Origin of the sequence: Mucilaginibacter sp. R-33 (assembly GCF_049949235.1) — a bacterium.
Lineage (GTDB): Bacteria > Bacteroidota > Bacteroidia > Sphingobacteriales > Sphingobacteriaceae > Mucilaginibacter.
In genome coordinates, this window is the sequence record NZ_CP188089.1 from 1,614,804 (window position 1) to 1,672,474 (window position 57,671).

Sequence of the window (57,671 nt, forward strand, 5' to 3'; positions counted from 1 at the left end):
CATTGATGATCTTTAGCTTGGCATCCGGGAACATGCGGGTAAAAATGTTGGCTTTCTTCACATTCTCCCTAAGTTCCTGTTCTGACAGTTGCATCAGCATGTCTCCGCTGATACATTGGTCTGCTCCACGGAAGTCAATTTGCTTCGCGATAGCGCCGGTAGTTTCTGCATTATCGCCTGTGATGATTTTAACCTTGATACCAGCTTTGTAAAAGCCCTGTAGTACAGTAGTGATGTTTTTCTTGGGCGGATCATAAAATGCAACCAGCCCTTTGAATACAAAATGAAACTCCTGCTGTGTAACAGGGAAATTACTTCCCACAAAATTTGCTTCCCCTACGGCCAATACCCGGTAACCTTCGATAGCCAAAGCCGCTATTGCAGCAGTCACATGTTCTTTCTGGGTTTGATTTAAGTTGCTGACGCCGATCAATGCTTCAGGTGCACCTTTGGCTGCGATAATGCGATTCCCTTTTCCATTTTCAAAAAGGTGGGTCATCATCGGCGGCTTGCCGCCCAGCGGATATTCGTGGACCATTTTATAATCCGGACGCTCATCTGCCAGATCGGTCTGAGTGTAAGCATTGTGCAGGGCAACTTCCATAGGATCAAAAGGGATCGGTTCGCTGGCCCACATGGCAAGCGCGATTAGCTCTGTTGCTGCGCTGGTCAATAGCTTTTCATTAAGATTATAAATGCAATCTTCCTTCAGGACATACGCTTTCGCCAGGCTCATCTTATTCTCGGTTAGTGTACCGGTTTTATCGGTGCATATCACCGACGCGCTGCCCAAAGTTTCCACTGTTTTCATTTGCTTAACAACGACCCCAATTTTCATAAGCCGCCAGGCGCCCAGCGCCATAAAAGTGGTAAATGCAACGGGGATTTCTTCGGGCAGAATACTCATGGCCAGTGTAAGCGCCTTAAGGAGACTGTCTAAGATATTTGCCGAATGAAAATAGTTTATTCCCCACACCGTCAGAAACACAATAACCCCCACGATCACCATTTTCTTTACAAAATTGCTGATCTGTATTTCCAGGGGTGTTTTTTCTTCCGCTATAGATTCCAGGCTCCCGCCAATTTTACCTAATCGTGTTTGATTACCTATTGCCGTTACGGTTGCAATGGCCAGTCCGCTTGCTACTGTTGTGCCACTGAAAATTAGATTGTCTGCAGAGGATTTGTCTTTAAAAACAGCCAGGGATTCGCCTGTAAGAATGCTTTCGTTGATTGAAAAATCATTGGAATGTTCAATAATACCATCAGCAGTAATAAAAGTGCCTTCCTCTACCATCAGGCTGTCGCCAATAACAAGCTCTTCTTTTTTTACCTCTAAAACTTCTCCGTGCCTGATCACTTTGCATTTGGGTTGCGAAAAATCCTTCAATTTTTCGAGTGCATTCCGGCTTCTGGAGTCCTGATACAAAGATATGCCTGATACGAGTACAATTGCTGAAGCTAAAAAAATACCGTCGCCGGCCTTTCCGCTGATAAAATAAATACATGAGGTAACTAACAATAAGATGACCATCGGTTCTTTTGTCAATCCTATCAACGCATTAACAAATCCGTTTTCTTTCTTAAACGAAAGGCTGTTCGCTCCGTATTTAGATCTCGCCGCAAGTACTTCCTGTTTGCTCAGGCCCTGTATATCGAAATTATTTATTGCCATTTATTTGATCAGCTAATAGTTAGTTACGAGTTGATCAGACCATTTCAGCCGGAATGACCATCAGAGGTAAATGCTGGTTGTCCAAAGCGGCCACCGTTGTAGACTTGTCAAACAGCCCCGACAAAAAAGAGTTTTGATGATGAACAAGTGCCAGTATATCCGATCCGTTATCTTTGCATAACCTATTTAATCGTTTAATCACGTCTTTTCCCCTTATTTCCTGAAAGGTTATATTATCCTGTTTGATTGCATCAATATGGTTAAGTAAAGCCTTTTCTTTTACAGGATCGTCTTCCTCTTCTATGGCGGATACATGGACAATTTCCAGTTGAAAGTGTAGCTGTTTTTGTAAGCCGGTTAAGTAATTGATTGCATTGATATCGGCCAGTTCGAAAGCCGTGGCTAACGTTACTTTTTTTAGCCGGGCTAAATCCGCTGTTGGCGGAATGATCAATACGGGGCATAACGAATGATCTATCACCTGCATCGTATCTCTGCCGAAGATCAAGTGGTCTAAAGAACTATCTGTACTACTGCCGATTACAACAAGGTCAACGTTATTCTCCTGAATAACCGCCGCTGTATTTCTGCCAAGTGAACCTTCACCAAATTGATAATCAATTTTAGGTTCAATGCCTTCTGTAGTTTGATCTGCAATAATATGCCTTAGTTGAATAGCCAATTGGCCCAGCCGTGCCGCGCTTTCATCTTTACGAAAAACGAATTCTTCTACCACCCAGGGGCCACCGGCATATGTAGGAAGTATAGGGTGGTCATAATAAGTGTTGTAAAGCAGTATATCTGCATTTAAATTCCTCAAAGCTTTTGCGGCGGTTTTTGCGGCGTGGTTTGCATTTATCGAAAAGTCAGTGAGCATTAGAATCATCTTCATGGCGTAATTCTTTAGATTGTAAAGCTATCCGTTCATTACCCGACAATAAATGATTAAGATCATTTATTAGCTTGATTACTGCTATTTAAACAGTGCTGTTAGTTGATCACCTTTGATAAAAAAGTCATGAACCAAACACACATCCACCTGCTGATCACCCATCTGCCTATCGTTGGTACGGCTTTGGGTGCATTTGTCCTGATCCATTGGCTATGGAAAAGGAACAAAGGTACACTGATCGCTGCTTATAATGTTTTGATCGTCTCAGCAATTGGGGCCGGTATAGCCTATGCAACCGGCGAGGGTGCCGAAGAAACCATTGAACATTTAAAAGGAATATCAAAACATCTCATTGAAGATCATGAGGAGTTCGCCCTGGTATCTTTGATCGCTTTAATACTTACAGGTGGGGTTTCGCTGATCGGGCTTTTTGCAACATTAAAAAATACATCACAGGTTAGACGTATGGCGTTAATAGTGCTCGCCGTATCCTTGATAAGCTTTGGACTGATTGCAAGGACTGGCTATTTAGGCGGACAAATCAGGCATTCGGAAATCAGAACTGATACGATATCTCCATTAAAACAGAGAAATGACAATGATTGAATAGCGTTATACTTGTTAACCTCACGCATAACGGAGTTATTATATAGTAAATGCCATTACCGTTTATAGGTTATCGACGGCTCCCTTACTTTTGACATTTATTATTGTCAGCTTAACCATCCTTGATTTGTTAGAGGAATCGCACGTACTTATTATTCCGAAATGGGAAACCGATATAAAAGGCTTATATTGGGTAATAAAAAAGCGCGCTCCTAATAGTGTAAAACTGCTCCCATGGTAAACAAAATGCCGGTAACCGTGAAACGGGCCATAGAACTAATTGGCCTGTTTGTTTTAGGAACCATCATCATAGCTGGAAATACGATCATTATGCCTTTGTTGATGGCGTTCTTCTTCAGCTTGGTACTTTTACCCGTCTTTCGTTTTTTCAGGAAGTTAAAAGTGCCGGAGGTTATTGCGGTTTTTTTGCCAATATTGTTATTAACGGTCATCGTGGCGCTGATCATCTGGCTGTTCTCCAGTCAGATAGGTGCTTTGGTAGATGATTTTCCGCAGATTCAACGTACCGTGGCCAAACACCTGGATGACCTAAGTATCTGGATTAGCAAGTCATTTGGATATTCCCCGGCAGAGCAAGTGAAATTCATTAATGTGCAAAGCAAAAAGTTATTCAGTTCTTTAGGCGGAGTTTTAAGCGGCGCGGCTGGATCTTTGTCTGGCATGGTTATATTTATTGGATTATTGCCGATCTATATCTACCTGATCATTCTATACAGAAACCTTTTTTTGAAATTTCTGCTGATGTGGTTTAAAAAAGAGGATTATCTGAATGTGGAGGAAGCTGTAAGGCAAACTGAAAAAATGGTTAAAAGCTATCTTGTAGGGCTGCTGATACAGATTACCTATATCATTATTCTTTTAGGTGGCCTATTATGGTTTTTCGATATTCAAAATGCACTGCTCATTGGTATTATCTTCGCTTTTCTGAACCTGATCCCGTACCTGGGCGCCCTGATCGGCAATATTCTGGGTGTGCTGTTAACGCTCGCTTCGTCAGATAGTATTGCAGATATGCTGATTGTATTGGGAGCTATTACAGTAGTACAATTTCTGGATAACAATATTTTAATGCCGCGTATCGTAGGGTCGCAGGTAAAAATTAATCCGCTTGTTTCCATCGTTGGTATTATTATTGGCGGAAGCATGGCGGGGCTTTCGGGCATGTTCCTGGCGATGCCGGTACTATCCATTTTAAAGATCGTGTTTGACCGCAGCGAAAATTATAGGCAATGGGGTGTATTATTGGGCGATGAGCGGCCTGTAAAGAGCCAGATGCACGTTTAACTCTCTCGGCTATATATTTTCTGGAAAGCCTTATAGCCCTGAAAAACAACTAATGGTAACGGGCTGGCTGTTGTAGCGGACAGCCACAACTTATAATAATACTAAACGCAGGCAGGGTATAGCAAAGATAATTAGCGTTAGTCTATTACAGGTCAAAATGGCAATCCATATCAGGGACAGGACTTTGGCAGAATTATTTGCCCTCCTTTTTTTTAAAGGTGAGTAAAGGAACCTTTCCATAAAAGGAATATTCTGTAGCATTAGAAGGGAAAAATAACTTTTCGAGCATAGACCTGGACTGGTGAGTGAATAAGACCAAAAGGGACGGTTTGCTGATCTGAACAGCGTGATCTATATCTTCCAGTAAATTATTGTTGACATCTCTTTGCAGGTTTAAAAGGCTAATTTTATAACTATTTTTTTTCTGTAAGGTGGCTTCAGCCAACTCTTTGTCAAAAGCAAATTCATTAGGATAGGAGATATGTACCATCTCGACACTGGCACCAATTGGCCTGGCAAAATCGACAACTTCTTTTAATTCGTTTTCATAATCGGTCATATCCGAAGCATACAGGATGTGTTTCAATTCTTTTAAATGGTATGCGCTTGGTATGCATATAATAGGCACAGTCGAACAGCTGATCAATTTTGCGGTATGCGTGCCGAATATTTTTGCGATAGTGCCCGCTCCACGGGTACTGATGCAGATATAGGAACAACTGTTCCTGCTGGCATAATCCGTGATGCCAGCAACTACATCGATATTGGATACTAAAACTAATTCGTAGTTAATTTCGCGTTCATCGATATCACGATAAATGCCTGCAATAAATGATGATAATTCGTCTGTCGTTTTTTTTCTAAATTCATTGGTATACGCCGCAAAAGCGTGGTCTGTCCATTTGAAGGGCTTTAAAAGATGGTATACATGAAGGATGATTAATTCCGCCTTACGCCGGCTGGCCAGTTTAATCGCAAAACGGATAGCTGCTTTGGAATTAGCGGATTGATCTGTTGTAACTAATATCTTTTCCATAATTATTCGAGGTTTAACGGTTGTGATGTTGTTTTATTCGGCACGTATATGCATCTTGTTTAAGAACTTAAAATAACTTTCAGCGCTTTCTCTTCGGCTGCATTGCCAAATGTATCGTATGCTTCTGCCACCTGATCTAATCTGAAACGATGTGTGATTAGTTTGGCGGGCGCTATTTTCTTTGATTGTATCGTTTTTAACAACATTGGTGAAGTCACTGTGTCCACGAGCCTGGTCGTGATAGTAATGTTTTTCGACCACAGGTCTTCCAGGTGTAAACGGACACTTTTTCCATGAACGCCAATGTTGGCGATACGGCCGTCAGGAGCGATAATCGCCTCACATAGCTCGAATGTCTCCGGAATGCCGACAGCTTCTATCGCCACATCAACACCGGTTTGGTTGGTGAGTTTCATTACCGCTTCAATTGTATTTTCATCGCGGCTATTAATAATCTGTGTTGCACCGAATTTTCTGGCCACATCGAGCCGGTTATCATCCTGATCGATCATGATAATTTCCGCAGGTGTATAAAATTGTGCGGTAAGTAAAGTGGCAATCCCGATCGGGCCAGCACCTATTATGGCTATAGTATCTCCAGGTTGTACCTTTCCGTTCAACACGCCGCATTCAAAGCCTGTAGGTAATATATCGCTTAACATCACCAATGCTTCTTCGTCAGAACCGCTGGGTACCAGAAAAAGGCTGTTATCGGCGTGGGGGATACGAACATATTCTGCCTGCGTGCCATCAATTAGGTGCCCTAATAGCCAACCGCCATCTGTACAGTGAGAATACATGCCCTTTTTACAGTAGGTGCATTTACCGCAAGATGTGATACAGGATATAATCACGTGGTCACCCGGCTTAAAATTACTAACAGTGGTCCCCACTTCTTCGATCACGCCCACGCCTTCGTGCCCTATGATCCTGCCATCGGCAACTTCAGGAACATCACCTTTCATAATGTGCAGATCTGTACCGCAAATCGTTGTTTTCAGGATTTTTACAATGGCATCGCTTGTTGATAGCAGTACCGGTTTGGGCTTTTCTTCCCAGGCTTTCTGACCTGGGCCGTGATAAACTAATGCTTTCATATCTTCTGCTTTAACTGCTTATGTTAAGCACAAAATTGCTGTTGTTTTGTTTTTTTATGATGCTGGCCGTCAGGTAAATAAATGATATATATCACTATTTGAAAATGACAGGTAATTGACTTGGCCTTTGTATATTAAACATGTGGGCGGTTTATCTGCAATGGTATTGCACTTGAAGGCCTTGAGACATGTCTGCAAAGGGCAAATCATTTTGAATGATGAGCGTCACCATTATAGTTGATCTTTATCCTGGCCAGGCTTAGGGCGGCGGATTAGCTTTGTATCAACCGATGGATGGAATTTATTCCTGTTTCGGTAAATGATCGCGGGCAGGGATTGAACCATTGTCCGACGTCGTTGCGGAACCGGAAAAACCGGTTCCGCTTTTTTGAATATTGCAGCTGACTTCATTATCAACCAAAGGGATTCTCTATCTTTCTCCCCCGGCGGTATTATTATACCATCTGTAAGTTGTTGGCTTATAGTTTATTGTTTGCTCTGTTTTTTCGTGAAATGTGATTCCGACAATCTGAATGGATATTGAATGGCGATCGTTTTATGTATATTAAATGGCAATAATTGTGTTTACAATAAGCCAACATAGTTTTGAAATATAGTTGACTTTAATTAACTCCAGTAGCAAATTTGATTTTTACCGTGATCTTCTGCATCACTTTTTTAGCGCCAGGTCTTTTTCTCTTTCTCGCCCCTTTTTTTGTTTTAAAATTCGCGATCTGTTAAAATCTGTTAAATACCCGTGATTTCATCTAAACTACAGAATGTAAAGATACTATTGCAATAATTAAATAAACGCACCTGAAGCTGAATTGCTTTACGCAGAGATTTACCTTCAGGAGGCTTGTTTAAGTTGGTTGAGATTTATTGATATACCCCGATCTTAAATTTATGGACAGAAAAGAATTTCTATCAATTGCCGGAATTACGGCAGCGTCATTCGCGCTGATTAACTGTATGGGCTGCAGTAAAAAATCCGACAGTGCGTCGGCAGGTATCACCGGGCCAACCGGCGTGGATTTTACACTTGATCTCAGCTTTTCGGCAAATTCGGCTTTACTCGTGAACGGTGGCTATCTTGCCTCAAAAGGTGTAATAGTGGCTAAAACAATAACCGGCAGCTATATTGCTGTTCAGCAATCCTGCACCCATGAAAGCTATCCTCTTATTTATCAGAGCAGCGAACGGCAGTTTTTTTGCAATAATCATGGTTCCGCTTTCTCCGAAGCCGGAGTTGTTAAAAATTCGCCTGCAAACCGCAACCTTACCGTATATCAAACAACTTTAACCGGCACCTCGTTGCGGATATTCTCTTAACCCGTTGATAAAATGAAATTACTGATCATCTCATTATTGTTGTTTACAGGCAAGCCGGTTACATGGCTTGGTGATTTTAAGAAAGCGCAGACGGAAGCGGCGGCGTCGCATAAGCTCATAGTAATAAATTTTTCCGGCTCTGATTGGTGTAGCCCTTGTATCCGGCTGCGGAAAGAGATTTTGGAATCCGAAAAATTTAATGATTTCGCTGCAGATAAACTTGTTTTGGTAAGGGCTGATTTTCCCCGCCAAAAGAAAAATCAACTAAGCAAAGAGCAGGTACAGTTAAATGAAGCGCTTGCAGATAAATACAATCCTGACGGTAAGTTCCCATTTACGCTGCTTGTTGACGAACATGGTAAGGTATTAAAAGAGTGGGACGGTTATCCAAATGAATCCGCTGAACAGTTTATTGACCAGATCAAAGCGTTTGTCCAATGACAGCCATTGACAGCGGGGCAACCGTACATCAACGTGTGCTGAAACTGATGGGTAACCGTTTTGAGATAAGCGTTGTAGGTAATGACGGGCAATGGGCCGCAAAGTGTATTGATTTGGCTGTAGCGGAGATAAGCCGCATAGAAAAATTACTAACTACGTTCAGTGACGATAGCCAAACCAACCAGATTAACGCCGCTGCCGGAATAAAGCCGGTAAAAACAGATCATGAGGTTTTTCAACTTATTCAGCGTTCGCTAAGAATATCCGAGCTTACGCAGGGAGCATTTGATATTACTTACGGATCAATTGATAAAAGCCTGTGGAATTTTGATGTAAATATGAAAAGTTTGCCTAATGCCGAAACCGCGCGAAATGCTGTACGACTGATCAATTATAAAAATGTGATCATGGATTCTGATCACATGACTGTTATGCTCAAAGAAAAAGGTATGCGTATAGGTTTTGGAGGAATAGGGAAGGGGTATGCAGCTGATCAGGCGAAAGCCATTTTACAGCAAAATGGAGTAAACAGCGGGATAGTAAATGCAGCCGGCGACCTGATTACCTGGGGAACACAACCTAATGGTAAGCCATGGACTATAGCAATAGCAGATCCGAATAAGCAGATGACGCCGTTTTCAACGCTCAATATAAGCAATATGGCTATTGCCACATCCGGTAACTATGAAAAGTACGCTGTGATAAATGGTAAAAAATATTCTCATACCATCGACCCTAAAACGGGTTTGCCGGTAAGCGGAATTAAAAGCGTAAGCATTATTTGTCCGAGCGCGGAGTTTGCCGACGCTATGGCCACACCCGTAACAGTAATGGGGATCAGCGTGGGGTTAGACCTGGTAAACCAACTACAGCAACTTGCCTGTGTGATCATCGACGACAATAACCGCCTTTATACCTCCAATAATATTAATATTAAAAATTAGTACATGAAAAAAATACCCCTGATTAAATTGATGCTGGTAAGTAGCTTACCGGCGCTCGGCCTTACATCTTGCATGTCGGTAAAAGCATATCAGAAAAATCGCCTTAATGATGCGGAGATGGAGCTATCAGCCCGTAAATCGCAAAAGTTTGAGCAAAGTTTCCAATTGTACCGTGAAGGTGGTTCAGGAGCAAATGGCGGAAAGAGCGGCGGTGGCTGCGGATGTAATTAAAACGGCGACCGGAAATGAGGAAAATATATTTATGCGTTGCCGCTTTGTATTTAGGAATAGTTGCTTCGCATGCGCAAACTAAGGCCTTGCCCGTTAAAGATAGCAGCGATTACCAGGCACGTAAGCTTAAAATTGATGAAATTAACATCATATCTGCCTATTACCACCAGGATGGTAACAACTCGGCAGTTACAGGTGGTATCGGCACAGAAAAACTAACTGATTTTGCTAATACCTTCGATCTGCAATTATCCAAATATGGAATAGGAGGAAATAAACACACTTTTACTTTTGAATTGGGTGTTGACCATTATACGTCCGCTTCTTCAGATAAGATCGATCCTTATAGTATTTCTTCCGCATCCAGGCAGGACACCCGTGTATACCCCTCGCTAAATTGGACAGTATCTAATGATAAAACGGGAAATGCATTTGGCTTAACCGGGTCTTATTCACATGAGTTTGATTACCAGTCTTTCGGTGGGGGTATCAACCTGACCCGGGTATCAAAAGACAAAAACACGCAGTTTGATTTTAAGGGACAGGTGTTTCTTGATACATGGAAGGTTATATTGCCGGTTGAATTAAGGCCACCAGGATATGGGTCAGGATCAGAGAGGGACGGGCGGGGTAACGTAGACCATAGCCCCCGCAATTCATTTAGTACCTCGTTTTCAATTTCGCAGGTGCTTACCACGCGTTTACAGGCTTTGTTCATTATCGAACCGTCCTATCAGCATGGGTTACTGGCAACAAAATATCAACGTGATTATTTTACCGATGGATCTGAAAGGGTTGAAAACCTGCCAGGTAGCCGTTATAAATTGCCAATTGCGGTAAGGTTCAATTATTTTCTGGATGATCATTTTGTGATCAGAACGTTTTACAGGTACTACATGGACAATTGGGGGATCCGGGCGCACACAGCCGAATTGGAGATACCCATAAAGCTTACCTCTTTTGTATCGGTAAGTCCATATTATCGGTATAATAATCAGAAGGGTACAAGGTACTTTGCACCTTATGGGCAACATGATCCAACCGCTGTGTACTATACCAGCGATTACGACCTGTCAACACTCCATAGTAGTTTTGTTGGTGCCAACATCAGGTTATCTCCGCCAACCGGCGTATTTGGATGGCAGCATTTCAATTCGCTGGAGATCAGGGCGGGACATTACATGCGCTCGACGGGTTTAAATTCAAATATTGTAACTTTAGCAATGAAGTTTAAATAAAGTCTTATGCATCGTGAACATCATGTAACAAGTTCAGAAACCATCAGGGATATCGTTATCGGCATGTCTGATGGTTTAACCGTGCCTTTTGCGCTTGCAGCAGGGCTAAGTGGAGCGGTAAGTTCGTCGACCCTGGTGGTTACTGCGGGTATCGCCGAAATAGTAGCCGGATCTATTGCCATGGGGCTGGGCGGATATCTTGCCGGTCGAACGGAAGTTGACCATTATCAATCTGAGTTGAAGCGGGAATATGATGAGGTTGAACGTGTACCTGAACAGGAGAAGGCAGAAGTAAAGAAGGTATTTGCAGATTTCGGACTTTCAAAGCATCTGCAGGACGAGATAGCAGATGAGCTGGCAAAAGACAAGACGCAGTGGGTTGAATTTATGATGCGTTATGAACTGGGCCTGGAGGAACCTAATGCAAACCGCGCTACCCAAAGTGCCATCACTATTGGCATTTCCTATATCGTGGGTGGCATCATCCCGCTTTCACCCTATATTATTATTCATGAGGCGCAAGAGGCACTTTATTACTCATGCGGAGTAACAATAATTTGCTTGTTCATTTTTGGCTATTTCAAAAGCAAAATGACCGGTCAGCCTGCGTTAAGCGGCGCGTTAAAAGTGGTAATTATTGGAGCTCTTGCTGCAGGGGCCGCGTTTATTATGGCAAAACTGATTACCGGAAAATGATATTTAGTTATTATTACCACCGTTTATCATGTCTGAGACAATGCCTTTGTCATCTTTCCGCTCAGCCCAAAATACGCCGGTCAAATGAACAAGTATAAACGCGATAATCAGATACATGCAAAATCCGTGAACTTCTTTAACACTATGCCTGATAGCTTTAAAAGGCGCTAACAGATCTTCAAATGCCAGAAATAAACCTGTTACTGCCATTATAATAAGTAAGATATAGAATGCTGCATAAACGGCTTTCACAATGAGCTCATGTTTGGCAAGTTCACGCTCTTTTCTTGTGGAATGAAACTGACGATAGAGGTCCTTTATCCGGCGGATGAATTTTTGATCGGTTACTTGAAAAAGTTCAAGGATGAGCCTGAACAGCAATAACCCCGCTAATACATAACCAAACCAGGTATGTATGCTCCAAACACTATCACCGAGCGCATGAGCAACGGAGCCCGATTGATCATCGGTTATGGTGGCGCCCTGGGTTTTCAGTTGCGTTTTAATTATGTTTGTTAAAGTTCTTCTGTCGGTAATAGTAGAATTGATCAAAACAGTAATTAATGAACCACTGATAACTATTGTGTTTGCCCAATGCCAAAAACGCAAGGGAGCTGAGTATACCCGGCGGGTAAGGGGCCGACGATCAGGTTGGATTATTGCCATAGTTGTTTTGTATCCTCATTTAAAATGTTTGTAAATTACCTGATGATTTTGAAGTAAGTCTGTAGTGTTGGTAATACTTCAGGTTCTCTTCAGTTTCAATTTTTAAATTTGATTAAAAAGCTTTGAAAATACTGGTAATAGAAGACGAGCAAGGTTTACGCGAAAACATCACGAGTTATTTGAATGTAGATGGTAACATTTGTGAAAGTTGTAATGCATTGACTCCCGCACTGCAAAAATTATCTGATTATGATTATGACTGTGTTTTGCTTGACATTGGCTTACCCGATGGCGAAGGGTTTGGTGTACTTGAATACTTAAGCACACAACAAAAAAGCGAAGCTGTTCTGATCATTTCTGCCCGCAACTCGCTCGATGATAAATTGAAGGGGCTCAACATAGGCGCAGACGATTACCTGACCAAGCCTTTCCATTTGGCCGAACTTAAAGCCAGGCTGATGGCTGTTTATCGCAGGAAAGCGCTAAATACCAGCAGCAAGTTGGTTTTTAATGAAATTTCAATTGATATACAGGGACGTAGTGTCGAGGTTAATAAAAATACGATAATACTGACCAGAAAAGAATATGAAATGTTACTGTACTTTATTGCCAATAAAGGTAAAGTAATTTCAAAAAATGCAATTGCAGAACATCTTTGGGGTGACGAGATGGACATGTATGATAGTTTCGATTTTATTTATACCCACATTAAAAACCTCCGGCGGAAAATTCTGGATGCGGGAGGAAGAGATTATTTGACATCTATATACGGACTCGGCTATAAATTCACTGATTGATGAGGCTGTCAGAGCATTATACCAGGACGAGTTTTTATATCACCCTGGCTGTGTTAGTGATAGGAGCAGTGATTTACTACTTCGCTATAAATTACATCGGCACACAGCAACTTGATCGGGCGCTTCAACAGCAGTTAACAGAGGCTGAAGAGTATATCAGGAGCAACAATGGCAATCCGCAGCAATATGACCTTGACCGCGATCACGCTGTATTTGTTAAAACTTACAGTCAACTGTTACAGAAGCGTTTTTTTGACACTATTTATTTAAAACCGAAAGAGCAGCGATGGGAAGCGGGTAGGGCCGTAGAAGACCTCGTAAAGTTAAAAAACAGTAACTACAAGGTTACAATTACTATTTCGAGGGTTGGGCAAAAAAATCTGATCGAACTCATTTCTATTATCACGCTTGCATTACTTGCCGGTTTATTGACGGTACTCTTTATAACCAATAAATATCTGCTAAATGGCCTTTGGAAACCTTTTCAACTCACCCTTAAAGAGATCAAACAGTTCAATATAGCCGACGTTGATCAGTTTAAAGGTAAACCGAGTAAGGTGGACGAGTTTACAGAACTTAATGAAGCCATACGGGAAATGTCTTTAAGGGTAACTCAGGATTATCTTAGCCTGAAACAATTTACAGAGAATGCATCACATGAAATGATGACACCCCTGGCTGTTGTAACCACCAAATTGGATACGCTAATACAGGACGAAACATTGAATGCAGCGCAATTGGCACAGATCGCAGATATTTACAGCTCAGTAAACAAGTCCAGTCGACTTAATCACTCGTTATTACTGCTGGCTAAACTGGAAAATAAGCTGATCATTGAAGAAGAGTCGATTGAACTCGATGTAATACTTGAAAGGAAAATGCTCCAATTTCAGGAACTTATGCAGAATAAGAACCTTACTATCCGGTATAAGTTGCACCCGAAGCAGATATCGGCCAGTAAATACTTGATAGATATTTTACTAAATAATTTGTTTGGTAATGCAATCCGCCATAATGTGCCGGGTGGTGAAATTTTTATTGGTCTTGACCCATACCAACTTTCGATAAAAAATACCGGTATTGCAAATGCGCTGAACGGGCAGCAAATTTTTGAACGTTTTTACAAAAGCAAAGATTCACAAGGTGCCGGACTGGGATTAACACTGGTTAAAAATATTTGCCAGCACTATGGGTATGGCATCCAATACCATTATGACGAGGGAAAGCATGCGTTTGTCATAACCTTTTAATTTCATAGCCTGTTTGTCACGTTTCTTATACATAAGCTTTAACTCCAATTTTACTTCAGATTGTCCCGATAGTTTTAACGCTATACTATTTGTATATAAGTTAAAACCGACTATTGATGAAATATTTATGTTTACTGATCTTAGTGTTTTACGCTCTGGAACTTAAAGCGCAAGATAATTATGAGATTCAGGTTTACGGTTCTGAAACCGTTGAAAAAGGTAAAACAATGTTTGAATTGCATAGCAATTATACTTTAAACGGCAGTAAAACTGTAACCAGCGGAGAACTTCCTACCAACCACGTTGTACATGAAACGATAGAGATCACCCATGGTTGGACGACCTGGTTTGAAACAGGTTTTTATATCTTTAACTCTATTGGAGATGCGGGTAGGACGGCTTACGTCGGCTCTCACATCAGGCCCAGGGTTGCCGCTCCTTCAAGCTGGAACTGGCCCGTGGGGGTAAGTATATCTACAGAGTTTGGCTTCCAGAAAAGTGCGTTCTCGGCGAATACCTCCACGCTGGAAATCAGGCCAATCGTAGATAAAAAATGGAACAAGTTATATATATCCTTAAATCCTACCCTCGAGAAGAGTTTCAAGGGGCCTGATCAAAACCGTGGATTTACCTTTTCACCAAATGTTAAGGGGAGTTACGATGTAACAAAAGTTGTTGCCCTTGGCCTCGAATATTATGGTAGTACCGGGCCATTTTTTCACTACGACCCAATTAAACAACAAGATCACCAGTTGTTTGTCGCCACCGACCTCAATGTAGACCCTAAATGGGAGTTTAACGGAGGAATTGGCTATGGATTTACATCGAATTCGGACCGTGCCATTGTTAAAATAATTATTGGCAGAAGATTTTAGGTTTATTAAAATGTTCTGATAATTAATAGTGACCTGAATCATTTTTCGGACTGATCAGAAGCATTCAGTTTTTAATTCGCAATAGCTCAATTTGTTTAGAATTTTCTAAACCTCTTTTAGCCCAAACTGATGGAAAGCAAAACTAATGATCAACTGAGTAATTTTTGGCAACTTTCTATTAATGATGCATTTAAACTCCTTGAAACTCAGGCAACAGGTATTGGCACTGCCGAAGCTATTAAAAGGCTTAAGCAATATGGTGCCAATACGTTAAAAAAAGCTAATAGATTTAATAACCTGATCATATTATTTTCTCAGTTTAAAAGCCCGGTAACATTGTTGCTTATAGCTGCTGCTTTGCTTTCCGCAGCCCTGGGAGATACCGCCGACACATTGATCATTATGATCATTGTCCTGATCAGCAGCCTTCTTGGTTTCTGGCAGGAAAAAGGTGCAGCAAATGCGGTAAGTGAACTGTTAAAGATGGTTCAGCTACACTGCACCGTGCTACGGGACAACAGGAAGACAGAGCTTGAGGTAACTGCTGTTGTACCCGGAGATGTGATTTGCCTTTCCGCGGGAGATATTATTCCTGCCGATGGCCTTGTTTTAGAATCTGAGGCTTTGTTTGTTGATGAAGCGGCATTTACCGGCGAATCTTACCCGGTAGAAAAAAATCCAGGAGTTGAAAGTGTTGACGCCCCCTTAGCCAGGCGCAACAATTGCCTTTTTATGGGTTCGAGCGTGGTAAGCGGTATTGGAAAGGCACTCATCGTGACAACAGGCCAGCAAACTGAATTTGGGAAAATATCAGATAAGCTGTCATTAAGAATTCCTGAAACTGATTTCGAAAAAGGGATAAGAAAATTTGGATATATGTTAATGGAGATCACGCTTTTGTTAGTGTTGGTGATCTTTGCCGTTAATGTGTTGCTGCATAAGCCGGCGCTGGATTCGTTTTTGTTTTCACTCGCGTTGGCCGTAGGGCTTACACCTCAATTGTTGCCCGCCATCATTAGCGTTAATCTTTCGGTTGGTGCCCGCAGGATGGCCAGTCAAAAGGTGATTGTAAAACGGCTGAGCGCTATTGAAAACTTTGGCAGCATGAATATCTTGTGTTCTGATAAGACAGGGACAATTACAGAAGGTAAAGTAACTTTAAAAGGGACACTTGATTTTAAAGGCGCACCCAGCGATAAAGTTTTTAAATATGCCTGGCTTAATGCCAGCGCCCAGCAAGGGTTTGTCAACCCGATCGATAAGGCCATCTGTTCTGTCCATTATGAGGGAAATGAGGCGAAGGATTTTTCGGCGATTACAGAGGTGCCGTATGATTTTATACGTAAACGGCTTACCGTCCAGGTGAAAATCAAGGCGGGTAACATAGCTATCACGAAAGGTGCTGTGCGTCAGGTCCTTGACGTTTGCAATCGGGTTGAGATATCGGCAGGTATTCTTGCGGATATAGGCGACCATAAAGAAGCGATTTTAGCTCAATATCAGCTTTTAAGTGATTCGGGATTGCGTACGCTTGGAGTGTCATATAAGGAAGTTGGTCCTGATCAAATTTTCACCAGGGAAAATGAGCATGATATGGTTTTCCTTGGGTTTATAACATTGTTTGACCCGCCGCGTGCCGGTATGTCTGAAACTATTCAAAAGCTGCAACATCTCGGTGTCAGACTTAAGATCATTACAGGTGATAACGCACCGGTAGCCAGAAACCTGGCTAAACAGCTTGGGCTTTCATCCGCACAGGTCCTTACCGGTCAGGAAATACGTAATATGAGTAGTGCAGCATTGCGTCATAAGGCGCCCCTTACCCATATTTTTGCGGAGGTTGAGCCCAGCCAGAAAGAACGTATCATAAGTGTTTTAAAAAAAGCAGGGAACGTTGTTGGTTTTATGGGAGATGGTATTAACGATGCGCCAGCGCTGCACACAGCCGATGTGGGTATATCAGTAAATTCGGCGGTTGACGTTGCAAAAGAGGCAGCTGATATCGTTTTATTGGATCAGGACCTAAATGTATTATGTGACGGGATTATAGAAGGCCGTAAAACATTTACAAATACCATGAAGTATATTTTTATGGCTACCAGCGCAAACTTTGGTAATATGTTTAGTATGGCCGGTGCATCGTTATTTTTGCCCTTTTTGCCTTTGTTGCCAAAGCAGATATTGCTTACCAACGTGCTGACCGATTTTCCTGAAATGACCATATCTTCAGACAGGGTTGATGACATTAATCTTAAAACGCCGCAACGGTGGAACCTCAGTTTTATTAAACGATTTATGATCGTTTTCGGTTTATTGAGTTCTGTTTTTGATTATTTGACATTTGCCGTGCTAATTTTTATTTTGCATGCAAATCAAAGAGTTTTTCAAACAGGGTGGTTCACCGAATCGGTGGTTTCTGCAGTTTTAATTGTTTTAGTAGTACGTACCCGACTGTCATTTTTTAAAAGCCTTCCCGGCAGATATCTATCGATAACTACCATTGCAATATTGCTATTGGTGTTAATGATTCCATATTCGCCATTGGCGTCAATATTTGGTTTCGTACCACTGTCCTGGAAATACTATATGTTGATGCTTGCAACTGTTACTGCATATATTCTATCGGCTGAACTTGCCAAGAGATGGTTTTATAAAAAAATTAAATAACCTCTTTGTCCGTTGTACATAGTAACAGCTGTCTGCAAATCGCTATCATAGCTTAAGATGATATTGTACCCTTGTACGGTAATGTGCATGTTAAATTCTATTTCGCGTTTAATATCAGCAACGGAATATTAATGTTTTTAGCCATTTCAAGGGTATGGCTGCCATGAAAAAGTCGTTTTATAAAGTTAAAATGGTGATGTACCATTGCCAGTATATCTATACGTTCGTTTGCGCAAAGTATTGAAAGCCCAGTCTCGATTTTGTCGGCTCTTATAATTCTTTTACTCAAGAAAGAGCATTTTTCCTGATTGGCAATAGCATCAAGTATTTGCTCTATAAATTGTTCGTTTAAGCCAGTATGGTCCGGGTGGTTGTTTACTGATGTTAGGATTAGTTCTGCATCAAGTGGTTCTATCAATTTGTTTAAAGATTCAAGAGCAATTACATCATCCTTTGTACAAGTTAGATCGGTGGCAAACGCGATCCGTTTTATGTCATTAAACTCTGCAGTCTGTGGAACAAGCAATAAAGGGAAATCAAAGCTGTTCATCATGTTTTTTACCATGTTCCCTTGTAAAAGCGTATTTAAGCTGTCTTTGTCATGAGTACCGGCAACGACCATGGCAATATCATTTGTGGAAGATAGGGCCTCTATCATGTTACCTAAATCTCCAAATGAACTCCTAATGGATATGCGTGGAGTGAATCCATTATCGACGTTCAAAGTTTCTGACCAGGTTGCAAGCTGGCTTTTTAGCAATTCCAGCATATTGGTACTTTCCTTGCTTAGCATGTCGTATTCTTCAATCGGCCATGTGATGGTATAAGGGCTCGGTATATCAATTGGCAACAGGCAAGCATTACATAATACCAAATCAGCTTTTAAACCGAGTGACAGTTTTAAGGCATAATGCGCTGCATGTGTTGCGTTGGGAGAGAAATCAGTAAGGGAAATTATTGTTTTCATAGCCATTTTTGATATAAATGTGGAGGATAAAGCCTGCAAAATATATGAGGAAAATCATGTAAATCGCTGATTTACATCAAGTGGATAAAATGTGCCTATGCCTAATTTTGCTATTGTACTTCAATTATTAACCTGAAAACACAGCCTATGAAAACGATCCTGGTAATTGACGATGGTTCTGCGTCCGCTACAAATGCCACGCATCTTGCCTTCAACATAGCAAAGCACATTGGAGCTAATTTAGTTTTGGCCCGGATATATGCGGTAAAACAACCATCGTTTTCTAAAGCATTGCAATTGGCGGGGCACGTTGCCGCTGATGGTTACATACCCGGTCCGTTACGGGGCCAACCGGCCAATTTGTCCTTAAAAGAAGGTGAACATATGCCGCTAATTGAAGAACTTGAAGTGTCAAGTGATACGGAAGCGCAATTGATTGCTTACATCAATAAAAATTGCGTTTGGATGGTTATAAAAGGGTTGCCGGAATCGGCACCATTTAATCGGGACGTTAAGGTGCAGGCGGTTTTAAACCGGATATCTTGCCCGGTGATGCTTGTTCCCCTGAAGTTTGATGGTGGTTTTGAGCGCTTGGTTTACACCGCTGATTTACGATATTGCCGGTTAAATGTTTTGAAACATCTTGCTTCTTTGGCCCAGGCCTTCCAGGCAGATCTGTTACTCGCTCATATTTCGGCAAAGGGTTTGCCCCATATAGAACAAAATTATGCGCTAACACTCTTTAGCGACGAGATAAGTAAAAAAATTGGTTATGAGAGGCTGTTTTTTAGTAATACAAAAGAACGTGATATGTCACGGGCTGTTGATGTTATGATACATAATATGCATGCCGATCTGCTGGCGGTTGTACATCACCGATTTCATTGTGAGCAGTTGAGAACCGAGGGGAGTGATACTTCTGTTCCTGTACAAGTAGGCATCCCGGTGCTTGTCTTTCCATATTGATTTTACAAAGCTGAAACTGTTTTGAGTGTTCAGGATCAATTGGATAAATGACCGTCGTCACTAATTTAACCTGCCAGGCATTGCAATTTTACATCATAAAAACGATATTATGAAAACGGTTGAAATAAGCTTTGCCGCAAGTAAACAAACTCTTATTTGGCTGTTTGTTTTGTGCATTTTTTTTATGCCGGTAGGAGCCATGTCAAAAAGCTATGCACCAGGAAAAACCATTATTTGCAATACAACTGATACTTCGATCACAGCACAGATCGCCGGGCAATTAAATGATAAGGCATTGAATAATGGTTTGTATTTTCCTGTTTCAGCCAAGCGGTTTTACGAAAAACGGGCTTTTGCTCCGGTATGGACAGTGGAACAAAAAGATCAAAATAAAACATGGGCTGCCATGCTCCTGATTGATTGTGTGTTGCAATTTGGTTTAAGGCACGAAGATTATCATCCTAAAGAGTTGCAGTATACCACGTTGCACACCATCCTCGAACAACCCGGTAAAGTAAGCAACAAGCAAAAGGCCCGGTTTGAGATATTCCTCACCGACGCTATGCTCGCTTTTATGAATAACCTGCATTTCGGCAAACTGAACCCATATTATCCGCCAGCAAAAATTGATAAGGCAACCATTAATGGCTTTAAGAGCGAAGAAATATTAACTAATGCGCTCAAATTACCTGCCTTTATGGACGCAGTAGTAAAAGTGCAACCTTTAAACAGAGAGTACGCAATATTTCAACATCAGTTACATTTGATTAAAGGGCTATATGAGGGAGACTGCTATGAAACGCCGGAAGCCGATGTGAGAAAAATTGCTGTGAATATGGAGCGGCTACGGTGGGCCGAAATAAACGATAGTACTTATATCCAGATTAATATCCCAACTTATACATTAAAATTAGTCCTGCCGGATACAACGTTTAATTTCAAAATAGTGGTAGGGTCTCCTGCTACACCAACACCCTTAATGGTAAGTACGCTTACAGATTTTGCTACCGGAACAGGCGCTGTAAATCCCAAAACTAATCAGAGAGACAAAATGATTCCTTATAATCTGTTTTTTAAACAAAAAACAGGCAATCAAAAAAATGGTACTTACATCTATTTCATGCCCGGCAATAAGGCAGGTATAGAGTTGTTGGGTTTATCTGACAAGAATTTATTCAAGAAGCAAAAAAGAGCGACGAGTAACGGGGCAATAAGAATTGAGCGGGGAGAAGAACTTGCTAAATTGTTATTAACTACAGCCGGAAATAAAACAGACATAAAATCCATGCACCGAGCCCTGATGGATCGGGAAATTAAAGTTTTTCAACTTAAAAAGCCTGTCCCAATCAGGATCACTTATATCACTACTGCTATTGTGGATGGCCAGATTGTAAAATATGAAGATGTATATAACCTTGACAGTAAGGTTGAAAATCAGCTTTATGGCCTTAAACCCGTCAATAAAACAAAGTGAGCGGTTTTAATTATGATTTTGAAAAATTATGAAAACGATTTTAGTTCCAACAGATTTTTCGGCGCAGGCAAAAAATGCGGCAAGTTATGCGGTAAATATTGCGCAAATTATCAGAGCAGGCGTAATATTATGCCATGCTATAAAAGTACCTGACGAATCACCGATGGCAAATCAGGTGGCCTGGCCGCTCGAAGATTATAATTCCCTCAAAGAAGAGACAACGCAGGAACTGCAAAGCTTGTCGGCTGCATTATTGCATGACATCCACTTAGGTGAAGCGGTCGGCAATCGGGAGTTTATAAACACACGTAGTGCTACAGGTGATGTGGTGGATGTAATCAGAAACGTGGTAGAAGAGCAAAAATGCGTTATGGTGGTTATGGGCATGTCGGGAGCCGGGGCCATAAGCAGGTTTTTCTTGGGTAGCAATACACAGGACGTGATCAATAGAGCTTCCTTCCCGGTTTTGCTGATCCCGGCAAATGCTCATTTTCATCCCATATTTAAAATCGCTTTCGCTACAGATCTGAACGATAACGACATTGAGCTAATTCATTCGGTAGCAAGCCTGGCCTATTATTTTAATGCCGAATTATTAATAGCACATATTACCGATGATAAAATTGAAGAGGGAGATGATAAGCGTAAAGTAGACGATTTTTTGAAGGAGGTGACCTGCAAAGCCAATTACGCTAAAGTTTATTACAGACATATAAAAAGTGTAGATGTAATGCATGGCCTCGACTGGCTAAGCGAACATGGCACAGCTGATATGCTTGTTATGGTGCACCGTAAAGTAAATTCGCTTGAAAAGCTTTTTGGCATCAGTTATACCCAAAAACTTTCACATCATATAGAGATTCCGTTGCTGGTTCTGCCTGAGGGATTATCTGCCGTACATTTTTAGTGTTTTTTAGACCGTGAATTAGGATCGAAAACTTTTACTCAGCAGGGATATATTATAAAATCTCACGCACATCTTAACAGGCGCTTTGCAGCCTCAAAAAAGCAACATGAAGTCATATTAATAATGGCCGGTAATATATGGTAAGCCCACTGTTTGTTCTGTCAATTTGTAAGCCTACCGAGACGTATGGAATCGTTAATAAACCTGATGACCTGATTAATTTAACATGTAACGTCACTAATGGTGAAATTGAAGAGTTTAATGCCAATTGCTATCAAAGAGAGGGCGTTGGCATGTATTCAATGTTGCGGCAGGTTAAATGGAATAAAGATAAAGCTTTGTTTTAATTATAATTAGTGATGTCTAAAGAGAGCAATAAATCTGAGATCGCATTCCTGGAGGGTCCCCATTCGCGATTTGAAGAGCTTCGTTTTACGGTCGAAACAATGTGGGAATTTATAAAAGGATTCCGTGCATTACATTTTATTGGCCCCTGCATTACGGTATTTGGTTCGGCCAGATTTAAGGATGACCATCCTTATTATGAACTGACCCGGAAAGCTGCTGCCGAATTTGCGAAACTCGGTTTTACAATTATGACAGGGGGAGGGCCTGGACTAATGGAAGCGGCTAATAGGGGAGCTAAGGACGTTGGTGGCCGGTCTGTTGCCTGTAATATCCAGCTTCCTGTAGAGCAGAAGCCTAACCAATACCTCGACAAATGGGTTTACATGAAACATTTTTTTGTAAGGAAGGTGTTATTGGTCAAATACTCTTTTGCCTTTGTTGTTATGCCTGGGGGATACGGTACAATGGACGAATATTTTGAAGCGCTTACCCTGATCCAAACACACAAGATAAAGGACTTCCCGGTGATTATTTTCGGTAAAGAATACTATTGCAAACTTGTTGAACATATCGATCTCATGAAGGCTAATGGAACAATAGGGCCTGGTGATATGAAGTTGTATTTGATAACTGATAACATAGAAGAAGCCGTTAGTTTAATTTCCGAAAAGTGCATCAAAACGTTTGGGCTAAAGCCGGCAAAGCCAATCACCCCTATAAAGTGGCTTTTGGAACACATTTAATAGTTTTATTATCAATATCGCTATCAATATGAATGATCTGAATTTCTTAAAAGCCGTTATACAGCATGTGATAGATGGTATTATTATAATTGATAAAACCGGACAGATCATTTATGCCAATCCAGCTGCTGACGAATTGTTTGGATATCAGTCGGGTGAACTGTGCAGTTTGAATGTTGACTATTTAATGCCCGTACAGGCACGCATATCACACAACCGCAGTATAGATGTTTATAAAGAAACAGGTTATGCGAAGATAATTAACAAAGGCCGGGAGATTGTAGCATTACGAAAAGACGGAAGTTCCTTCCCTGCAAGACTTTCAGTAAGTGAGGTTTTATTTAAGCAGCAAGCGGTTTACGCAGGTGTAATTCATGACCTTAGCCTCGAAAAAGAAATTGAAGAACAGCAAAGGCAATATACTTCAGAGCTCGAGACAATTGTAGAAAAGCGTACAACCTTCCTGAAGAATATCGTCCAGACGCTTGAACAGGCAAAAGAAGAAGTAAACGCCTCTTTGAATAAAGAGAAAGAGGTTAATAAAATGAAAACCCGTTTTGTATCGATAGCTTCACATGAATTCAGGACCCCTCTTAGCCGCATTCAGTTATCTGCATCGCTGATAGAAAGGTATTTTGAAAGGCTGGACAAGGGCAAAATATTCGAGCATCTTGCTAAAATTAAAGGAGCTGTGACAGATCTTACCGGTATCCTGAATGATTTTTTGTCAATCGAACGCATCGAGTCCGGCAGTGTAAATATCCATCGTGTAATCTTTAACCTGGGAGCTCTGATAAAAGAAATAGCTGCGGAGATGTCATTGCTGAAGAAGGCCAATCAGCAAATTATTGTTAATGACGATATCGACACTATCGATGTAATGCTTGATAATCAATTGATCAGGCATTGTCTTATTAATCTCATTTCTAATGCTATTAAATATTCCGGGGAAGACGGTATAATCAATATAAATGCCCAGCTTGTAAAAGGCACCTGCACCATTAGTATACGGGACAATGGTATGGGAATTCCAACCGAAGATTGTGATAGTATATTTCAGCCATTTTTCAGGGCCGGTAATACAACTGACATAGAAGGGACCGGCCTGGGGCTTAACATTGTGAAGCGATATGTTGAGCTGATGAACGGAAGAATAGACTTTAATACAAGTCTGAGAAAAGGCACCGTGTTCGAAATGAAATTTCCGGTTCAATAAGCCGCTTCATGTAACTGATACCAATGGTCCATTCAAAGTATGGGTTGAACCCATTTTTGAATGGACCGCTTTTAATAAACTGAACCGGGTTTAAATAATAGTCGGGAAAATGAACAGCGGCAATTTTAGGTCGCTAAGAGCTTCTTTGGTAGTGCTATGTTCAAAATAGCGCCTGAAAAAAGAATGCTGGTGATGAACTACCGCGAGAATATCAGGGTTTTCTTCAGCGCAATAACGGTGTAGCCGGTCCGCAACTTCACGGCCTCCGAGGTCCTTGAACGAAATATTGTCATACCCGAATTTGGCGATATGTTTTTGGAATGCTCCTTCTTTTTCAATTTGCTGTTTCTTATCTTTTACCGGCTGGTTTACATGTACTACTTCAATACTGAAATTGAAGATCTTTCCCAGGCCAATTAGGAAATGGAGTGGCGCTATATCCGCTTCATCGAAGGTCGTCGCGAACACTACCTTTTTAATATTGTTAACACTGGTATTGGCTGGTACAACCAATACCGGGCGTTGTGTGTGTTGAATTATTTTATTGGTTTCGCTACCGAAAAACAAGTGTTCGATAGAGGTACCTGACGGGGCCCCCATCGTTATAAACATAATTTGGTTTTCATCAATTATTTGTTTGAGATTATCTTTCAGGTTACCGTCACCGCTTAAGCCTTTAAGCGTTGGCTTTCGTTCGGTTTTATCAATCCCATCTGCAATGTATTGTAGTGTATTTAATTGATGATCAAGTTTTTTCTTTGTTTCGGTAGTGGCTAAAAAAAACTCTTCTTCTACGTAGGGCCCTCCTGAGAAAGTGGATGCTACCGCTATGGTTTCATAGTTATGATACAAAAGTACGTTGGCATGCAGTTTACCTGCCAGTAGTACAGCCGAATTTGCAGCGTTTGATGAATTATCGGAAAAATCGGTGAGTGCGAGGATAGTTTTCATGATAATGAATTGAGTTTTTAAGTAACTGATTTGATTACACAAATATTCACATCTCACTCCTCATTATAAATGACCGTGATCATGACTGAGCTTGACTTTAAACATGAATAGTTAAATGCAGCTTGCATTTAATGCTCACAATCATAGCTCTTTGTGAGCACGGTCATGTGCGGTTGAATAATCCATTCCGAATTTTGATCCATAAACTTAAATATACAACGCTATGTCAACATTAGTAAAATCAAACAACATTCCCTCATTGCGTTCAATGATGGAGGATTTCTGGAACAACGACAATTTTTTCAATCATCCTTTCTTCAATCGGGAGTTATTGCCGGCGGTAAACATCCGTGATAAGAAAGAGAATTATGAACTTGAAGTTGCCGCCCCGGGTTTCAAGAAAGATGATTTCAATATCGGAATTGAAAATGGTTTGCTGACTATCAGCGCCGAAACCAGCGAGGAACATAATGAGGAAAAAGAGAATTACACCCGCAAAGAATTTTCAAGCAGTTCCTTTACCCGAAGTTTCAACTTACCCGAAGATGTGGATGACGACCACATTAAAGCAAATTACAAGAACGGGTTGCTGACTATTGATATTCGTAAAACAACCCCAGCTGTTGCAGAGAAAAAGAAAATTAACATTGACTGATCAACCACGTTGCGCCTGTACTTTGATTGTGCAGGTGCAACTTTTTCTTTGATCAAACGCCGCAAAAAAAAAATCAAACTATGGAAGCTGTAGTTTATAACAGGGTAATTGTCCCGTCCAGGTATTGGATATTGATGCTGCTATCCGGTATCTTGCTTGGTGTTCTTGGGCTTTGGGTGATTTTATCGCCGCTGCAGTCGTATCTTTCACTTAGTATTACGTTTGCTGTAGGAATGATGATGACCGGCCTTTTTGAAACTGTTTTTGCAATGATAAGTGTCCGGCATATTGAGCGCTGGGGGTGGCTGCTGGCAAGCGGGTTGATTGATTTAGCTATAGGTAGTTATTTGTTTACCTACCCAACAATAACCATGATGTTGCTTCCGATTATTGTTGGATTTTGGTTGCTTGTAAGAGGCATAATGGGGATAGGAAGCGCGCTTGATATGCGTGCTTACGGTATCGGGAGTTGGGGCTGGATCATGTTTAATAGCTTGGTTATCATTTTCTTTTCAGTTGGCATTCTTGCTTATCCTGCTTTTGGTATCGCTAACCTGATCGTATGGACAGGAATGGCGTTTTTGGGAGCAGGTATTTTCAGAGTGGTTATTTCTTTTAAGGTTAGGCATATCATCAGTCTTTCTTCGGGTAAATCCAAAAGTTAACTAAATGCTGTTACTCATCAGAATTAGTGATGGCGGTCATGTTTTGAGGATCCCAGTCATTCGATATTTGTTGATAATGTTAAATCCCTGAATAATGAATCTTAACCAAAATAAGAATATATCTGTAAATTATTCAGGGGTAAACATCTATATTATACCAACTGATGAGGAACTGATGATGGCGCGGATTGTGAATGAAATAAACCGCATTTTAAATTATTTAAAGCAATTAAAATGACAATGATAACTGATATCACATCAATCGATAACGCGCCGTTAACCGGTGAATGTTTGGAAAAATTAGATGCTTATTGGCGCGCAGCTAATTATTTGTCTGTCGGCCAGCTTTATCTCTGTGATAATCCGCTTTTGGAAGAGCCTTTAAAAATAGAACACGTCAAGAAAATGCAATTAGGCCACTGGGGTACCACCCCCGGGCAGAATTTTATTTATACGCACCTTAACCGGATCATTAACAGATATGATTTAAATATGCTTTATATTTCAGGACCCGGGCACGGCGGGCCTGCCGTAGCAGCAGGTACATACCTGGAAGGAACCTACAGCGAAGTTTATCCGGAAGTTAGCCAGGACCGTGCGGGGATGAAAAATTTGTTTAAACGGTTTTCATTTCCAGGTGGTGTATCCAGTCATGCCTCACCCCAAACGCCGGGATCAATGCATGAAGGAGGCGAACTTGGATATTCGTTAAGCCATGCATTTGGCGCTGTGCTGGATAATCCGGACCTCATTGCTGCTTGTGTTGTGGGCGATGGAGAAGCCGAAACCGGTCCGCTGGCAACTGCCTGGCATTCTAATAAGTTCCTGAACCCGATTACCGATGGCGCTGTATTACCAATTTTGCATTTGAACGGCTATAAGATTTCAAATCCTACGGTTTTAGCCCGCATTCCCCACATCGAGCTCGAACAATTATTTCATGGTTATGGGTACTTTCCTTTATTTGTCGAAGGTTCGGACCCCGAAATTATGCACCAGGCTATGGCCGCGGCCTTAGAACAAGCGGTACATTTTCTAAAGCAAATAAAATACAATGCCATAGAGCATCCAGGGCAGGAGCGACCAAAATGGCCGATGATCATATTAAATTCACCAAAAGGATGGACCGGCCCAAAGGTTGTTGATGGAAAGCAGATAGAGGGCACATTTCGCTCTCATCAAATACCGCTTACCGTTTCCGGGTCAAGCCCGGAGAGTCATTTGCAAATGCTCGAAATCTGGATGAAGAGTTACCGGCCCGAAGAATTATTTGATGCTAACGGCAGTTTAAAAAAAGAAATTGCAGAAATAGCGCCGAAAGGTAACCGAAGGATGGGAGCAAATGCGCACACAAATGGGGGGCTTTTGCTTAGAGAGTTGGTGCTTCCTGATTTTCAGAAATATGCAGTTAATGTTGACCATCCGGGTATCACAGGCGAAGGTGATGTGCATGTCACCGGTCGTTTCTTACGGGATATAATATCTCTTAATCCTCAAAATTTCAGAGTTTTCGGTCCCGATGAGACTGTCTCAAACAAGTTAGAGGCAATTTTTGAAACTACCAGCCGTCAGTGGAACACTAACATTAAAGTGAACGATGAATACCTTGCCCCAGAGGGGAGGGTAATGGAGATGCTCAGCGAGCATCAGTGCGAAGGTTGGCTCGAAGGGTATTTGCTAACCGGCAGGCACGGGCTATTCAATTGTTATGAGGCATTTATACATATCGTCGATTCGATGTTTAACCAGCACGCCAAATGGTTGAAAATGACGCGGGAGATACCATGGCGGAGAAAGATAGCATCCCTGAATATTCTGCTTACTTCAACCGTTTGGCGCCAGGACCATAATGGTTTTACCCATCAGGATCCGGGATTCATTGATCACGTCATTAATAAGAAATCAGAAATTGTGAGGGTTTATTTGCCGCCGGATTCTAACTGCCTTTTGTCGGTTATGGCTCATTGCCTGGGTAGCAAACATTATGTAAATGTTATGGTAGCAGGGAAGCATCCTTCTCCTCAATGGTTAAGTATGGATGAGGCTGTGGTTCATTGTTCAAGAGGCATTGGGGTATGGGACTGGGCAAGTAATGATCAGGACTGTGAGCCGGATATTGTGATGGCCTGTAGTGGCGATGTGCCTACATTAGAAACGCTGGCTGCTGTATCCATATTGCGTGAACATTTTCCTGATTTAAAGATAAGGGTTGTAAACGTTGTCGACTTGCTAAAGCTGGAAAGGCAATCCAGCCATCCACATGGCTTGAACGACCATGATTTTGATGCGCTTTTTACTATCAATAAACCCGTGATCTTCGCTTTTCATGGATACCCATGGCTTATTCACAGGCTTACTTATAATCGGACCAACAATAACAATATTCATGTAAGAGGTTACAAAGAAGAAGGCACAATAACGACATCCTTTGACATGACCGTGCTTAACGAAATGGATAGGTTTCATCTCGTCATGGACGTAATCGATCGATTGCCGCATTTGGGCAGTAAAGGTTTATATCTTAAACAAAACCTAATGGACAAATTGGTTGAGCACAAACAATACATCAATGTTAATGGTGAGGATATGCCCGAAATCAGAAATTGGCGGTGGAAAGCTTGAAAGGTGAAATTTTCGAAGGCCAGAAGTTGTACGTATGCTTAATCTAATCACTATGATAACCAGGTAATTATTGCGGATCCTGATTCAAATAAATATGCAGATCGGGACATAATGTAATTCCCTGTACCCCAAAAGCCACACTGCAAAAACCGACCTGCAGTACTTAGCAATTTATCCTATTACGACAACGGGGCCGGGTGAAACAGAAAATGCCAAGAGGCATTTTCTGTTTCCGGACTTAATTTAACGAAGGGGGAGTAGTATCTGATAATTACTTTCGTCCCGGTAACGCTTTCTCACTGTGACATCAGTGTCTGCTGCTACCGTTTTATGGGCGGGCTTCAAAAAAACAGATGCAGTAAAGTGATATTGCCCGGGGGGTAATTGCCTAAAAGTTGCACTTCCATCAATAGCGGAAAGCTGCATTCCTTGATATCTAATGTTACCTGAGTTGTCTTTTTCAGGTATCCCGGCATAGTAATAAACAGGAATATCTGGCACGGGTTGTTGATTGTATTGTACCATAATATTAACATTTCCATTATATACAATAGCTTTTTCGCATGATGATAATATAGTGATGGCAACTACTAAAATGACTAATTTCATCATGATATTAGTTTTCATATTTGACAGGCCTTAGTTTAAACGCTATTTAATTTTATTCCGCCTTATTCTTCATCATCATTAATAATGAATACACACCTTTGGTCACAAAAACAGTGTTCGCGGTCATCGCTTTTGTGGGCAACAGTATTTCTGTAAAGCCGTTTTCACTTTCGCCTGTATTAACCTCGGTCATCTCAAACTGTCGGTTCCCGATAACTTTATAGATATACTGTTTACCTTCAAACTGAACAATGGCTTCGTTAGCTATGGCATATGCCTTAGTATTTTTTACTTGTACTTCTGCATTCATATAAGTACCCGGAACCAGTGTTTTATCGTAGGTTTCAAAATGGCAATGCACGTCTGCGTTCCTGTCGGCAGAAAGATCACGGCCAATCAGTAATATCTCGGCTTCGTGTTTTTTTGCCGGTTGGTTGTTGGTATAAGCCACCAGTTTTTGACCGATATATAATTTATCCAGATCTTTCTCATATACTTTCAGCGCCAGGTGTATATCTGTTGGGTTGACCAACTCGAACAGCACCTCCGTCGGGGACACATATTTGCCGATATTGACATTTACTTTAGATACAAAGCCGGTTATAGGAGAATATATATTTACGCTCCTTGATATTTTTGAAGCGCTGATAGTTCGTACGTTGATACCAATAAGTTGTAATTTCTCAGCTAATGAGCTAATTAACACTTGCTGGCTGCGGTATTCGGCCTCGGCCTGCTGAAAAACCTTGTCACTGCTCGCTTTGCTCTGGTTAAGGTCTTTTTGGCGGTTATATTCATTTTCCAGGTACCCTATCCGCGCCTTCGCTGTAAGATAATCCTGTTGTAACTGGATATATTGCTGGTCCTCTATCATCGCTATGGCTTCACCTTTATTTACATGCATGCCCGGCAATAGCTTGGTTGATTTTAAATACCCACCGAGAGGGACACTAATGGAAACCATATTTTGCGGCGGAACATCGATTTTTCCATTGAGTTTTAATACAGATGATATTTCCCTTTGCTCAATCTTGCCTGTAAGTATCGATGCATTTTTTAGCTGCGCATCCGTCAGGGTTACAATGTTAGTATTCTCTGCTTTATCTGTATTATCTGTTGCCGGTTTTTTTTCGCCGCAGGCAGATAGCAGAATAATGATGACTAATAAATATATAATGGATTTCATGATCATATTTTTAGTTGTTTGAAAAATAGTTGAGTTGAATGATGGCCTCGTTAAGGTTGCGAACAGCATCCAGGTAATCATTTTTAATGGCAGTGGCTTGGTTAATCAGTTGTATCCATTCCAGGTAGTTGATGTTTCCGGCGGCAATTTGCTGATTGGCGGTAACGGTTATTAAAGCGGCGTTTTTTAACGACTTACTTTCAAAATACTGAACCGTTTGCAGGTACTTGTTGTATTGAAAAATGGCAGATTGATAAGCTGTTGTCATGCTTTGAAGTTCCATAGCATAACTACTTTCGGCTATCTGTTTGTTTACTCTCGCGCTGTTGATCCGCGCCTTTTGCGCTCCGGCAAAAATAGGTATGCCGATACCCAATTGCACTGAATTAAACCGGTTTGAGCCATTGTAAAGCTTATTATCGGCACCAATACCCTTGATGCTGGTATTGTTATATCCTATGGCCAGATCAGGCAAAAGCTTGCTCTTTTCCATGCGGATAGCGGCGTCTGCAATTTGCTGCTGCTGAGCTATTAGTTTTATTACCGGGTGGTTTTTCAAGGTCAAGGTGTCTGAGGCCAATATAACGGCTAATTTATAGTCGGATTTATCTGGGGTTAAGGGCTCTGTAGAATTAAGTAACAACTGGAATTGCAGTTGTATGATGGCCACATCTTCTTTTAACTGGCTTAGCTGCATCTGCACCTGTCCCAATAATGTTTCAGCACTCGTTTTCTCCAGTATATTGGCTTCGCCTTTGGCCAGCCGCAACTCGGCTTTTTTATAAAAGCTCAAATACAGGCTATCGGCATGCTGTAATAACATTCGCTTGTTTTCCAGATATACCAGGGTGTTGAACACCTGGCTAACCTGCTTTTTTAACAGCACCTCATTTACCGCGACATTAAGTATACTGTTTTTCCAGTCTTCTTGCAAAAGTTCTTTCTGCCTGCTATAGACAGTCGGAAAGTTAAAAGACTGGGAAATACCGAATTTGGTATCGCTGTAACTGCTGTTGATTTGTCCAACCTCCCCAAACAACGTAGCCTGCGAAATATTGGCTGATGTGCCGATCAGTACCTGCTGATACTTCGACTTTAACTGTTCATGTTTAACTTGTAAGTTGTTTTTTAAAGCAGTATCTATAGCGGCTTTAAGGGTGATGGGCGTTTGCGCCCTCGAGGGTTGGCTTAATACAGTCAGCAAAGCGATGGAAAGTACAGTGCCCGTTTTCTTCGATAGCACTGTTTTAAAGCCTTTTTCAAACATGATATATAAAACGGGCAATACAAACAAGGTGAGGAAAGTGGCGATCAGCAAGCCACCTATTACTACCGTAGCTAACGGCCTTTGTACTTCGGCACCGGCACCGTTACTGATAGCCATGGGAAAGAAACCCAGGGAAGCTACAAATGCTGTCATCAGTACCGGTCTTAGCCTTACCTTGGTGCCTGATAACACAATACGTTTCAAATTGGTCATACCTTCTTTTTTTAATCGGTTAAATTCCGATATCAATACAATACCGTTGAGCACGGCCACGCCAAACAGAGCGATAAAGCCAACACCTGCGCTGATGCTGAAAGGCATACCGCGCAAAGCAAGGAACAGGATGCCCCCGATAGCTGACAATGGAATTGCGGAGTAAATCAATAATCCGTGCTTAATGGAGTTGAAAGCAAAATAGAGTAGTAAGAAAATAAGCAGTAACGAAACCGGCACGGCTATCATCAGGCGCTGTTTGGCAGCATTCAGGTTTTCAAAGGCACCACCATAGGTTACATAATACCCCGCCGGGAATTTAAGTTGTTTATCTACCTTTGCCTGCAGCTCGTTTACGATTGTTTGTACATCCCGGCCGCGCACATTAAAGCCAACTACGATACGGCGTTTGGCATCCTCGCGCTGTATCTGGTTGGGGCCGTCCTTGATTTGTACATCGGCTAATTGATATAAAGGGATCTGTGTACCCCTCGGTGTCGGGATGAGCAAGTTTTGAATATCCTTCAAGTCTTTTTTTTGCTCGCTGCTTATCCTGACCACTACTTCAAAGCGTTTTTCACCTTCAAACAGGGTTCCGGTGCTTTGCCCGGCAAGTGCTGTGTTAACCACCTTGTTAATATCGGCGATATTGAGGTTGTATTGCGCTATGGCATTGCGGTTATAATTAATGATGATCTGCGGCATGCCGGCAACTGCTTCCACAAACAGGTTTTTAGCGCCGTCAACGGTATTGATGATCTTACCCAGTTTATTCGCATAAGCAGCGAGGGTATCCAGGTCTTCGCCGAATATTTTACAAACCACGTCCTGACGTGCACCGGTCATCAGTTCGTTAAAACGCATCTGAACCGGGTACTGAAAGCCTGCGGTAACACCCGGAACCGCTTGTAAGGCCTTACCCATTTTTTCAGACAATTCATTAAAGGTTTTAGCCGATGTCCACTCTTTCTTGGGTTTTAGGATCACCATCATATCGCTTGCATCCATCGGCATAGGATCGGTCGGAACTTCGCCGCTGCCTATTTTGGTCACCACCTTTTCAACTTCGGGGAATTGGCTTTTTAAGATGTGGGCGGCCTTTTGGGTATTGGTAATAGTAGTATTCAGGCTACTGCCGGTTAGCACCCGCGTATCAACCGCAAAATCACCTTCTTCCAGTGCAGGTATAAACTCACCGCCCAGTGTGGTTAAAATATAGGCTGAAAATATAAACAGACCCATAATAGTTAATAATGCAGCTTTGGGAAATGCAATTACCCTGCTTAATGTTTTTTGATATATTCTTTCAACCTTCGCCATTAACCTGTCCGAAAAATTGGGATTGTGCTTGATCTTCTTACTCAGGAAGACGGCGCTCATCATCGGGATGTAAGTGAGTGATAAAATAAAAGCGCCCAACAGCGCAAACGCCACGGTTTGCGCCATAGGCTTAAACATTTTACCCTCGATTCCCTGCAAAGTGAAGATCGGCAGGTATACTACTAATATAATGATCTGGCCAAAAACGGCGCTGTTCATCATTTTGCTGGCAGAGCTGTTCACTTCCTGATCCATTTCTTTCTGCCCAATCTTGTCAGTTAATGTAAAATGTTTGCTATGGCTAAGGGTATGCATTACGGCTTCTACAATAATTACGGCCCCGTCTACGATCAAACCGAAATCAAGCGCACCAAGGCTCATTAGGTTACCGCTTACACCAAAAAGGTTCATCATAATAATGGCAAACAGCATCGACAACGGGATCACAGAGGCAACGAGCAAACCTGCCCTAAAATTGCCAAGGAATAATACCAGTACAAATACCACAATGAGCGCCCCCTCCAGCAGATTGCGCTCCACAGTACCGATGGCGTTGTTCACCATTTTGGTACGGTCCAGGAAGGGTTCAATCTCCGCGCCTTCTGGCATAGTTTTCTGGATTTGTGCTATACGTTCCTTTACGTTTTTAATCACCTCGCTGCTGTTGGCTCCTTTCAGCATCATGACAACGGCTCCCGCAACTTCGCCTTCGTCGTTATAGCACATCGCACCATAACGGGTAGCATAGCCTATTTTAACGTCAGCCACGTCTTTAATAAAAAGCGGCGAGCCATCGGCAGTATTTTTAATTACCGTATTATTGATATCTTCCATATTGCCAATCAGTCCCTGGCTACGGATATACACCACCGTTGGGCCTTTTTCAATATAGGCGCCGCCGGTATTCTGGTTGTTACTTTCCAGGGCCTTAAAAACATCAGTTATGGTAATATTATGGGAAAGCAGTTTATTAGGATCAACTTCAATAGAATACTGTTTAAGCTTCCCGCCAAAGCTGCTCACTTCGGCTACGCCTTTGACACCGAGTAACTGGCGGCGAACTATCCAGTCCTGTATAGTACGGAGTTCGGTTTCGTTATACCTATCGGCATAACCCTTTTTAGGGCGCACTACGTATTGGTAAATTTCGCCCAGCCCGGTGCTTACCGGGCCAAGCTCGGGTGTGCCGATACCGGCAGGTATCTGGCTTTGCACTTTTTGCAAACGTTCGGCAACCTGCTGCCTCGCCCAGTAAACATCTGTAGCGTCGTCAAAAACAATGGTAACCAGCGACAGGCCAAACCTGGAAAAGCTTCGGATCTCTTTTAAGCCCGAAATATTGCTGTTCGCCTGCTCTATTGGATAGGTAACCAAACGTTCGATATCTGTAGCTCCGAATGATGGGGCGATGGTGATAACCTGTACCTGGTTGTTGGTAATATCGGGTACGGCATCAATGGGCAGCCTGGTAAACTGATAGCTGCCATAGCCAATAAGGGCGATAATAAAAAGCCCTATGATCAGCTTATTCCGCACGGAAAAAGCGATAATATGATTTAACATAAAATAAGATCTTGAAAATTAGCAATTCAAAAAGCAGCGCATAGCAGGAATAGCCAGGCTAAGCGCTGTAAACAACATAGAAATGACTGCTAATTAGGATTTTGGCGGCTGCCAGATGCTGGATAAATAAGTTGAGTGGTTAAACGACTGATCGAAGGCATGTAACTTCGTTTTCGTTGAGAATGCCAGGGGAGGGACGAGTGGCTGGAATAATTGAGGAACCAGCACGGGTGATATCGTTGCTGTGCAATTATCTGCTGTTTTGAAGGGCAGCTTCATATCCTCCCTGTAGTCTTTATCCCTCGGGCTGCCATGCATGTAATGCATGTCCAGAAATTGCAGGAATGAAATGCTGTTGTTTTCCTTCCGGTGTTCGGCAAAGTGTTCAAAAACCACAGGCAATTTCAGCAACTGGTGGAGTTCAGTTGTTGAGAACAGGAAGGTTGTTAAAAGCAATATGGCCGTGAACTTTTTCAAAACTATACAAAAGTAACAATTAATAAACAATCGTTTTTGACGCAGATCATATGATTATTAAGTTTTAATCATTTATTAATATGCGCGATCGGCTCAAAATGAGGTCCCGAAGGTCTTCGCAGCCGCATTTCGTCCTTTTTTCATATTCAGACTGGAAAACACGGGAATGACGAAAGTACTTACGTGGAAAGGGCATCATTGTGAAAGAATTGTTGTAAACTGAAATATTAAAAGCGGCTTTCAGTTTTAAAGGATGTAGGAGTGGGGTTACTTATTAAAGTCAATTGCGGGCCGGTTTCAAATTTGGCTCTTAATCCATCGTTTGAATTTTAGTGGCTTGTGCGTACTGTCATATAATATCCTGATCCGTGTCATTCCCGGTTAGCAGATAAACACCAACATTTGAAAAAATATTCATCACGACTTGTGAAAAACAGAAATTAAAATAGTCTATAATACTAATATACCCGTCAACCTTAAAATAGCTACGGATCTTTTTTTCAATCATATGAACTTCTCCTTTCAGCATCCTTACCCAATAAACCCGGAATACAAAATGCCGGTCGCTTATCTTTGCATGGAATATGCCGTCCATCAGCCCCTTAAAACCTACTCAGGTGGCCTCGGCTATCTTGCAGGCTCTTTTATGAGGAGCGCCTATGAACTCAGGCAGAACGTTATAGGTATCGGAATCTTGTGGAAATATGGGTATTATAACCAGGGAAGAAAGGGCGATGAAACCATGGAGGTACTCTTCCAGGAAAAAATATATCACTTCCTCATTGATACCGGCATTAAATTTACTATTAAGGTATCCGGCCATGATGTTTGGGTTACCGCATTTTACCTGAAGCCTGAAACTTTTAAAACGGCTCCTGTATTTTTCCTGACAACAGATCTGCCGGAGAATGACTATTTGGCTAAAACCATTTCACATAAGCTTTATGACAGTAATCCTGAAACGGGGACTGCTGCTGCGATATTGCTGGGCGAAGGCGGGGCACGCTTATTAGAAGCAATCAATTTCCAACCGGATATTTATCACCTGAACGAATCACATGCCCTGCCTATCGCATTTTATTTATATAAAAAATATCAATCCGTTGAGGAAGTAAAAAAAAGACTGGTTTTCACTAACCATACACCTGAACCTGGCGGCAACCAACGGTCCGATTTGTTTCTGCTTAATAAAATGGCGTTTTGGGGGGATATTCCAATAGATGAGATAAAGGAAATAGCGGGTTGTCAGGGTGACGTTATGGATCATACCTTAACTGCGTTTAGGTTCTCTGGCAAAGCCAATGCTGTGTCGAAAATGCATTTAAACACGCTACAAGGAATATGGAATGGAAATAATGGCATTTGTGAACTTACTTCTATAACCAATGCCCAGAGCTATTCTTATTGGGCAGACAAGGAAATGTATGCGGCATTGGAAACTAATCAGATGCAAAAGCTGGTGGAAAAGAAAAAGGCAGGTAAGCGTGCACTTTTTGACGAGGTAGCGGACCAATGCGGTGTTCTCCTCGATCCTGAAGTGCTCACCATTGTTTTTGCGAAAAGGTTCGCCGGGTACAAAAGGCCGGAATTGCTATTGCATGATATGGACTTTTTTCACCAACTTCTAACTAACAATAAAATGCCGATCCAAATGATATGGGCAGGAAAGCCTTATCCAATGGATTATGATGCGATAGCCAGTTTTAATAAGATCGTAAACTTATGTAAGGATTACCCAAACTGCGCGATTTTAGTCGGTTATGAATTGCGTTTATCACGATTACTTAAACAAGGGGCAGACGTCTGGCTCAACACGCCGCGACTCACCCACGAAGCTTCAGGTACGAGCGGGATGTCGGCTGCAATGAACGGATGTATTAATGTTTCGATTCCTGATGGCTGGTTTCCGGAATTTGTTGTGGATGGCGTGAACGGTTTTGTTATACCCAATACTGAAATTAGTGAACATAAATTTCAACAGGATGAAACCGATGCGCATAACTTGTATAATTTGCTGCAAAAAACAGTCATTCCCCTGTATTACGACCATCCGGATAAATGGATTGAAATAATTAGGCACAGTATGCAGGATATATTCCCTCGCTTTGACAGTAACCGGATGGCAAAAGAGTATTATAAACAGCTTTATACTAACGGTACTAATATTTGTTAATGTGGGCCCATTCGCTGCTTCCCACAACCTTTTGAGCAATAGGATCACAAGCCCTGGAGGGTGATGCCACGTTTGGTCGTAAGGTCGACACGTTGTTGGTATTTATCCAGGCAGCAATCGAAACCGTGAATTGTTTGTTGTAACCAGCTATAGCGAGACCAATCCCTTCATAGTTTTTCCATTGTGGCCCGGATAAAAGATTGCGTAAGGTTAATAAATGCGCTCACCTCATCATGATTAATACAATGACTAGTATTGCAGGTACGGCCTGTATATAGAAGATCTTTTTGGTTACTGTAAGTGCCCCGTAAATACCAGCTACGGCAACACAACTCAGGAAAAACAGGGCCACGTAGTTATGCCACTGTGCGTCGCTGATAAAGAATGTCCAGATCAGACCCGCTGCTAAAAATCCGTTGTATAAACCCTGGTTAGCCGCTAAAACTTTGCTGTTTTCCAGTTCCTGCAATGATTTGTTGAATGCCTTGGGGCCGCGGGTTGTCCAGGCAAACATTTCCAACCATAATATATAACAATGGATAAAGGCTACCAGGCCGATGAGTACTTTGATAATAAGATCCATAGATTTTGATGTCTTAAGTATAAATGTAGTAAATGTTATAGGATATATTGTACCGGGATTCTGTTACGCCATTAAGCCTTAAACCTTAAACTTATTCTGTAGGTGGCATTCAAGTACAAATGAATAACCGTGTAAATTACAATAATTAAGAAAGCGGCCATCAGATTAAGGCTAATCGGAGCATTCTTGCCATGCTAAGCTGATAATTCTCTGCCATCGGGGTTAAACCCGTTTATAAGATTTTATTTTGCCAGATAATTTCTATATTTGGATTTGACACATATACAATGAGCATTAAAACACCATGATGTTTGTGTAATTAACCTGATCAACATAGGAAATTAAAATAATGCATGGCCCCTCTTGACTTGTCAGACGACGATGCCAAACTTCTGAAACTTATTGGCGAAGGCAGCAAACCTGCCTTTGATGCATTATATACCAAATATTGGAAGCAGGTTTATAATGCAGCATACAAACGGGTTAACGATATAGAACGCGCTCAGGATATTGCTCAAGACGTATTTGTGCAGTTATGGGTGCGCACGTCAACGTCGCCGATTGAGAACCTGCCGGCTTATTTATTGGTTGCCGCTCGCAACGGCGTTTTTAAATATATGGAAAAGGAATCGCGCTATGCGGCCTTGCCTGATACAGTCCATGAAATTGAAAGCCATCTTGGTCGCGCCGATGCTAATGTGCTTCATGACGAATTTTTGAAAGCTTTCAATGAGCTTATAGATACTTTACCGCCCCAGCAGCGTATTATATTCAACTTGCGCTTTAATGAAGGCCTCTCAAGCCAGCAAATCGCCGATCAACTGGAAATCTCCCCCAAAACCGTTCGTAATCAAATGGGGAAGGCCCTTGCAATACTTCGCAAATCACTTTTCTTACTCCATGTATTGCTTTATTTTTATCAAAAAGGTTGATAAAACGTTTTTTCTTTAATGAAGATGCGCTATTTTTATCAATTATGATGATTGGTTGATAATATTTTATCATTTTGATTTTAAATGCGCATTATTTTTAAATAAAACATTAAAAATATTTTCAATTAACATGGGCTATTTTCATTTTGCCGACTCATGTATATATAAAGGATGTAAATGGACGAGGCGAACAAGCAATATTTTATACAAATACTAACAAAATACAAACGTGGCGAGGCTACCCAGGAAGAAATTAAATTCCTGGAATCGTACTATAACCTGTTTGATTTGAACGATGACCTCATTACTGATGAAAATGAGGCCGACTACCTGTATCTGAAAGATGCTATTAAAGCAAAGGTTGATGAGAGGATAGCGCAATACGAAAAAAAGCCGGTTACCATGCCTTTAAGATCGGGTTGGACCAGATATGCCGTGGCCGCCTCAATTCTGTTGTTTATTTCGGTTGGTGCTTACTTTTTTATTCGTAACCGGTATAAGGCCGATAATTTGGCCGCAAACTCTTACAAAGGCATAGTACCTGGTACCAACAAGGCTACGCTTACTTTGGCCAACGGCACAACCATATCGCTTGATGATGCTGCCAACGGACAAATAGCTAAACAAGCCGGGGTTAAAATTACCAAAACGGCCGATGGGCAGATCGTTTACCAGGCCGAGGCGACCGGGCAGAATCAAGCCGTTCAAAATATGGTTACCACCCCTAACGGCGGGCAGTACAAGGTCATCCTGCCCGACGGCACTAACGTGTGGCTTAACGCGGCATCGTCAATAACTTATCCAACCGTGTTTAAGGGAGCGGAACGTGAGGTAACGCTCAATGGCGAAGGCTACTTTGAAGTAACAAAAAATAAAGCAATGCCATTCAGGGTAAAATCGGCATTGCAAACTATTGAGGTGCTCGGCACGCATTTTAATATCAATACTTACGGCGATGAAGCTTTGGTTAAAACCACCCTGTTGGAGGGTTCGGTAAAGGTAACATCGGCAACAAACTCAATACTTATTGTTCCCGGTGAGCAGGCTGTAATAAGCCGTACTGGTAACGGTACGATAAGTAAACAACAAGTGAACCTTGACAAAGAAGTAGCCTGGAAAAACGGCATATTCTCATTTGCAGATGAGGATATCCGCGAGGTTATGCGCCAGGTAAGCCGCTGGTATGATATTGATGTGGTTTATGATGGCGATATGCCAACAGAGAAATTTTTCGGTGAAATTTCAAGGAGCAGCAACCTCGCCGATGTTTTCAGGATCCTGGAGCTTAATAACATGAAATTTGCGGTGGAGGGCAAAACAGTGAAGGTATCCTACAGTAAATGATATTTAACTTAAACTTTATACTTACAACTAAACAAACTAAATGCTAATCACTAAAACAAAACTTAATGGATAAACAACTACGATAAATCTCAGATCAATCCCATATCAACAGACCAAAAATTAACCGGAAGCCTCTCACCGCTTCCGGTTTAAAATAGGTCAGGCAGCACAAGATGTCGAAGCCCTGGGCTGCATTTTATTAACCCAATCTTATTCAAAAATATGAAATTAACTTTTCTTTACAACGCCGTATGCGCAATACGGGGGGTAAAGTGCAAATTCTTATTAGTATTGAAACTCACCACTATACTGTTGCTTGTTGGCGTGTTGCACTTATCCGCTGCAAGTTATTCTCAAACGGTAACCATATCCGGTAAAAACAGGAGTCTCGAATCGGTTTTTAAGGATATAAAACAACAAACAGGCTATTTGCTTTTTTACAGCGAAAAAGTAAATATAAAAGGCAAAACAGTGGATGCCAATTTTCATGACGCGCCGCTTGTTGATGTGCTTAACACGTGTCTTAAAGATTTTGATCTGAGTTTTACCATTGTTTCTAAAACCATCGTAATTCAAAATAAAATACCCGAACCCCGTCCGGCTCCGGCTGCGCCGATGAGCAAAATTTCGGTGAGTGGCCGTGTGTTGGATTCGGTAAGTAAAACCACCTTGCCAGGTGTAAATATTGCTGTTAAAGGAGGCAGAGGAGTAATAGGCCAAACCAACGACAAGGGGGAGTTTAATGTACAGACAGATGTAGGGCAAACATTAATATTCTCATTTATGGGCTACAAATCGGCGGAAGTTAAAGTGGTAGCTGGGCAATCGATTGTAGTGAGGCTTTTGCCTGATATTAATAACATTAAAGACATTGTGGTAACCGGTTACCAGGTTATTAAAAAAGATAATTATACCGGTAACGCCATCACGGTAAGCGGTGCAGATCTGAAGCGTAATAATCCGCAAAACGTGATCAAAAGTATAGCCTCGTTTGATCCGTCGTTTAAAGTACTTGATAATAACTTTATCGGTTCGGATCCAAACAAGCTGCCAAAGATAAACGTAAGGGGCGCCACGGCTATCCCTTCCATCAATGATAAAATACTTGACCGCAATAACCTTTCAAGCAATTATAACCTGCCGGCCTTTATCCTTGATGGCTTTGAAGTATCGCTTCAAAAAGTAGCTGACCTTGATATTAACCGTATCGAATCGGTAACCTTGTTGAAAGATGGTGCCGCTACCGCGGTTTATGGTTCAAGGGCCGCCAATGGTGTAATGGTTATTACTACCAAAGCCCCGGTTGCCGGAAAGTTGCAGTTATTATACAATTATGAGCTTACTTTTAATGGCCCGGATCTGTCAGATTATCATGTGCTTAACGCAAAACAAAAGGTAGCTTATGAACAATTGGTTGGTTTATATGATACCCAAACATCCACAAGTGGTGATACCCAACAAGATAAGCTTGACGCCCAGTTGTTCACGCGCCTGAAAAATGTTGCAAGTGGCGTTAATACTTATTGGCTGTCGCAACCTTTAAGAAATGCCTATCAGCAAAAACATTCGGTATACGCGCAGGGCGGCGATCAGTCGTTCCGGTATGGTATCGATCTGCGTTACCAGACACAGCCTGGTGTTATGAAAGGCTCGGACAATACGCGGTATAGCGGAGGTGTTAATTTCACCTATAACCCAAGCTCAAAACTTATCATCAGGAATGATTTGACCATTACGCAGGTTAACCAGGCTAATTCTCCTTATGGCGATTTTTCGACCTATGTAAATGCCAACCCATATTTCCCGATAAGGGACAGCACAGGCAGATTGGTGCAGGAACTTGCCAACTGGCGTGTAAATACTTTTCGTGAGGGAAAAGATCAATACATTACCGAAAACGTATTTAATCCCTTGTATGAAGCCAGCCTGAGCAGCTTTGATAAATTGGCATATACCGAGATCCTGGAGTCGTTTTCAGTCGATTATAAATTATCAAAAAGTTTGCGTTTAAGGGCATTAATGAGCGTAAATAAAACCAATACAACATCTGATAAATATGTATCACCGTTAAGCAGTGTTTTTTACAATTTTGCCGCCGATCAGGCGAATAACAAAGGAACCTACGATTATGGTACCAATGCTAGCCTTAACCTCGACGGTAACGTAACCATCGGCTATAACAAGCAACTGGGCGATCATTATTTCAACCTTGTGTTAGGTGCCAATATTTTAGCCTCAAAGGCTGATGTTAAATCATTTTCGGCCCAGGGTTTTTCAAACGATAGGTTCACCAATATAGGTTTTGCCCGCATTTATAAAGAAAACTCAGGCCCTTATGGCGATGTAACCAGGTCAAGAACGGCCGGCGCTTTCTTTTCGGGTAACTACGCGTTCCAAAACAAATATCTCTTAGATGCATCCGTAAGGGTTGATGGTTCATCGGCTTTTGGCGCCGACAGACGTTATGCTCCTTTCGGCTCGTTAGGGATTGGTTGGAACATTCATAAGGAAAGCTTCTTTCGGGGTTCAAATGTAATAAGCCAGTTGCGTCTTAAGGGAAGTATTGCTACCCTTGGTTCTATCAGCTTCCCGGCGTACCAATCACGTTCAATCTACCTGTATGATACACAACACTGGTATTCCACAGGTATTGGCGCTACTATATTAGGCTATGGTAACAGCAACCTGGAGTGGCAAAAAACCCGCACAACCGATGTAGGTATGGACATCGGTTTGTTTAAAGACAGGATCGTCATCTCGCCAAGATACTACTACAAACTTACCAAGGGATTGATCACCGATATTAACCTTGCGCCGTCAACCGGCTTCAATACCTATAAAGATAACCTTGGTGATATGTCAAACAAAGGTTATGAGCTCTACCTCGTAGCACAGGTTTTCCACACCTCCGACTGGAACATTAACCTGACCGGTAACCTTGCTCATAACGTTAACAAAATAGTGAGCATATCTGATGCACTTAAAGCCTTTAATAATAACATCGATAACTTCCAGACCAACAAGGACAACAACGCTTTTTCAACCCCGCTAACCCGGTATGTTGAAGGTAAATCATTGAACACCATTTACGCGGTTAAGTCATTGGGTATTGATCCTGAAAACGGCAAAGAGATCCTGGTAAAAAAAGATGGTACCCTAACCTATGTGTGGGATGTTAAGGATGTGCAGGAGGTAGGTAATACTACGCCAAAAGCCGAAGGATTTTTTGGCAGCACGGTATCATACAAAAGGTTTATGCTGAGTTTTAGCTTTCATTACCGTTTTGGTGGCCAGGCTTTTAACCAAACCCTTATTGACAGGGTTGAAAATGCCGACCCTCGCTTTAACGTTGATAGCCGCGTACTGGAGCAAAGGTGGAAACAGCCGGGCGACCACACGTTTTTCAAAAACATTACCGACCTCACCGATACCTATGTATCATCACGGTTTATACAAAAAGATAACCTGATTGAGCTGCAGTCACTTTACCTGTCATATGATTTTAAGCCAAATGCTATTCGCCGTTTGGGACTTCAAAATCTGAGGCTGGCAGCCACAGCAAACGATATTTTCAGGGCTTCAACTATTCAGGCAGAACGGGGTATCTATTATCCCTTCGCCCGCAGCTTAACATTTTCATTATTGGGTTCATTTTAACACATAACCATGAAAAGATATTTAATTTTTATAATCCCCTTGCTGATGTTTACATCATGTAAAAAGTTTTTGGATGTACAGCCGGAATCTGATGTAGATAAAGAGCAGTTGTTTAATACCGAAGATGGTTTTGAAGAGGCTTTAAATGGTGTTTATTCCAGGTGTACAAAGGCAGACCTGTATGCAGGAAACCTTACGTTCAGCAACCTGGATATCATGGCGCAGAACTATACGTTCTCCAATACCGATTTTCAGAAGATCGCTTCTTTTCAGTATAGCCAAAACATTTTAAAGGATAAAAATAGCCAGATCTGGTCGTCGGTGTACAATGCTATAGGTAACTGCAATGAGATACTGCAGGTAATAGATAAGCAAAAGGCCGTATTTTCGGGTAATAACTATGCCATCATTAAAGGCGAGGCACTTGCCCTGCGCGCGTACCTGCATTTTGATCTTTTACGCATGTTTGGGCCTTCATATAAATCTAACCCAAATGCTAAAGGCATACCTTATGTAACTACTGTAAGTATTAAAAGTACACCGTTTTCATCAGTAGGTGAGGTAATTAACAACGCTATAGTTGATCTGCGTAATGCACGTGCGCTGCTGAGTACTACTGATCCTATTCTTTCTCCGGGCTACATAGTTGGATATCCTAACAAAACCTACCCTGGTGGTTATACAGGGCGCAAACAAACAGAAACCACAAGTAATACCCTGTTTTTGCAAAACCGCAGGCACAGGATTAACTATTATGCCGTATGCGGTGAACTTGCAAGGGTTTACTTGTATAAAAATGACTACCAGAACGCACTCTCCAATGCCAATGATGTAATAACTGCTAATAAATTCCCCTGGACACAAAAAGATGACGCTTTTAACAATAACGTTGAGCAAAAAGACAGGGTATTTTACAACGAGTTGGTATTTGGCTGGTACGCTCCCCAGGCTAATGAAAACAATGCACTCGTTACCTTGTTCAGTGCGGCCAACGTTGCGCAGTATCAGCCAACCCCGCTGCAGTTAGATAACATCTATGAAAAAAGCACCGTTGGTGCAGAGGACTGGCGCTACAGGCAATGGTTTTTTACAGCTACAGATGTTACCCCAAACCGCAGTTACCTGGTAAAATATTTAGTTAACAGTTCGCCGCAGGTAAACCTGCATCCGCTAATGGCGCCGGCTTTCCGTTTAACGGAAGCATATTATATAGCCGCAGAGGCAAGTTATGATACCAATCCAACAAAAGCCATTGAGTACTTAAATACTGTTCGTACCCATAGAGGTATCATTGACTTGTTGCCGAATACTTTAGGCAGATCAGCCTTTATGAATGAGTTGGTTAAAGAAGCCCGTAAAGAGTTTTACGGCGAGAGCCAGATATTTTATATGTATAAGCGGCTGAACCTTGATATAGTGGCGGCCAGCGGCCAGATCTATCCGGCATCAAACAGTATTTACGTGTTCCCGGTTCCCGACGACGAAACAGCTTACAATAATTGATCCCATACCATTTATAACAATGAAAAGAAATATATTTTATGTTTTAGTGGTCATAGCGGCTCTTTTTAGCTGCAAAAAAGACCAATTACTTACGTATGGCTCCAGGGATAACATTTACCTGAATTACAAGGATAAAGATGGCAACCAGGATACTTCGATATTAACCTATTCCTTTGCCTATAATCCTACCCTGGCACAGGACACTATTTGGATACCGATAATCATTTCGGGGCAAAGGACAAAAAGTGAAAGGAAGTTTGTAATAACCGTAGTTGACACGGCTACCACCGCCAAAGCAGGATTGCACTATGAAGCGCTTAAGCCATCGTACACAATGCCTGCTGATTCGGGCACGGTAAAAATGCCCGTGATCATCAAGAACAGTGATCCGGAACTTGCAAATCAATCAGTAATGCTTACCATTCTTGTTTCGGGTGGGCAGGATTTTAACTCATCGCTCCCGGCGGCATTGCGGGAAAAGTCGATCCTTTACTCGTCGCGGCTGGAACAACCGGCCTGGTGGATTTACTGGATGGGTAATCTGGGTTCTTACAGCAGGATAAAACACCAATTGTTCCTGATCTCTTCGGGTACTACCGATTTGGTTGATATGTCAAAACCGAACGCTTATCTGCAGATTCCGCGCACACTGTATTATATAGATAACGTGAGGACCTTTATTAATGACCCTTTTGCCTGGGTAGCGCGATATCCCGAAAAAGGCTACATACTTACCAAAAGGGCCGATGGAAGCAACGATTATGATTTTTATAGTTCTTCTTCGCCCGGTAAGAAGTTTTACCTCAAGTATTATGCGCAGGCAGGCAAGTACTTTTTTGTTGATGAAAATGGTCAGCAGGTTATTATCAATTAAACACTTAGGTCATGAAATTTAAATCGATAGCTATATTGGCGCTCATAACGGTATTTTATACTTCATGTAAAAAAGACCTCGGCAATTATGTATACTCGCCACCTTCAGAGCCGGTAGTTACCGGCATTAATAACGCCACATTTGCAGCCCTGCTCGGCGATACGCTCACCATAAACCCCAAGGTTACTTTGGCCGGTGCGGATCCCTTAAAGGATCTTGATTTTGAATGGCACATCACCGTACAAGAAGAACTGCGGGAAGCAGTTTACAAAGGCTACCCTCTGAAAATGGTCTACAATTTAGGCCCCGGCGACCGCGCATGTAAACTCACCATTACCGACAAACGGAATGGATTATTTTATACGTTCCCTTTCAAAATTACAGGTACGACGCAGTTCTCGGCAGGTATTTTGGTGTTGAGTAACGATAATGGGGTTACCAAATTATCATTCGTAAAACCGGATAAAACAGTGTTGGGCGATATTTATAAATCACTTAATAAAGGCGATTTGCCTATCAATCCGGTTCAGTTGTACTATTCAAAACCACTGCCTTATCAACCCAATACCAAAGAGGAATATTGGGTGCTAAGCAACGATCCTAATAAAAGCGGAGTGGTGCTTGACGCCAGTACCTTATTAAAACGAACAGATTTTGCAGCGCAATTCTTCTCGCCGCCGGCTGTTATCAATACAGGTTACCTGGAGCCATTTTTAGGCCCTGTACAAATGGGGACAGTGCCAACGGGAGTTATCAATGCTAAGCTATATGTAGGTGTATCCTCAACAGCGCCATTTGCTGATGACTACGGCAAATTTGCCAACGAACAGGGCGGCGATTACACCATGTCTAAATATTTTACACATGGAAGCTCGTTTTTTATCGGTTACAATCTTAAAGGAAAAGCCTTTATTACCTTCGGGGCCGATGGTACTTACTCTGGCACCAATTACCAAATTGATACCGCAAGCACTGGCTTTGACCCTAAAAATGTAGGATACGATAATTTGTTGTTCATGAAACCTACAGAAGGTGGCCCTTCCTATGCTTTCTTTAAAACAGCGACAGGTACAATAACCGAACTAAGTTTTAGCTACCCTATGGGGGATGACCGGACATTTAAAGGGCTGGGCAAACGCACATTCAAAGGCAGCGCCTTAATTGATGATAATACCAAATGGGTGGTGAATAGCTTAAATGTGTTTTATTTTTCATCAAAAGGGAAAATTTACCGCTATAACCCAATTAATGAAGATATAAGACAGCTCGACGCAGACTTTGGCGGTAAAAAGGTATCCATGATGAAGATCAGTTTGGATGACAACACCCTTACTGTTGGCGCAGATGGGGCAGTTTATACGCTTGACGTAAGTGTTTCTAAAACCGGTAATATCACCAAAACAATAACCGGTATACCGGGCGAACCGATTGACATTGTGAGCAGATAAAAAACTAACTAATCAAAACCATATAAAAGATTAACCAACAGCATGAATGATTTTTGTGTTGCTGGCCGCAGTCATGACATTAACAAGAGCGTTTCATCCTTGAAAAGTATAACGTAACCTGTCGACTCGATGTATAACATATAAAGAAATGAAAAAACTACTAAACTTAATTTTGAGCATGGCTGCGTTGAACGCCGCCGGCCAAACTAACCAGTTCGCTATTAATGGGCAGATTGGCAATCTCAACGGTCAGAAAGTTTATTTAAGCTTTATGACAGACGGCAAGGGGCATGAAGATTCGACCACATTAGTTAACGGCGCTTTTCATTTCACAGGTAGGATGAACCCATACAGTTCTGTACGCCTTGCACTTGATCATAAAGGCGCCGGCCGGGAAATTGCCACCCATGGCGGCGATATTCTCTACTTTAATTTTTCTAATGAAACGCTTAATATAGTTTCTAAAGATTCCCTGGCAAACGCCCAGATGAGCGGATCCAAAACATATGATGAATATTCGGCTTATGTTAAAGCTGTAGGACCGATGCCATGGGACATCGATCATATTTCTAATGCTGAAATTGCGGCAGCGCCCGAGTTGGTGAATGATACCGCATTTACCAACTCGGTTGCCCGCCATCACTATAAAATGATTGCCGATTTTCAGCGCAAAAATCTCGATTTTGCCAAAACGCACCCCGATTCGTTCTTTGCACCGGTAGCTCTGTTCGGCACTGCATCTAATGAAAAAACGGTTACAGTAGCCGAACAGGTGTTCAAAACTTTCAGTCCGGCAATCCAGGCAACTGATAATGGTAAAACTATCAAAGAATTTATTGATGCACATTACCGTTTAAAAATAGGTGGCCCGGCGCCGGTTTTTACTCAGGTCAACCCTGCCGGCAAACGCTTATCGTTAGCCGATTATAAAGGTAAAATCGTTTTGGTCGATTTTTGGGCAAGTTGGTGTTCACCTTGTCGTCAGGAAATCCCAAATCTGTTAAGTCAGTATAAAATGTACAAGGATAAAGGGTTCGAAATCCTTTCGGTATCGCTTGACAATAGCCGTGACAAATGGCTGAAAGCACTGCAACAGGAGGGTATGACATGGCCGCAGGTTAGCGACTTGAATGGCAACAACAACAGCGTTGCCCGTCTTTATGGCGTTTCGGCTATACCTGCTACATTCCTGGTAGACCGCGACGGCAAACTTATTAGCACAAATCTGCGCGGGGAAGACCTCAATCATAAACTTGCCGAACTTTTTAATTAAGCAGGTATGAAAAAGATCACTTCGGCTTTTCTGCTTTGTGTTATGTTTAGCGTAGCCTCTTTGGGTAACGTCATAAAACACGGAGCGGGCAAAATAGCACTCCATGTTTTATATGTAGGATATGATCCGGCAAAACCTAAGCCCGAACATATTACATACTACAGCACAGCAGTAGGCGCGGTAGATGAGGCCTGGAAAACCCGTATGGCCGATTTTAAGGCTTTTTTAGAAACGCGTTTTGACAAAGTTGAAGTTGTGGATGTGAGGGATTACGATGCTTCGATGTCTGCCAATGTCGACGTAACAATTGCCGATGCGGGGCCGATAAAATTACCTGCCAATTTTGACAGGCCTATTATTTTGATGCATCAGCTGGCTCCCGATGTGGGCATGCCGATAGGACTTAAGTTTGATTGGTATTGTCAGTGTTTGGAAGACGATGCGCTGAACATCAAAACCAGTCATGCCATATTTAGTACACCTGTAAAAGTGAAGTTAACTTTAGTTAACAGGCCTACGCCGGGTTCTTTTTTTAACGGCTTTCAGGGAGCAACTACCCCGAAGGAACTGCCTATGTGGAAGGTGATTAAAGAGGATCCTACAGCTAAGGAAAAATACATTATCGGCATGGTGGCACATGGCGAGGGATTTAATGATTCGCCGGATGCCGAAGCTATAAGTGGCGGTGTTTGCTTAAAAAATGCTGAAGCAGTAGCGTTAGGTCGTCAGGGTAATTATTTTATGTGGGGCTTTTCTGCTTCGCCAAATCATATGACCGATGAAGCTAAAGATGTATTTGTGAACACAGTTTGCTACATCAAAAAGTTTGATCACCAGGCGCCCATCATGAAAAAAGTACAGATTGAAAACCGTGAGTGGGTAAATGAAATGATTTACCGTAGCGATAAAGCTTTATACCAAAAAACGCTGATAGCCCGGAAAGAAGGCAACGCACGCTTGCTAAAAATGCAGCAGGAACTTAAAGACCGTAAAGCCAAAGGCGAGGACATTGGTAAAGGTAACGAGGCGTTTTTAAAGATGCCGGTATCCGATGATGTACAAAGTTTTGATGAATACCTTAAAAGCTGGACCGGCAGCGGCATGTATGATGCTTTTGGTACTGACGTAGAGGCCTATCATAAGTACTATCGGGATAACCTCGAGTATTTTTATCCGGTTGATGCTTACTCGTTACAGGTGGATGAGGATGCAAAGAAACTGGGGATCTCCAACCGTAAAATTGAGCTGCTTGAAAAATGTATCAGCATGCTTGAGAAAGGAGAGGAGCCTGCCCTGGCCCAAAGGGTATTGGAAAGATATACCACCGAAAAATTCACATCTGCCAAAGAATGGCGCATTTGGTTAACCAAAAACAAACCGAACCTTTATTATACCGAAGCCGGAGGTTTTAAGTTTATGGTGAATACCTATAAAACAGAAACGGCGGCAATAGCACCCGCATCAACCGGCGACATTAAAACTGCAAACGGCGTAACAACACCAACCCGTGCCGATCCGGTGGTAGTGAGCGCCACGTTGGTTGATGAAGCAAATGGTAAAAAACAGGTAGTTGTTAAAGCGGAAATCTTGCAAGGCTGGCATATTTACGCTTATGTACCTAAAGACAGCCCTTTTATTACTACACAACCCATTATTGAGTTGCCCGAAGGTGTAACAAGCGGCGAGTGGCAAGCATCGGCCGGTGTTCCATTTGTCGGTGGCGAAGGCATGTTTGTTTGGGAGGACAAAGCAACATTTAAAACGGAAATAAGCGCGGCTTCATTAAAACGCGGCATGGTAATCAAATGCGGGCTTTACTACCAGGTTTGTGATAATAACAAGTGTTTCCCGCCAAAAAGAAAAATAATTGAAATACAGGTTTTATAATCCAGCCCAATGAAAATAAACTTTAAAAGGTTGTTGTTGGTAATACCCGTAGCGCTTGCCCTAAGCACCGGATGGAAGGCGGAGGGAAAAGCTTCATCATTAAAAAAACAGGATACTGTTACAGCAAATCAAAATTTAATAGTTGGGAAACGATTGCCGGCTTTTGAGTTACAAACTGCCGGTGGTAAATCCATCAAATTGTCATCGGTTAAAGGTAAAGTGGTATTGGTTGACTTCTGGGCCTCGTGGTGTATGCCGTGCAGGGCGGCTATTCCGCACCTTAAGGAGTTATATAAACAATACCATGCTAAAGGATTCGAGATAGTTAGTATTTCAATTGATCAAAACAATAAAGCCTGGAAAAACGCCATGCTTAAAGAAGCGATGCCCTGGCAACAGGGAATAGATAAATATGAGGATGGCAAAGATGCATCAGTGATGATGAATGCTTTAGGTATCCAGTCGGTACCCTTTGCAATTGTGCTTAATGCTGAGGGGAATGTGATTTTAATAAATCCCACTGCGTCTGATATCGATATACAGCTCAAAAAGATCTTTAACAGTTAAGAAATTATAAAAGGATAGCATTGGCTATCGTAAAGACAGTCCCGGTAGGACGTTTTCCATCAGTTTTTAGTTTAATTTCCGGAGAGCCGGTTTTAATACCGGCTCTTTTTACATCGGCAGGTAGCCCAAACAGCAGCGTTTGGACAACGCTACGGTTCAATTATAATGTATAATGACAAAACGGTTTTTATTATTTTTTTTCCTGCAGTGCTTATGGAACCTGCAGGCTATTAATGCGCAGAATGTTGATAAGCGGATACAAAAGCCCGGAGCTACGCAACTACAGGACAATATAAAAGCTGCGATAAAAAAAGGTTATGCTGCCAGTGTATTGATGTGGGAATATGATACTTTGCAGTATAGCCGGATGAGTGCGCAGTTTAGTGGTGTTGTAGTCTCCAAAGCAGGAGAGATCCTAAGCGCAGCACATGTGGTAACGCCCGGCAAAACCTACCAGGTAATATTTCCCGATGGGAAAATGTGCCTGGCCCGTGGTTTGGGCCGTATTACCATTCCGCCAACATTTATGCTGCCGGATGCTGCCATGCTCAAGATAATCCAAAAAGGGGACTGGCCATTTGTCGAAATGGGCTGGTATTCAGATATCAAAATCAATCAGCCATGTATTAGCATTGCTTATCCGGAAAGCCTGGAACAACGCAAGCCCGATGTAAGATTTGGACATATCACCAATTTAAATAACAGGTATGGTTTTATGGAATCAACTTGTGTGATGGAACCCGGAGATTCAGGCGGCCCCCTGTTTGATCTGTCTGGCCGTTTGATCGGAATCCATAGCGGCATCGAACAGTCGGAGGATATTAATTATGAAATCCCCGTAGATACCTATCGTAAATATTATACAGCACTAACCCGTTTAGAGAATTATACTTCCCTGCCTTTGGATACAAATGTAATTTCAAAAAATCGGCCGGCCAATAATTTTCCGATAGCTGAAAATCCAGATAAGTATTTTAAAAGTGTGGACAAGCGTTTTAAAACAACTTGTGTAAATATTAAGAGTGTTATTGATGGTAAGGAACAGACTATAGCGGGGACTATTTTTTCTTTAGATGATGTCAACGTAAAAGCTGCCTTCAAAAATTCAGATGTCGTTTTGACTAAAAGTTCAATGATTGGCGAGGATCCTTTTATCACACTATCGGGCGGCAAGACTGTTAAGGCAAATATTATCAGACGAGACAGAATTAATGACCTTGTGATATTATTGCCCATTTCAAAGTTAGGGAAGGAAGGTATCAAACTTCGAATGTTGCTGGCAGATACACTTAGCAATAACGATTTGGGCAGTTTTTTGATTTCTGTTCGCGCTGATTCTCACTATTGTAGCAGCGTTTTGGGGAGCATTGGCGTAAGCCTGCCAAAAATAACCAGCTACGGCTATTTGGGAGCTGTTGCCCGGCAAAAGGGACAGGCGTTATTATTTACTTTTATTCAGCCCAACAGCGCGGCTGAGGCTGCCGGGCTAACAACCGGCGATGAGCTTTTAGCAATTGACGACAAAACTGTAAATGACGATCTGGATATGTTTAAAGCACTTCAAAAATTCCGCGCCGGCGATACTACTTTAATGGCAATCAGTCATATGGGAGAAAAGATGATAAAAAAAGTCGCCCTAAAATATCCACCCCAAAAAATTACCAATCATCCGGCCGACCATTTCACAGGTGGAAAAAGCATTCGAAAAGATGGGTTCGGGAACGTATTCGTTCATGATGCAAGAATAAAGCCTGGGGAATGCGGAGGGCCCGTATTTGATATCACCGGAAAGTTTTTGGGCATCAATATAGCAAGATTGAGCAGAACAAGCACAATTACGATACCAGCCGTCGCAGTAAATCAATTTATAGTAACTGCCATTTACGACAGCAAAGAGGGTAATTAATTATCCGTACAAGAGCCCATTTGGGTTGCTGCGGGCTTTTTCAGCCTGTTTTAGATCTTGCTAACTCATTCAGAACTAATGCTGTCGGATTACCATATCTTGATAATTACTATTTCTAATCACTGATTGGCGCAATTGGTTGCGCTTCCCAATTTGGCTGCGGCGCGTTAGGAACAGGGCAATCAGCAGAAAAAAACGACCGTAAATCGCTCTCGTTAAAGTATTGCAACAGCTGCCATGAATACCCTGAAGCACAATTCCCGGACAAGGAATGTACTGCATGCTGCACCTGTAAAAAAGGGTCTCAAAAAGAACACGCGCTTTATGTAAGTAAAAAGCTGCTTTTTGGGAGCAGCGTAGTCAAAATTTGGCGGAGTTCCGCGGTGGAGCCGGAGGGGATCTCAATCGAAACCCTTAGTCCGCTTTTAACACTTTTAAATGGGATGAAATCGCTTTAAAAACTGGATCGACTTATTGGCAAGACGCTCTCCTCATCTGGTTTTCAACTTTAAATATTACCAATACTGTTACGCCAGAGTTGCTTGTTATTTCAAAACTACCTCCCAATTGCTTACTAAGCGCCTTCATCATCTCCATCCCTAACGATGACATCTCGGTTAAATTAAAATCAGGAGGCAGCCCTTTGCCGTTGTCACTAATAAGTAAGGCGATGGTTTCTGGCGCCCAACCCCGATGGGTGCAACCCTTTAAGTTACTCCAGCCTTTCAGTCGAGTTTTTATTTTTTAGCATTCATTTGCCATTTCCGATGCATCCGATGGAAAGGATTTTAGCTAAAGTGCATATTATCAAGATATTATTTACAAAATTTACATTTTTCTTTACAATCCAAATTCGTTGCGCTGAAAGATATCAAAGTAGATTTGCTGAATCAATTCTAACGGGACATGAAAAATAAAAGAAATGTTTTGTACAGTCTGGCTATCATACTGGTTGTATTAATTTATTTCCCCGCACAGGCTCAGCAAAAAAACGGCACTCATCGCGCTGACTTTTCGGGCGAATGGAAATCCAAAGAGTCGATAAGTATGGGCGGAAATATTGTTTGCTTATATAACTCAGGTGATCGTATGCTAGCTAAAACAATGAAAATAGCAGAGCAGGTAAATTTTCTAACCATAGAAGTGTCAAGCTCGTTTCCTGGCGCAGCGACTGTTACCAGCCAGGAGAAACTTGTCTTCGACGGTAAAACAAGCGAAATTGATTATGCCCCTGGAAGAGGAAAGAAGTTTACCGTAAAGTTGTCAGCTGATGGACAAACTATGACTATTAACTCAATTGTGCACCTGATGATTGCTCAAAAACAAGAATTTGTTAACCTAACAGAGGTTTGGAAGTTGAGCAATGATGGCAAATCTATTTCTGTTCAGGCCAATGCAAAATCAACCTCATTTGGCGGCGAACGTTCTTGGAAGACCACATTCGATAGAGCTCGTTAGTGTTGGTTCGGAAAGCGTACAGTCGGTTTTCTTATCAAAACTTCATTTCAAGCACATAGATCCACTAATTGCTTCTAATCATCCAAAAAGTGATTCGGGAATGCACAGTTAGTTGCACAAAATGTGATTTTTTTAGATTATGAAATCATCTAAGTTGCTGTTTCATAGGTTTTTATTTTACTCTGATCTATTCTTATCCTTTTTAATCCTTACGGATGCACGCTTTGGAACACCAATCCGGCTACCTGAAATTAGTTTTTAATTTCGGCGCATTTATGGGTTAATGTATTGAAAACAAATAATTAATCCTTAAAATAATGGCGCAAAAAAGACTGAAATGTACTGCAATTAAGTTCTTTTTTGCGCCCTGAAAAATGACGGTTTCAGGCGGTAATTTGGATATACCAGTGATATTGACCCCTCTTCGCCAATCTAAAGTGCCCGGTGGTAGTAATACGCAGGTAAATGTGGCGAGGCCTTCGGCATTTGTTTTTGATCTCTTTACGTAAAAGAGCTGGTTAAAAGATTTGTTCATCGCTGAAGCTTTTAAGTGAATAAAATTAGTTACATATCCTACTGAAATCAAGATGTTTAAATAATGAGCAAGCTCAATTACAGCGACTTATAAGCATTCTGGTGACCTGTAGGATTACGGATCAAGCAGAAAAGTTGTGGGATTAAAAGGTTAAGCATAGATTTTCTGGATCAAGCAGAAAAGTTGTGGGATTAAGAGGTTAAGCATAGATTTTAGCTAATCTGAATAAGAAGAAAGTAGTATCCCTAACACCTCTTGAAGTAGCTCTGAAAGCTTTTATTTTCGCATTAAAAGATTCGGCAGAGGTATTTGTGCTCCTGTTATCAAAGAAATTCAGGATAGATTCATAATGTTGATGAACAGATCTTGCGACGGTCTTAAATGCATCAATTGCGGCATTCTCCACATGATTATACCATAGCGCTAATCTTTTAAAGTCGATTTGCTTGCTTTTGCAGATGGTGAATATATTACCCAATCCTATAGCCAGTTTATAAGCTTTGAGCAGTTCCGGGTATCGTGGAAAAAGCAGATCGGCTCTTTCTTTTGTGCGGCAGTCCACCTGGACTGATGCTTAAACAACAGGTAGCGGCTTCTGGCAAGCAATTGTTTTAGTGTATCGCCATTGCTGAATAGCTCAGGCTGATAAGATTGCTTATTTTGCCTGGCTTGTTCAATTGCCCTGCTTTCTGCATCCAGCGCTTCCCACCGATATTTTATACGAGCTTCCTGTAGTGCATCATATGCTAATTTTTGCACATGGAACCTGTCGATCACACGGCTCGCATTGCTAAAACACCTGCGGATAGCTTTGATCATGTTTGCCGCCATATCCATCGTCACTTCTTTTACCTTATTCCTTTTACGCAGCGGTATGCGTTCGATAACTTTTATGATCTGCTCCGTTTGTGTGCCCCTTAGCATAGCTACAATTGCCTTCTTGCCACCTTTAGCTTCCTTATTGGTGATAATGGTATAGAGTTCACCATTGCTCAATGCTGTTTCGTCTATGCTTAGCGATGGCCCTATGTTTTGTTCAAACAGCATCCATTCATCTGCATGTTCTTTTTGATCCCAGCTATGAAAATCGCTCAGAAAGCCTTTGTATTGCTGCTGTAGCTGTTTGCCATCAACTGTATAAAGCCGCCCTAACAAATGACAGCTGATCGGGTTATTATCCAAATATACCTTTTAAAAAAGTGCCGAATTCCGTTGTCATTCGCGCTCCTTTTCTAACTAAGTTCCAGTCCCTTGTGATGATCTCACCACTTGCTTTAACTTCCCATCTGCGCCTTTTAATGCAAAGAGCTACTTTATGGCCCCGGATAGGCAAATCCTGGATAGCTGTCTCCGGTAAGAATCCTTTCGACTCAAGTTGTTGCTTGTCATAGCCTGCTGGCGGAAGATTCTTTTCCTCAAGGTAAATGTTCAATTGGCCGTTCTCTGAGGAGCGGACATCTGTAAGTTCGAAGTATTCCAAAAGCCTTTCGGGCAAGATAAGGCGGACAAGTGTTTCGTATGCAGCTGACAAGTGTGGACGTTTTTATTTCTGCCTGCAAAGCAAACACTTTTTTAATTCCCCCACAATTTTTCTGCTTGATCCAGGATTACCTTTAAAAGGTCACCCACTGGGC

47 protein-coding genes and 1 pseudogene (1 of these 48 only partly in view) are annotated in these 57,671 nt (G+C 41.8%); 32 read left to right on the forward strand and 16 right to left on the reverse strand.

What is annotated here, in order from left to right; all coding sequences use genetic code 11:
• Together ACP26M_RS06850 and ACP26M_RS06855 are read right to left on the reverse strand one after the other, a co-directional pair.
• Positions 1 to 1,675, reverse strand: partial view of a cation-translocating P-type ATPase gene (locus ACP26M_RS06850; protein ID WP_426587359.1) — the 5' portion only. The gene continues 842 nt to the left of window position 1, outside the view; only the first 1,675 of its 2,517 coding nucleotides appear in the window; its start codon is at positions 1,673 to 1,675; its stop codon lies beyond the left edge, outside the window.
• A 34-nt stretch (positions 1,676 to 1,709) separates the two neighbouring features.
• The gene (locus ACP26M_RS06855) at positions 1,710 to 2,567 is read right to left on the reverse strand and encodes a universal stress protein (RefSeq protein ID WP_426587361.1); all 858 of its coding nucleotides are present in this window, start codon (positions 2,565 to 2,567) and stop codon (positions 1,710 to 1,712) included.
• 126 nt (positions 2,568 to 2,693) lie between these two features.
• On the opposite strand from ACP26M_RS06855, the gene ACP26M_RS06860 reads away from it, so the two are divergent.
• Together ACP26M_RS06860 and ACP26M_RS06865 are read left to right on the forward strand one after the other, a co-directional pair.
• Positions 2,694 to 3,173 carry a hypothetical protein gene (locus tag ACP26M_RS06860; RefSeq protein ID WP_426587364.1) on the forward strand — a complete coding sequence of 160 codons (480 nt, stop codon included), beginning with the start codon at positions 2,694 to 2,696 and terminating at the stop codon, positions 3,171 to 3,173.
• Between the two features lie 234 nt (positions 3,174 to 3,407).
• Positions 3,408 to 4,478: an AI-2E family transporter gene (locus ACP26M_RS06865; RefSeq protein WP_426587366.1), complete on the forward strand. Its 1,071-nt coding sequence runs from the start codon at positions 3,408 to 3,410 to the stop codon at positions 4,476 to 4,478.
• Positions 4,479 to 4,671: 193 nt separating this feature from the next.
• Here the strand turns inward: ACP26M_RS06865 and ACP26M_RS06870 are convergent, their stop codons facing one another.
• Together ACP26M_RS06870 and ACP26M_RS06875 are read right to left on the reverse strand one after the other, a co-directional pair.
• The gene (locus ACP26M_RS06870) at positions 4,672 to 5,514 is read right to left on the reverse strand and encodes a universal stress protein (protein WP_426587368.1); all 843 of its coding nucleotides are present in this window, start codon (positions 5,512 to 5,514) and stop codon (positions 4,672 to 4,674) included.
• Between the two features lie 59 nt (positions 5,515 to 5,573).
• Positions 5,574 to 6,611, reverse strand: coding sequence for a zinc-dependent alcohol dehydrogenase family protein (locus ACP26M_RS06875; RefSeq protein WP_426587370.1), 1,038 nt, complete (start codon positions 6,609 to 6,611; stop codon positions 5,574 to 5,576).
• Positions 6,612 to 7,517: 906 nt separating this feature from the next.
• On the opposite strand from ACP26M_RS06875, the gene ACP26M_RS06880 reads away from it, so the two are divergent.
• From ACP26M_RS06880 to ACP26M_RS06905, 6 genes are read left to right on the forward strand one after another with little or no spacing between them, the layout of a single operon-like run.
• On the forward strand, positions 7,518 to 7,943 hold the full coding sequence (locus tag ACP26M_RS06880; RefSeq protein ID WP_426587372.1) for a ubiquinol-cytochrome c reductase iron-sulfur subunit: 426 nt from the start codon (positions 7,518 to 7,520) through the stop codon (positions 7,941 to 7,943).
• A 12-nt stretch (positions 7,944 to 7,955) separates the two neighbouring features.
• Entirely contained in the window at positions 7,956 to 8,384 is a 429-nt protein-coding gene (locus ACP26M_RS06885; RefSeq protein WP_426587374.1) for a thioredoxin family protein, read from the forward strand.
• Complete coding sequence (locus ACP26M_RS06890) at positions 8,381 to 9,328, forward strand: FAD:protein FMN transferase (RefSeq protein WP_426587376.1); 948 nt, start codon at positions 8,381 to 8,383, stop codon at positions 9,326 to 9,328. The genes ACP26M_RS06885 and ACP26M_RS06890 overlap by 4 nt, the downstream gene beginning before the upstream one ends.
• A gap of 3 nt (positions 9,329 to 9,331) precedes the next feature.
• Positions 9,332 to 9,559 carry a DUF4266 domain-containing protein gene (locus ACP26M_RS06895; protein ID WP_090526062.1) on the forward strand — a complete coding sequence of 76 codons (228 nt, stop codon included), beginning with the start codon at positions 9,332 to 9,334 and terminating at the stop codon, positions 9,557 to 9,559.
• A gap of 14 nt (positions 9,560 to 9,573) precedes the next feature.
• Entirely contained in the window at positions 9,574 to 10,797 is a 1,224-nt protein-coding gene (locus tag ACP26M_RS06900; RefSeq protein WP_426587378.1) for a DUF3570 domain-containing protein, read from the forward strand.
• A gap of 6 nt (positions 10,798 to 10,803) precedes the next feature.
• Entirely contained in the window at positions 10,804 to 11,493 is a 690-nt protein-coding gene (locus tag ACP26M_RS06905) for a VIT1/CCC1 transporter family protein (RefSeq protein WP_176627141.1), read from the forward strand.
• 3 nt (positions 11,494 to 11,496) lie between these two features.
• Here ACP26M_RS06905 and ACP26M_RS06910 read toward each other — a convergent pair whose 3' ends face one another.
• A complete protein-coding gene (locus tag ACP26M_RS06910; RefSeq protein WP_426587381.1) occupies positions 11,497 to 12,159 on the reverse strand; it encodes a cytochrome b/b6 domain-containing protein in 663 nt (220 codons plus the stop codon).
• Between the two features lie 122 nt (positions 12,160 to 12,281).
• Here ACP26M_RS06910 and ACP26M_RS06915 point away from each other — a divergent pair, with 122 nt between their 5' ends.
• From ACP26M_RS06915 to mgtA, 4 genes are all read left to right on the forward strand, one after another.
• Positions 12,282 to 12,956: a response regulator transcription factor gene (locus tag ACP26M_RS06915; protein WP_426587383.1), complete on the forward strand. Its 675-nt coding sequence runs from the start codon at positions 12,282 to 12,284 to the stop codon at positions 12,954 to 12,956.
• Entirely contained in the window at positions 12,956 to 14,206 is a 1,251-nt protein-coding gene (locus tag ACP26M_RS06920; RefSeq protein ID WP_426587385.1) for a sensor histidine kinase, read from the forward strand. Before ACP26M_RS06915 ends, ACP26M_RS06920 begins: the two co-directional genes overlap by 1 nt.
• 116 nt (positions 14,207 to 14,322) lie before the next feature.
• Entirely contained in the window at positions 14,323 to 15,081 is a 759-nt protein-coding gene (locus ACP26M_RS06925; protein ID WP_426587387.1) for a hypothetical protein, read from the forward strand.
• Positions 15,082 to 15,210: 129 nt separating this feature from the next.
• Entirely contained in the window at positions 15,211 to 17,748 is a 2,538-nt protein-coding gene (gene mgtA / locus ACP26M_RS06930) for a magnesium-translocating P-type ATPase (RefSeq protein WP_426587389.1), read from the forward strand.
• A gap of 97 nt (positions 17,749 to 17,845) precedes the next feature.
• Here mgtA and ACP26M_RS06935 read toward each other — a convergent pair whose 3' ends face one another.
• Positions 17,846 to 18,715: a universal stress protein gene (locus ACP26M_RS06935; protein ID WP_426587391.1), complete on the reverse strand. Its 870-nt coding sequence runs from the start codon at positions 18,713 to 18,715 to the stop codon at positions 17,846 to 17,848.
• 147 nt (positions 18,716 to 18,862) lie between these two features.
• Between ACP26M_RS06935 and ACP26M_RS06940 the strand changes: the two genes are divergently transcribed.
• The 5 genes from ACP26M_RS06940 (at position 18,863) to ACP26M_RS06960 (ending at position 24,369) form a co-directional block, all read left to right on the forward strand.
• Positions 18,863 to 19,681, forward strand: a complete 819-nt coding sequence (locus ACP26M_RS06940) for a hypothetical protein (protein ID WP_426587393.1) — start codon at positions 18,863 to 18,865, stop codon at positions 19,679 to 19,681.
• Positions 19,682 to 19,790: 109 nt separating this feature from the next.
• Positions 19,791 to 21,155, forward strand: coding sequence for a hypothetical protein (locus ACP26M_RS06945; protein WP_426587395.1), 1,365 nt, complete (start codon positions 19,791 to 19,793; stop codon positions 21,153 to 21,155).
• Between the two features lie 28 nt (positions 21,156 to 21,183).
• Positions 21,184 to 22,062 (forward strand): universal stress protein, encoded by an 879-nt coding sequence (locus tag ACP26M_RS06950; protein WP_426587397.1) that lies wholly within the window; start codon positions 21,184 to 21,186, stop codon positions 22,060 to 22,062.
• A gap of 359 nt (positions 22,063 to 22,421) precedes the next feature.
• Positions 22,422 to 23,153 (forward strand): TIGR00730 family Rossman fold protein, encoded by a 732-nt coding sequence (locus ACP26M_RS06955; protein WP_426587399.1) that lies wholly within the window; start codon positions 22,422 to 22,424, stop codon positions 23,151 to 23,153.
• Between the two features lie 28 nt (positions 23,154 to 23,181).
• Positions 23,182 to 24,369 carry a PAS domain-containing sensor histidine kinase gene (locus ACP26M_RS06960; RefSeq protein ID WP_426587401.1) on the forward strand — a complete coding sequence of 396 codons (1,188 nt, stop codon included), beginning with the start codon at positions 23,182 to 23,184 and terminating at the stop codon, positions 24,367 to 24,369.
• Positions 24,370 to 24,459: 90 nt separating this feature from the next.
• Here the strand turns inward: ACP26M_RS06960 and ACP26M_RS06965 are convergent, their stop codons facing one another.
• A complete protein-coding gene (locus tag ACP26M_RS06965) occupies positions 24,460 to 25,320 on the reverse strand; it encodes a universal stress protein (protein ID WP_426587403.1) in 861 nt (286 codons plus the stop codon).
• 223 nt (positions 25,321 to 25,543) lie between these two features.
• On the opposite strand from ACP26M_RS06965, the gene ACP26M_RS06970 reads away from it, so the two are divergent.
• The 3 genes from ACP26M_RS06970 (at position 25,544) to ACP26M_RS06980 (ending at position 29,262) form a co-directional block, all read left to right on the forward strand.
• Positions 25,544 to 25,975, forward strand: a complete 432-nt coding sequence (locus ACP26M_RS06970) for an Hsp20/alpha crystallin family protein (protein ID WP_413320899.1) — start codon at positions 25,544 to 25,546, stop codon at positions 25,973 to 25,975.
• A gap of 80 nt (positions 25,976 to 26,055) precedes the next feature.
• Positions 26,056 to 26,640 (forward strand): HdeD family acid-resistance protein, encoded by a 585-nt coding sequence (locus tag ACP26M_RS06975; RefSeq protein WP_426587406.1) that lies wholly within the window; start codon positions 26,056 to 26,058, stop codon positions 26,638 to 26,640.
• A 234-nt stretch (positions 26,641 to 26,874) separates the two neighbouring features.
• A complete protein-coding gene (locus ACP26M_RS06980; protein ID WP_426587408.1) occupies positions 26,875 to 29,262 on the forward strand; it encodes a phosphoketolase family protein in 2,388 nt (795 codons plus the stop codon).
• 243 nt (positions 29,263 to 29,505) lie between these two features.
• Here the strand turns inward: ACP26M_RS06980 and ACP26M_RS06985 are convergent, their stop codons facing one another.
• From ACP26M_RS06985 to ACP26M_RS07005, 5 genes are all read right to left on the reverse strand, one after another.
• Positions 29,506 to 29,889: a hypothetical protein gene (locus ACP26M_RS06985; RefSeq protein WP_426587410.1), complete on the reverse strand. Its 384-nt coding sequence runs from the start codon at positions 29,887 to 29,889 to the stop codon at positions 29,506 to 29,508.
• Positions 29,890 to 29,923: 34 nt separating this feature from the next.
• Positions 29,924 to 31,057: an efflux RND transporter periplasmic adaptor subunit gene (locus tag ACP26M_RS06990; protein ID WP_426587412.1), complete on the reverse strand. Its 1,134-nt coding sequence runs from the start codon at positions 31,055 to 31,057 to the stop codon at positions 29,924 to 29,926.
• A gap of 10 nt (positions 31,058 to 31,067) precedes the next feature.
• Entirely contained in the window at positions 31,068 to 35,420 is a 4,353-nt protein-coding gene (locus ACP26M_RS06995) for a CusA/CzcA family heavy metal efflux RND transporter (RefSeq protein WP_426587414.1), read from the reverse strand.
• A gap of 93 nt (positions 35,421 to 35,513) precedes the next feature.
• Complete coding sequence (locus ACP26M_RS07000; protein WP_426587416.1) at positions 35,514 to 35,897, reverse strand: hypothetical protein; 384 nt, start codon at positions 35,895 to 35,897, stop codon at positions 35,514 to 35,516.
• A gap of 349 nt (positions 35,898 to 36,246) precedes the next feature.
• Entirely contained in the window at positions 36,247 to 36,492 is a 246-nt protein-coding gene (locus ACP26M_RS07005; protein ID WP_426589789.1) for a hypothetical protein, read from the reverse strand.
• Between the two features lie 51 nt (positions 36,493 to 36,543).
• Between ACP26M_RS07005 and glgP the strand changes: the two genes are divergently transcribed.
• Positions 36,544 to 38,070: an alpha-glucan family phosphorylase gene (gene glgP, locus ACP26M_RS07010; protein WP_426589704.1), complete on the forward strand. Its 1,527-nt coding sequence runs from the start codon at positions 36,544 to 36,546 to the stop codon at positions 38,068 to 38,070.
• A 223-nt stretch (positions 38,071 to 38,293) separates the two neighbouring features.
• Here the strand turns inward: glgP and ACP26M_RS07015 are convergent, their stop codons facing one another.
• The gene (locus ACP26M_RS07015) at positions 38,294 to 38,653 is read right to left on the reverse strand and encodes a DUF1304 domain-containing protein (RefSeq protein ID WP_091164385.1); all 360 of its coding nucleotides are present in this window, start codon (positions 38,651 to 38,653) and stop codon (positions 38,294 to 38,296) included.
• A 353-nt stretch (positions 38,654 to 39,006) separates the two neighbouring features.
• Here ACP26M_RS07015 and ACP26M_RS07020 point away from each other — a divergent pair, with 353 nt between their 5' ends.
• From ACP26M_RS07020 to ACP26M_RS07060, 9 genes are all read left to right on the forward strand, one after another.
• The gene (locus tag ACP26M_RS07020) at positions 39,007 to 39,585 is read left to right on the forward strand and encodes an RNA polymerase sigma factor (RefSeq protein ID WP_426587419.1); all 579 of its coding nucleotides are present in this window, start codon (positions 39,007 to 39,009) and stop codon (positions 39,583 to 39,585) included.
• 177 nt (positions 39,586 to 39,762) lie between these two features.
• Entirely contained in the window at positions 39,763 to 40,929 is a 1,167-nt protein-coding gene (locus tag ACP26M_RS07025) for a FecR family protein (protein WP_426587421.1), read from the forward strand.
• A 291-nt stretch (positions 40,930 to 41,220) separates the two neighbouring features.
• A complete protein-coding gene (locus ACP26M_RS07030) occupies positions 41,221 to 44,586 on the forward strand; it encodes a SusC/RagA family TonB-linked outer membrane protein (RefSeq protein WP_426587423.1) in 3,366 nt (1,121 codons plus the stop codon).
• A 9-nt stretch (positions 44,587 to 44,595) separates the two neighbouring features.
• Positions 44,596 to 46,089 carry a RagB/SusD family nutrient uptake outer membrane protein gene (locus ACP26M_RS07035; protein ID WP_426587425.1) on the forward strand — a complete coding sequence of 498 codons (1,494 nt, stop codon included), beginning with the start codon at positions 44,596 to 44,598 and terminating at the stop codon, positions 46,087 to 46,089.
• Positions 46,090 to 46,108: 19 nt separating this feature from the next.
• A complete protein-coding gene (locus ACP26M_RS07040; RefSeq protein WP_426587427.1) occupies positions 46,109 to 46,963 on the forward strand; it encodes a DUF4843 domain-containing protein in 855 nt (284 codons plus the stop codon).
• Between the two features lie 11 nt (positions 46,964 to 46,974).
• Complete coding sequence (locus ACP26M_RS07045) at positions 46,975 to 48,411, forward strand: PKD-like family lipoprotein (RefSeq protein WP_426587429.1); 1,437 nt, start codon at positions 46,975 to 46,977, stop codon at positions 48,409 to 48,411.
• Positions 48,412 to 48,559: 148 nt separating this feature from the next.
• Positions 48,560 to 49,684 (forward strand): TlpA disulfide reductase family protein, encoded by a 1,125-nt coding sequence (locus ACP26M_RS07050; RefSeq protein ID WP_112653651.1) that lies wholly within the window; start codon positions 48,560 to 48,562, stop codon positions 49,682 to 49,684.
• Positions 49,685 to 49,690: 6 nt separating this feature from the next.
• Positions 49,691 to 51,571 carry a protein-disulfide reductase DsbD domain-containing protein gene (locus tag ACP26M_RS07055; protein ID WP_426587431.1) on the forward strand — a complete coding sequence of 627 codons (1,881 nt, stop codon included), beginning with the start codon at positions 49,691 to 49,693 and terminating at the stop codon, positions 51,569 to 51,571.
• A gap of 9 nt (positions 51,572 to 51,580) precedes the next feature.
• Positions 51,581 to 52,138: a TlpA family protein disulfide reductase gene (locus ACP26M_RS07060; RefSeq protein WP_426587433.1), complete on the forward strand. Its 558-nt coding sequence runs from the start codon at positions 51,581 to 51,583 to the stop codon at positions 52,136 to 52,138.
• A gap of 4 nt (positions 52,139 to 52,142) precedes the next feature.
• Here the strand turns inward: ACP26M_RS07060 and ACP26M_RS07065 are convergent, their stop codons facing one another.
• Positions 52,143 to 52,298: a hypothetical protein gene (locus ACP26M_RS07065; protein ID WP_426587435.1), complete on the reverse strand. Its 156-nt coding sequence runs from the start codon at positions 52,296 to 52,298 to the stop codon at positions 52,143 to 52,145.
• 12 nt (positions 52,299 to 52,310) lie between these two features.
• On the opposite strand from ACP26M_RS07065, the gene ACP26M_RS07070 reads away from it, so the two are divergent.
• Entirely contained in the window at positions 52,311 to 54,044 is a 1,734-nt protein-coding gene (locus ACP26M_RS07070; RefSeq protein WP_426587437.1) for a trypsin-like peptidase domain-containing protein, read from the forward strand.
• 906 nt (positions 54,045 to 54,950) lie between these two features.
• On the forward strand, positions 54,951 to 55,502 hold the full coding sequence (locus ACP26M_RS07075) for a hypothetical protein (RefSeq protein WP_426587439.1): 552 nt from the start codon (positions 54,951 to 54,953) through the stop codon (positions 55,500 to 55,502).
• 734 nt (positions 55,503 to 56,236) lie between these two features.
• On the opposite strand, the pseudogene ACP26M_RS07080 reads toward ACP26M_RS07075, so the two are convergent.
• Positions 56,237 to 57,219, reverse strand: a pseudogene (locus ACP26M_RS07080) (ISAon1 family transposase).
• Positions 57,212 to 57,568 carry an ISAon1 family transposase N-terminal region protein gene (locus ACP26M_RS07085; RefSeq protein ID WP_426587441.1) on the reverse strand — a complete coding sequence of 119 codons (357 nt, stop codon included), beginning with the start codon at positions 57,566 to 57,568 and terminating at the stop codon, positions 57,212 to 57,214. Before ACP26M_RS07085 ends, ACP26M_RS07080 begins: the two are co-directional and overlap by 8 nt.
• Positions 57,569 to 57,671 lie beyond the last annotated feature (103 nt).

Coding starts and splice junctions, on each gene's coding strand:
- ACP26M_RS06855 (WP_426587361.1), bottom strand. CDS start 2,567: ATGAAGATGATTCTAATGCTCACTGACTTTTCGATAAATGCAAACCAC.
- ACP26M_RS06860 (WP_426587364.1), top strand. CDS start 2,694: ATGAACCAAACACACATCCACCTGCTGATCACCCATCTGCCTATCGTT.
- ACP26M_RS06865 (WP_426587366.1), top strand. CDS start 3,408: ATGGTAAACAAAATGCCGGTAACCGTGAAACGGGCCATAGAACTAATT.
- ACP26M_RS06870 (WP_426587368.1), bottom strand. CDS start 5,514: ATGGAAAAGATATTAGTTACAACAGATCAATCCGCTAATTCCAAAGCA.
- ACP26M_RS06875 (WP_426587370.1), bottom strand. CDS start 6,611: ATGAAAGCATTAGTTTATCACGGCCCAGGTCAGAAAGCCTGGGAAGAA.
- ACP26M_RS06880 (WP_426587372.1), top strand. CDS start 7,518: ATGGACAGAAAAGAATTTCTATCAATTGCCGGAATTACGGCAGCGTCA.
- ACP26M_RS06885 (WP_426587374.1), top strand. CDS start 7,956: ATGAAATTACTGATCATCTCATTATTGTTGTTTACAGGCAAGCCGGTT.
- ACP26M_RS06890 (WP_426587376.1), top strand. CDS start 8,381: ATGACAGCCATTGACAGCGGGGCAACCGTACATCAACGTGTGCTGAAA.
- ACP26M_RS06895 (WP_090526062.1), top strand. CDS start 9,332: ATGAAAAAAATACCCCTGATTAAATTGATGCTGGTAAGTAGCTTACCG.
- ACP26M_RS06900 (WP_426587378.1), top strand. CDS start 9,574: ATGAGGAAAATATATTTATGCGTTGCCGCTTTGTATTTAGGAATAGTT.
- ACP26M_RS06905 (WP_176627141.1), top strand. CDS start 10,804: ATGCATCGTGAACATCATGTAACAAGTTCAGAAACCATCAGGGATATC.
- ACP26M_RS06910 (WP_426587381.1), bottom strand. CDS start 12,159: ATGGCAATAATCCAACCTGATCGTCGGCCCCTTACCCGCCGGGTATAC.
- ACP26M_RS06920 (WP_426587385.1), top strand. CDS start 12,956: ATGAGGCTGTCAGAGCATTATACCAGGACGAGTTTTTATATCACCCTG.
- ACP26M_RS06925 (WP_426587387.1), top strand. CDS start 14,323: ATGAAATATTTATGTTTACTGATCTTAGTGTTTTACGCTCTGGAACTT.
- mgtA (WP_426587389.1), top strand. CDS start 15,211: ATGGAAAGCAAAACTAATGATCAACTGAGTAATTTTTGGCAACTTTCT.
- ACP26M_RS06935 (WP_426587391.1), bottom strand. CDS start 18,715: ATGAAAACAATAATTTCCCTTACTGATTTCTCTCCCAACGCAACACAT.
- ACP26M_RS06940 (WP_426587393.1), top strand. CDS start 18,863: ATGAAAACGATCCTGGTAATTGACGATGGTTCTGCGTCCGCTACAAAT.
- ACP26M_RS06945 (WP_426587395.1), top strand. CDS start 19,791: ATGAAAACGGTTGAAATAAGCTTTGCCGCAAGTAAACAAACTCTTATT.
- ACP26M_RS06950 (WP_426587397.1), top strand. CDS start 21,184: ATGAAAACGATTTTAGTTCCAACAGATTTTTCGGCGCAGGCAAAAAAT.
- ACP26M_RS06955 (WP_426587399.1), top strand. CDS start 22,422: ATGTCTAAAGAGAGCAATAAATCTGAGATCGCATTCCTGGAGGGTCCC.
- ACP26M_RS06960 (WP_426587401.1), top strand. CDS start 23,182: ATGAATGATCTGAATTTCTTAAAAGCCGTTATACAGCATGTGATAGAT.
- ACP26M_RS06965 (WP_426587403.1), bottom strand. CDS start 25,320: ATGAAAACTATCCTCGCACTCACCGATTTTTCCGATAATTCATCAAAC.
- ACP26M_RS06970 (WP_413320899.1), top strand. CDS start 25,544: ATGTCAACATTAGTAAAATCAAACAACATTCCCTCATTGCGTTCAATG.
- ACP26M_RS06975 (WP_426587406.1), top strand. CDS start 26,056: ATGGAAGCTGTAGTTTATAACAGGGTAATTGTCCCGTCCAGGTATTGG.
- ACP26M_RS06980 (WP_426587408.1), top strand. CDS start 26,875: ATGACAATGATAACTGATATCACATCAATCGATAACGCGCCGTTAACC.
- ACP26M_RS06985 (WP_426587410.1), bottom strand. CDS start 29,889: ATGAAAACTAATATCATGATGAAATTAGTCATTTTAGTAGTTGCCATC.
- ACP26M_RS06990 (WP_426587412.1), bottom strand. CDS start 31,057: ATGAAATCCATTATATATTTATTAGTCATCATTATTCTGCTATCTGCC.
- ACP26M_RS06995 (WP_426587414.1), bottom strand. CDS start 35,420: ATGTTAAATCATATTATCGCTTTTTCCGTGCGGAATAAGCTGATCATA.
- ACP26M_RS07005 (WP_426589789.1), bottom strand. CDS start 36,492: ATGGACGGCATATTCCATGCAAAGATAAGCGACCGGCATTTTGTATTC.
- glgP (WP_426589704.1), top strand. CDS start 36,544: ATGAGGAGCGCCTATGAACTCAGGCAGAACGTTATAGGTATCGGAATC.
- ACP26M_RS07015 (WP_091164385.1), bottom strand. CDS start 38,653: ATGGATCTTATTATCAAAGTACTCATCGGCCTGGTAGCCTTTATCCAT.
- ACP26M_RS07020 (WP_426587419.1), top strand. CDS start 39,007: ATGGCCCCTCTTGACTTGTCAGACGACGATGCCAAACTTCTGAAACTT.
- ACP26M_RS07025 (WP_426587421.1), top strand. CDS start 39,763: ATGGACGAGGCGAACAAGCAATATTTTATACAAATACTAACAAAATAC.
- ACP26M_RS07035 (WP_426587425.1), top strand. CDS start 44,596: ATGAAAAGATATTTAATTTTTATAATCCCCTTGCTGATGTTTACATCA.
- ACP26M_RS07040 (WP_426587427.1), top strand. CDS start 46,109: ATGAAAAGAAATATATTTTATGTTTTAGTGGTCATAGCGGCTCTTTTT.
- ACP26M_RS07045 (WP_426587429.1), top strand. CDS start 46,975: ATGAAATTTAAATCGATAGCTATATTGGCGCTCATAACGGTATTTTAT.
- ACP26M_RS07050 (WP_112653651.1), top strand. CDS start 48,560: ATGAAAAAACTACTAAACTTAATTTTGAGCATGGCTGCGTTGAACGCC.
- ACP26M_RS07055 (WP_426587431.1), top strand. CDS start 49,691: ATGAAAAAGATCACTTCGGCTTTTCTGCTTTGTGTTATGTTTAGCGTA.
- ACP26M_RS07060 (WP_426587433.1), top strand. CDS start 51,581: ATGAAAATAAACTTTAAAAGGTTGTTGTTGGTAATACCCGTAGCGCTT.
- ACP26M_RS07070 (WP_426587437.1), top strand. CDS start 52,311: ATGACAAAACGGTTTTTATTATTTTTTTTCCTGCAGTGCTTATGGAAC.
- ACP26M_RS07075 (WP_426587439.1), top strand. CDS start 54,951: ATGAAAAATAAAAGAAATGTTTTGTACAGTCTGGCTATCATACTGGTT.